This window comes from Flexivirga sp., assembly GCF_035551235.1.
Classification (GTDB): Bacteria; Actinomycetota; Actinomycetes; order Actinomycetales; family Dermatophilaceae; genus Flexivirga.
Map to the genome: position 1 here is coordinate 56,719 of NZ_DASZNO010000021.1, position 54,668 is coordinate 111,386.

59 protein-coding genes, 2 pseudogenes and 1 riboswitch (2 of these 62 only partly in view) are annotated in these 54,668 nt (G+C 68.9%); of the genes and pseudogenes, 28 read left to right on the forward strand and 33 right to left on the reverse strand.

The features are described from left to right. The 5 genes and pseudogenes from VG502_RS05465 to VG502_RS05485 form a co-directional block, all read right to left on the reverse strand. Window positions 1-553 carry the 5' portion of a cobalt-precorrin-4/precorrin-4 C(11)-methyltransferase gene (locus VG502_RS05465; protein WP_325549013.1) on the reverse strand. 206 nt of this gene lie to the left of the window's left edge, so only the first 553 of its 759 coding nucleotides appear in the window; it begins with the start codon at window positions 551-553; its stop codon lies off the left edge, out of view. Then, window positions 550-2,085 (reverse strand): precorrin-2 C(20)-methyltransferase, encoded by a 1,536-nt coding sequence (locus VG502_RS05470; RefSeq protein ID WP_325549014.1) that lies wholly within the window; start codon window positions 2,083-2,085, stop codon window positions 550-552. Before VG502_RS05470 ends, VG502_RS05465 begins: the two co-directional genes overlap by 4 nt. After that, on the reverse strand, window positions 2,082-2,747 hold the full coding sequence (locus tag VG502_RS05475) for a precorrin-8X methylmutase (RefSeq protein ID WP_325549015.1): 666 nt from the start codon (window positions 2,745-2,747) through the stop codon (window positions 2,082-2,084). The genes VG502_RS05470 and VG502_RS05475 overlap by 4 nt, the downstream gene beginning before the upstream one ends. Then, window positions 2,744-3,592, reverse strand: coding sequence for a precorrin-3B synthase (locus VG502_RS05480; protein WP_325549016.1), 849 nt, complete (start codon window positions 3,590-3,592; stop codon window positions 2,744-2,746). Before VG502_RS05480 ends, VG502_RS05475 begins: the two co-directional genes overlap by 4 nt. A 55-nt stretch (window positions 3,593-3,647) precedes the next feature. After that, window positions 3,648-3,830: riboswitch (cobalamin riboswitch) on the reverse strand. Between the two features lie 56 nt (window positions 3,831-3,886). Beyond that, window positions 3,887-4,321 (reverse strand): annotated as a pseudogene (locus tag VG502_RS05485) (flavodoxin family protein); the annotation flags it as partial. A 192-nt stretch (window positions 4,322-4,513) separates the two neighbouring features. Between VG502_RS05485 and VG502_RS05490 the strand changes: the two are divergent. The 3 genes from VG502_RS05490 to VG502_RS05500 are packed head-to-tail and all read left to right on the forward strand — an operon-like array spanning window position 4,514 to window position 8,144. After that, the gene (locus tag VG502_RS05490; protein ID WP_325549017.1) at window positions 4,514-5,023 is read left to right on the forward strand and encodes a 2Fe-2S iron-sulfur cluster-binding protein; all 510 of its coding nucleotides are present in this window, start codon (window positions 4,514-4,516) and stop codon (window positions 5,021-5,023) included. Beyond that, complete coding sequence (locus tag VG502_RS05495) at window positions 5,020-6,054, forward strand: FAD binding domain-containing protein (RefSeq protein ID WP_325549018.1); 1,035 nt, start codon at window positions 5,020-5,022, stop codon at window positions 6,052-6,054. Before VG502_RS05490 ends, VG502_RS05495 begins: the two co-directional genes overlap by 4 nt. Continuing rightward, window positions 6,051-8,144: a xanthine dehydrogenase family protein molybdopterin-binding subunit gene (locus VG502_RS05500; RefSeq protein WP_325549019.1), complete on the forward strand. Its 2,094-nt coding sequence runs from the start codon at window positions 6,051-6,053 to the stop codon at window positions 8,142-8,144. The genes VG502_RS05495 and VG502_RS05500 overlap by 4 nt, the downstream gene beginning before the upstream one ends. A gap of 89 nt (window positions 8,145-8,233) precedes the next feature. Here VG502_RS05500 and VG502_RS05505 read toward each other — a convergent pair. Beyond that, window positions 8,234-8,833, reverse strand: a pseudogene (locus VG502_RS05505) (transaldolase family protein); the annotation flags it as partial. Window positions 8,834-8,898: 65 nt separating this feature from the next. Between VG502_RS05505 and VG502_RS05510 the strand changes: the two are divergent. Beyond that, window positions 8,899-9,648: a GAF and ANTAR domain-containing protein gene (locus VG502_RS05510; protein WP_325549020.1), complete on the forward strand. Its 750-nt coding sequence runs from the start codon at window positions 8,899-8,901 to the stop codon at window positions 9,646-9,648. A gap of 11 nt (window positions 9,649-9,659) precedes the next feature. Here the strand turns inward: VG502_RS05510 and VG502_RS05515 are convergent, their stop codons facing one another. From VG502_RS05515 to VG502_RS05565, 11 genes are all read right to left on the reverse strand, one after another. Then, a complete protein-coding gene (locus VG502_RS05515) occupies window positions 9,660-9,881 on the reverse strand; it encodes a hypothetical protein (RefSeq protein ID WP_325549021.1) in 222 nt (73 codons plus the stop codon). A 67-nt stretch (window positions 9,882-9,948) separates the two neighbouring features. After that, entirely contained in the window at window positions 9,949-10,239 is a 291-nt protein-coding gene (locus VG502_RS05520; RefSeq protein WP_325549022.1) for a gas vesicle protein K, read from the reverse strand. After that, on the reverse strand, window positions 10,239-10,487 hold the full coding sequence (locus tag VG502_RS05525) for a gas vesicle protein (RefSeq protein WP_325549023.1): 249 nt from the start codon (window positions 10,485-10,487) through the stop codon (window positions 10,239-10,241). Before VG502_RS05525 ends, VG502_RS05520 begins: the two co-directional genes overlap by 1 nt. Continuing rightward, window positions 10,480-11,247: a GvpL/GvpF family gas vesicle protein gene (locus VG502_RS05530; protein ID WP_325549024.1), complete on the reverse strand. Its 768-nt coding sequence runs from the start codon at window positions 11,245-11,247 to the stop codon at window positions 10,480-10,482. The genes VG502_RS05525 and VG502_RS05530 overlap by 8 nt, the downstream gene beginning before the upstream one ends. After that, window positions 11,240-11,611 carry a gas vesicle protein gene (locus tag VG502_RS05535; protein ID WP_333783541.1) on the reverse strand — a complete coding sequence of 124 codons (372 nt, stop codon included), beginning with the start codon at window positions 11,609-11,611 and terminating at the stop codon, window positions 11,240-11,242. Before VG502_RS05535 ends, VG502_RS05530 begins: the two co-directional genes overlap by 8 nt. 1 nt (window position 11,612) lies before the next feature. Further along, window positions 11,613-11,963, reverse strand: a complete 351-nt coding sequence (locus VG502_RS05540; protein ID WP_325549025.1) for a gas vesicle protein GvpO — start codon at window positions 11,961-11,963, stop codon at window positions 11,613-11,615. Between the two features lie 2 nt (window positions 11,964-11,965). Further along, a complete protein-coding gene (locus VG502_RS05545; RefSeq protein ID WP_325549026.1) occupies window positions 11,966-12,211 on the reverse strand; it encodes a gas vesicle protein GvpG in 246 nt (81 codons plus the stop codon). Beyond that, window positions 12,211-12,990 carry a GvpL/GvpF family gas vesicle protein gene (locus VG502_RS05550; RefSeq protein ID WP_325549027.1) on the reverse strand — a complete coding sequence of 260 codons (780 nt, stop codon included), beginning with the start codon at window positions 12,988-12,990 and terminating at the stop codon, window positions 12,211-12,213. Before VG502_RS05550 ends, VG502_RS05545 begins: the two co-directional genes overlap by 1 nt. Then, the gene (gene gvpJ / locus VG502_RS05555; protein ID WP_325549028.1) at window positions 12,987-13,409 is read right to left on the reverse strand and encodes a gas vesicle protein GvpJ; all 423 of its coding nucleotides are present in this window, start codon (window positions 13,407-13,409) and stop codon (window positions 12,987-12,989) included. The genes VG502_RS05550 and gvpJ overlap by 4 nt, the downstream gene beginning before the upstream one ends. Window positions 13,410-13,466: 57 nt before the next feature. Beyond that, window positions 13,467-14,513 (reverse strand): SRPBCC family protein, encoded by a 1,047-nt coding sequence (locus tag VG502_RS05560; protein WP_325549029.1) that lies wholly within the window; start codon window positions 14,511-14,513, stop codon window positions 13,467-13,469. Continuing rightward, a complete protein-coding gene (locus VG502_RS05565) occupies window positions 14,513-15,304 on the reverse strand; it encodes a hypothetical protein (RefSeq protein WP_325549030.1) in 792 nt (263 codons plus the stop codon). The genes VG502_RS05560 and VG502_RS05565 overlap by 1 nt, the downstream gene beginning before the upstream one ends. 336 nt (window positions 15,305-15,640) lie before the next feature. Between VG502_RS05565 and VG502_RS05570 the strand changes: the two genes are divergently transcribed. Genes VG502_RS05570 through VG502_RS05590 form a run of 5 tightly spaced genes read left to right on the forward strand, consistent with a single transcriptional unit; the run spans window position 15,641 to window position 18,159 of the window. Further along, on the forward strand, window positions 15,641-16,009 hold the full coding sequence (locus VG502_RS05570) for a hypothetical protein (RefSeq protein WP_325549031.1): 369 nt from the start codon (window positions 15,641-15,643) through the stop codon (window positions 16,007-16,009). Continuing rightward, complete coding sequence (locus VG502_RS05575; protein WP_325549032.1) at window positions 16,006-17,235, forward strand: NRAMP family divalent metal transporter; 1,230 nt, start codon at window positions 16,006-16,008, stop codon at window positions 17,233-17,235. The genes VG502_RS05570 and VG502_RS05575 overlap by 4 nt, the downstream gene beginning before the upstream one ends. Beyond that, complete coding sequence (locus VG502_RS05580; protein ID WP_325549033.1) at window positions 17,235-17,624, forward strand: hypothetical protein; 390 nt, start codon at window positions 17,235-17,237, stop codon at window positions 17,622-17,624. Before VG502_RS05575 ends, VG502_RS05580 begins: the two co-directional genes overlap by 1 nt. Further along, entirely contained in the window at window positions 17,621-17,965 is a 345-nt protein-coding gene (locus VG502_RS05585; protein WP_325549034.1) for a hypothetical protein, read from the forward strand. Before VG502_RS05580 ends, VG502_RS05585 begins: the two co-directional genes overlap by 4 nt. Continuing rightward, window positions 17,962-18,159: a hypothetical protein gene (locus VG502_RS05590; RefSeq protein ID WP_325549035.1), complete on the forward strand. Its 198-nt coding sequence runs from the start codon at window positions 17,962-17,964 to the stop codon at window positions 18,157-18,159. The genes VG502_RS05585 and VG502_RS05590 overlap by 4 nt, the downstream gene beginning before the upstream one ends. A gap of 19 nt (window positions 18,160-18,178) precedes the next feature. On the opposite strand, the gene VG502_RS05595 is transcribed toward VG502_RS05590, so the two are convergent. The 4 genes from VG502_RS05595 to VG502_RS05610 all read right to left on the reverse strand — a co-directional run bounded on the left by VG502_RS05595 (window position 18,179) and on the right by VG502_RS05610 (window position 21,213). Continuing rightward, entirely contained in the window at window positions 18,179-19,189 is a 1,011-nt protein-coding gene (locus VG502_RS05595; protein WP_325549036.1) for a DNA topoisomerase IB, read from the reverse strand. After that, complete coding sequence (locus VG502_RS05600) at window positions 19,186-19,386, reverse strand: hypothetical protein (protein WP_325549037.1); 201 nt, start codon at window positions 19,384-19,386, stop codon at window positions 19,186-19,188. The genes VG502_RS05595 and VG502_RS05600 overlap by 4 nt, the downstream gene beginning before the upstream one ends. 85 nt (window positions 19,387-19,471) lie before the next feature. Beyond that, window positions 19,472-20,413: a glycosyltransferase family 2 protein gene (locus VG502_RS05605; protein ID WP_325549038.1), complete on the reverse strand. Its 942-nt coding sequence runs from the start codon at window positions 20,411-20,413 to the stop codon at window positions 19,472-19,474. Then, the gene (locus VG502_RS05610) at window positions 20,410-21,213 is read right to left on the reverse strand and encodes a SigB/SigF/SigG family RNA polymerase sigma factor (protein ID WP_325549039.1); all 804 of its coding nucleotides are present in this window, start codon (window positions 21,211-21,213) and stop codon (window positions 20,410-20,412) included. The genes VG502_RS05605 and VG502_RS05610 overlap by 4 nt, the downstream gene beginning before the upstream one ends. 259 nt (window positions 21,214-21,472) lie before the next feature. On the opposite strand from VG502_RS05610, the gene VG502_RS05615 reads away from it, so the two are divergent. The 7 genes from VG502_RS05615 to VG502_RS05645 are packed head-to-tail and all read left to right on the forward strand — an operon-like array spanning window position 21,473 to window position 30,030. Further along, entirely contained in the window at window positions 21,473-23,137 is a 1,665-nt protein-coding gene (locus VG502_RS05615) for a carbamoyltransferase family protein (RefSeq protein WP_325549040.1), read from the forward strand. Next, entirely contained in the window at window positions 23,134-24,651 is a 1,518-nt protein-coding gene (locus tag VG502_RS05620; protein WP_325549041.1) for an HAD-IIIA family hydrolase, read from the forward strand. Before VG502_RS05615 ends, VG502_RS05620 begins: the two co-directional genes overlap by 4 nt. Further along, complete coding sequence (locus VG502_RS05625; RefSeq protein ID WP_325549042.1) at window positions 24,648-25,721, forward strand: glycosyltransferase family 9 protein; 1,074 nt, start codon at window positions 24,648-24,650, stop codon at window positions 25,719-25,721. Before VG502_RS05620 ends, VG502_RS05625 begins: the two co-directional genes overlap by 4 nt. Beyond that, window positions 25,709-26,698 carry a glycosyltransferase gene (locus VG502_RS05630; RefSeq protein ID WP_325549043.1) on the forward strand — a complete coding sequence of 330 codons (990 nt, stop codon included), beginning with the start codon at window positions 25,709-25,711 and terminating at the stop codon, window positions 26,696-26,698. The genes VG502_RS05625 and VG502_RS05630 overlap by 13 nt, the downstream gene beginning before the upstream one ends. Then, entirely contained in the window at window positions 26,695-27,918 is a 1,224-nt protein-coding gene (locus tag VG502_RS05635; RefSeq protein ID WP_325549044.1) for a glycosyltransferase, read from the forward strand. Before VG502_RS05630 ends, VG502_RS05635 begins: the two co-directional genes overlap by 4 nt. Next, the gene (locus VG502_RS05640; RefSeq protein WP_325549045.1) at window positions 27,915-29,327 is read left to right on the forward strand and encodes a PfkB family carbohydrate kinase; all 1,413 of its coding nucleotides are present in this window, start codon (window positions 27,915-27,917) and stop codon (window positions 29,325-29,327) included. Before VG502_RS05635 ends, VG502_RS05640 begins: the two co-directional genes overlap by 4 nt. After that, window positions 29,311-30,030: an SDR family oxidoreductase gene (locus VG502_RS05645; protein WP_325549046.1), complete on the forward strand. Its 720-nt coding sequence runs from the start codon at window positions 29,311-29,313 to the stop codon at window positions 30,028-30,030. Before VG502_RS05640 ends, VG502_RS05645 begins: the two co-directional genes overlap by 17 nt. A 9-nt stretch (window positions 30,031-30,039) precedes the next feature. Here the strand turns inward: VG502_RS05645 and VG502_RS05650 are convergent, their stop codons facing one another. After that, entirely contained in the window at window positions 30,040-30,678 is a 639-nt protein-coding gene (locus tag VG502_RS05650; RefSeq protein ID WP_325549047.1) for a hemerythrin domain-containing protein, read from the reverse strand. 49 nt (window positions 30,679-30,727) lie between these two features. Here VG502_RS05650 and VG502_RS05655 point away from each other — a divergent pair, with 49 nt between their 5' ends. Together VG502_RS05655 and VG502_RS05660 are read left to right on the forward strand one after the other, a co-directional pair. Then, window positions 30,728-31,000, forward strand: a complete 273-nt coding sequence (locus tag VG502_RS05655; protein WP_325549048.1) for a DUF7218 family protein — start codon at window positions 30,728-30,730, stop codon at window positions 30,998-31,000. Window positions 31,001-31,029: 29 nt separating this feature from the next. Beyond that, complete coding sequence (locus VG502_RS05660) at window positions 31,030-31,227, forward strand: alpha-amylase family glycosyl hydrolase (RefSeq protein WP_325549049.1); 198 nt, start codon at window positions 31,030-31,032, stop codon at window positions 31,225-31,227. A gap of 58 nt (window positions 31,228-31,285) precedes the next feature. On the opposite strand, the gene VG502_RS05665 is transcribed toward VG502_RS05660, so the two are convergent. Continuing rightward, window positions 31,286-32,410, reverse strand: a complete 1,125-nt coding sequence (locus VG502_RS05665) for an enolase C-terminal domain-like protein (protein WP_325549050.1) — start codon at window positions 32,408-32,410, stop codon at window positions 31,286-31,288. A gap of 114 nt (window positions 32,411-32,524) precedes the next feature. On the opposite strand from VG502_RS05665, the gene VG502_RS05670 reads away from it, so the two are divergent. Both VG502_RS05670 and VG502_RS05675 read left to right on the forward strand, forming a co-directional pair. Then, window positions 32,525-34,411 carry a transketolase gene (locus VG502_RS05670; protein ID WP_325549051.1) on the forward strand — a complete coding sequence of 629 codons (1,887 nt, stop codon included), beginning with the start codon at window positions 32,525-32,527 and terminating at the stop codon, window positions 34,409-34,411. Next, window positions 34,408-35,442: an SDR family oxidoreductase gene (locus VG502_RS05675; RefSeq protein WP_325549052.1), complete on the forward strand. Its 1,035-nt coding sequence runs from the start codon at window positions 34,408-34,410 to the stop codon at window positions 35,440-35,442. The genes VG502_RS05670 and VG502_RS05675 overlap by 4 nt, the downstream gene beginning before the upstream one ends. Here VG502_RS05675 and VG502_RS05680 read toward each other — a convergent pair. Together VG502_RS05680 and VG502_RS05685 are read right to left on the reverse strand one after the other, a co-directional pair. Next, on the reverse strand, window positions 35,390-36,352 hold the full coding sequence (locus VG502_RS05680) for a TIGR03557 family F420-dependent LLM class oxidoreductase (protein WP_325549053.1): 963 nt from the start codon (window positions 36,350-36,352) through the stop codon (window positions 35,390-35,392). The two genes, VG502_RS05675 and VG502_RS05680, sit on opposite strands and share 53 nt — an antisense overlap. A gap of 66 nt (window positions 36,353-36,418) precedes the next feature. Beyond that, window positions 36,419-37,468: an FUSC family protein gene (locus tag VG502_RS05685; RefSeq protein ID WP_325549054.1), complete on the reverse strand. Its 1,050-nt coding sequence runs from the start codon at window positions 37,466-37,468 to the stop codon at window positions 36,419-36,421. A gap of 71 nt (window positions 37,469-37,539) precedes the next feature. Between VG502_RS05685 and VG502_RS05690 the strand changes: the two genes are divergently transcribed. Continuing rightward, window positions 37,540-38,157 (forward strand): D-sedoheptulose-7-phosphate isomerase, encoded by a 618-nt coding sequence (locus VG502_RS05690; RefSeq protein WP_325549055.1) that lies wholly within the window; start codon window positions 37,540-37,542, stop codon window positions 38,155-38,157. 49 nt (window positions 38,158-38,206) lie between these two features. On the opposite strand, the gene VG502_RS05695 is transcribed toward VG502_RS05690, so the two are convergent. Beyond that, entirely contained in the window at window positions 38,207-38,764 is a 558-nt protein-coding gene (locus VG502_RS05695; RefSeq protein ID WP_325549056.1) for a type 1 glutamine amidotransferase domain-containing protein, read from the reverse strand. 88 nt (window positions 38,765-38,852) lie between these two features. Between VG502_RS05695 and VG502_RS05700 the strand changes: the two genes are divergently transcribed. Then, the gene (locus VG502_RS05700) at window positions 38,853-39,506 is read left to right on the forward strand and encodes a UdgX family uracil-DNA binding protein (RefSeq protein WP_325549057.1); all 654 of its coding nucleotides are present in this window, start codon (window positions 38,853-38,855) and stop codon (window positions 39,504-39,506) included. On the opposite strand, the gene VG502_RS05705 is transcribed toward VG502_RS05700, so the two are convergent. Beyond that, window positions 39,495-40,673, reverse strand: a complete 1,179-nt coding sequence (locus VG502_RS05705) for an alcohol dehydrogenase catalytic domain-containing protein (RefSeq protein ID WP_325549058.1) — start codon at window positions 40,671-40,673, stop codon at window positions 39,495-39,497. The two genes, VG502_RS05700 and VG502_RS05705, sit on opposite strands and share 12 nt — an antisense overlap. A gap of 125 nt (window positions 40,674-40,798) precedes the next feature. Here VG502_RS05705 and VG502_RS05710 point away from each other — a divergent pair, with 125 nt between their 5' ends. Genes VG502_RS05710 through VG502_RS05735 form a run of 6 tightly spaced genes read left to right on the forward strand, consistent with a single transcriptional unit; the run spans window position 40,799 to window position 47,074 of the window. Then, complete coding sequence (locus VG502_RS05710; RefSeq protein WP_325549059.1) at window positions 40,799-41,779, forward strand: glycosyltransferase family 9 protein; 981 nt, start codon at window positions 40,799-40,801, stop codon at window positions 41,777-41,779. Window positions 41,780-41,831: 52 nt separating this feature from the next. After that, window positions 41,832-42,206 (forward strand): hypothetical protein, encoded by a 375-nt coding sequence (locus tag VG502_RS05715; RefSeq protein ID WP_325549060.1) that lies wholly within the window; start codon window positions 41,832-41,834, stop codon window positions 42,204-42,206. A gap of 36 nt (window positions 42,207-42,242) precedes the next feature. Further along, window positions 42,243-42,713: a hypothetical protein gene (locus VG502_RS05720; protein WP_325549061.1), complete on the forward strand. Its 471-nt coding sequence runs from the start codon at window positions 42,243-42,245 to the stop codon at window positions 42,711-42,713. A gap of 4 nt (window positions 42,714-42,717) precedes the next feature. Then, window positions 42,718-43,485: a gluconate 2-dehydrogenase subunit 3 family protein gene (locus VG502_RS05725; RefSeq protein ID WP_325549062.1), complete on the forward strand. Its 768-nt coding sequence runs from the start codon at window positions 42,718-42,720 to the stop codon at window positions 43,483-43,485. Continuing rightward, window positions 43,482-45,200, forward strand: a complete 1,719-nt coding sequence (locus VG502_RS05730) for a GMC family oxidoreductase (protein WP_325549063.1) — start codon at window positions 43,482-43,484, stop codon at window positions 45,198-45,200. The genes VG502_RS05725 and VG502_RS05730 overlap by 4 nt, the downstream gene beginning before the upstream one ends. A 59-nt stretch (window positions 45,201-45,259) precedes the next feature. Continuing rightward, entirely contained in the window at window positions 45,260-47,074 is a 1,815-nt protein-coding gene (locus VG502_RS05735; protein WP_325549064.1) for a thiamine pyrophosphate-requiring protein, read from the forward strand. A gap of 4 nt (window positions 47,075-47,078) precedes the next feature. On the opposite strand, the gene VG502_RS05740 is transcribed toward VG502_RS05735, so the two are convergent. The 6 genes from VG502_RS05740 to VG502_RS05765 all read right to left on the reverse strand — a co-directional run. Continuing rightward, window positions 47,079-50,039, reverse strand: coding sequence for an FAD-binding and (Fe-S)-binding domain-containing protein (locus VG502_RS05740; RefSeq protein ID WP_325549065.1), 2,961 nt, complete (start codon window positions 50,037-50,039; stop codon window positions 47,079-47,081). Then, complete coding sequence (locus VG502_RS05745; protein WP_325549066.1) at window positions 50,029-50,658, reverse strand: urea carboxylase-associated family protein; 630 nt, start codon at window positions 50,656-50,658, stop codon at window positions 50,029-50,031. The genes VG502_RS05740 and VG502_RS05745 overlap by 11 nt, the downstream gene beginning before the upstream one ends. Continuing rightward, window positions 50,655-51,281, reverse strand: a complete 627-nt coding sequence (gene gntA, locus VG502_RS05750; RefSeq protein ID WP_414655703.1) for a guanitoxin biosynthesis heme-dependent pre-guanitoxin N-hydroxylase GntA — start codon at window positions 51,279-51,281, stop codon at window positions 50,655-50,657. The genes VG502_RS05745 and gntA overlap by 4 nt, the downstream gene beginning before the upstream one ends. A 181-nt stretch (window positions 51,282-51,462) precedes the next feature. Then, on the reverse strand, window positions 51,463-51,867 hold the full coding sequence (locus VG502_RS05755; protein ID WP_325549068.1) for a cytochrome c oxidase subunit 4: 405 nt from the start codon (window positions 51,865-51,867) through the stop codon (window positions 51,463-51,465). Then, window positions 51,857-53,506 (reverse strand): aa3-type cytochrome oxidase subunit I, encoded by a 1,650-nt coding sequence (ctaD, locus tag VG502_RS05760; protein WP_325549337.1) that lies wholly within the window; start codon window positions 53,504-53,506, stop codon window positions 51,857-51,859. The genes VG502_RS05755 and ctaD overlap by 11 nt, the downstream gene beginning before the upstream one ends. A 182-nt stretch (window positions 53,507-53,688) precedes the next feature. Next, window positions 53,689-54,668, reverse strand: the 3' portion of a protein-coding gene (locus VG502_RS05765) for a lipase family protein (protein WP_325549069.1). The gene runs 346 nt beyond the window's last position; the window shows 980 of its 1,326 coding nt (coding positions 347-1,326); its start codon lies beyond the right edge, outside the window; its stop codon occupies window positions 53,689-53,691.

Here is a 54,668-nt window from a genome sequence, read left to right on the forward strand (position 1 = left end):
CGCCGTACTCCGGCTCCACCGTCGCCATGAGTTCGCGGGTGCGGGTGATCGCCAGGTGGATGACCAGCGTCGAGCGGGTCGCCGCGAAGGCGGCGATCGACTCGGTCGCCGGCATCGCGGTCGAGCGGGCCTGCGCCCGGGTCAGGACCACCGACTGCGCGAGCAGCGGCACGGTCAGCTCCCGACCGACCAGGGCCGCCGCGGCCGCGTATGCCGGGACCCCCGGCGTGACGTCCCAGGGCACGCCGGCCGCATCGAGGCGCCGGGTCTGCTCGGCCAGCGCCGAGTAGATCGACAGGTCCCCCGAGGCCAGGCGTACGACGTCCCGGCCGGCGCGGTGCCCCGCGACGAGGTGCTCGGTCAGCTTCTCGAGATCGAGGTGCTGGGTGTCGATCAGCTCCGCACCGGGGCTGGTGTGGGTGAGCACCTCCGGGTCGAGATAGGTGCCCGGGTAGAGGACCAGCTCCGCGGCCTGCAGCAGCCTGGTCGCGCGCACGGTCAGCAGGTCGGCCGCCCCCGGTCCGGCGCCGACGAAATGCACCGGCGTGCTCATTTCACGTACCTCGCAGTCCAGACTCCGGCGCGACTCACCCGGGTGCTGTCGGCGCCGACGATCAGCAGGCACTTCATGTCGATGACATCCGGGTCCAGCTCGGCCAGCGTGGTGACCGTCAGCGACTCCTCGGCTCGACCGATGTCGCGGCCGACGATGACGACGGTGTCGGGCCGGCGATGCTCCAGCAGGACCCGCCGGGCGGTGGCCACCTGCTCGGTGCGCGAGCGTGAGGCGGGGTTGTAGATCGCCAGCACGAGGTCGGCGTCCGCGATCGCGCGCAGTCGTCGCTCGACGACCTCCCACGGCTTGAGTCGGTCCGACAGGCTCACGACGGCGAAGTCGGCACCGATCGGTGCGCCGGCCCGTGCCGCGACGGCCTGAACGGCGCTCACTCCCGGCAGGACACGGATCCGGACGGCGTCGTATGCCGGGTCCTCCGCGGCCTCGAAGACGGCCGCCGCCATACCGAACACGCCGGCGTCGCCGCCGGAGACGACGGCGACCCGCTCCCCCGCACTGGCCAGGTCGAGCGCGTCGCGGGCCCGATCGACCTCCACCGTGTTGCCGGAGGCGTGCCGGGTCAGCCCGGCGCGCTGCGGCACCCGCGCGACATACGGGCCGTAGCCGACCACGTGGTCGACGCCGGCGAGCGCAGCCGACACCTCGGCCGTCAGCCAGCCCTCCGGGCCGGGTCCCAGACCGACGACGAGCAGCTCGGCCGGCTCCGGGTCCTGGACCGCGTCCGAGCCAGGCGCCGGCGACGGCGCCGCGTTCTCGACGCCGTGGCGCAGCCGCGCGGCGTCCGGGGTCCGGCCGGTGTCGCCCGGCACGACGATCAGGGAGAAGTAGGGCACCGAGGCCGGGTCGACCTGCGCCACCGGCAGCCACCGCTCGTCGGCCTGGGACGCTCGCTCGACATACCAGGCACCGTCCAGCCGGCCCGACTGCTCGAGCGCCGCACGAACGGCGGGGAAGGTGCGCCCGAGCTTCATGATGATCGCGGCGTCGGTGTCCGCCAGCCGGCGGGCGAGTTCCGGTGCGGGCAGCGTCCCGGGCAGCACGGTGAGCACATCGGTCTGGCGGACCAGCGGGGTGGAGACGGCGGCGGTGGCCGCGGCGAAGGACGGGACGCCCGGCACGACGACGGTCTCGTAGACATCCCGGAACCGGTCGTGCAGATACATCGAGGACCCGTAGAAGAACGGGTCACCCTCGGCGAGCAGCACCACGTCCCGGCCGGCGTCGAGGTGGGCGCCGAGCCGGGTCGCGCACGACTCGTAGAAGTCCGCGAGCGCGCCGACATAGCCGCCGGGATGGTCGGTGGCACCGGTGGTCACCGGATAGCGCAGCTCCTCGGTGATCGCGCCGTCGGGGATGACGTCGGCGGCGATGCGCCGCGCATGGGACTGCTTGCCGGCGCCGGCGTGATAGGCGACAACGGCCGCCTCGCCGATGAGTCGCGCGGCCTTGAGCGTGAGCAGCTCCGGGTCACCCGGGCCGACGCCGACGACGGTGAAACGGCCGGTCATTCCTTCTCCTGGGCGAGTGCGTTCAGGGCGGACGAGGTCATCGCGGAGCCGCCGCGACGACCGCGCACCGTGACGTAGGGGATGTCGATGCCGTGGTCTGCGGCGAGGTCGGCCAGCGCCTGCTTGGACTCGGCGGCGCCGATGAAGCCGACCGGGCAGCCGACGATCGCCGCCGGCCGGGCGGCGCCGTCGAGCAGCAGCTCCAGCAGGTGGAACAGCGCCGTCGGGGCGTTGCCGATCGCCACGACCGCACCGTCCAGCAACGGCTCCCACAACGACACCGCTGCGGCGGTGCGCGTGGTCGACCAGCTGCGCGCCAGCTCGGGCACCCGCGGATCGGTCAGGAAGCAGGCGACCTCGTTGTCGGCCGGCAACCGGCTCCGGGTGACGCCGGTCGCGACCATGGTGGCGTCGCACAGGATGGGCGCGCCGGACTCCAGCGCGGTCCGCGCAGCGGAGACGAGCCGCGGATGCACCACCAGGTCGTCGGCCAGGTCGACCTGACCGCTGCCATGGATCATCCGGACCGCCAGCTTCTCGGCGTCGGCCGGGATCCGGGACAGGTCCGCCTCGCGGCGGATCGTCGCGAACGAGTCGAGATAGATCTCCGGCCCGTTGTCGACGTACGGGTACCGCCGCGCCGGTCTGCGTGCAGTGCTCATGACTTCTGCTCCTCGGGGACGAGTACGCCGCGCCACGGCGTGACGATCAGGTATGGCGCGCCGGTTGTCAGCGCGTCCACCGCGGCCCGGTCGAGACCGGTGGCCACGACCTCGACGTGCCGGCCGCCGGGGACCGCGCCATACGACAGCTGCTCGCCCGGTGACGGGAGTCGCGGGTGCGGCGGTGCGGCCGGCGTGAGCGGGGCGTCGAGTTCGGCGACGTGCCAGGGGGCGGTTGGCCCGGTCCCCCGGCGTACGACGAACTCGTGCGCGAGCGCTGCCAGCCGTTCGGCGGCCCGGTCGAGTGGAACGACGTCGCCCCACGACCTGCCGATGCGCAGTTGCGCGGTGTGACCGTCGAGGGCGACCAGGCCGAGATCCGCCGAGCGGTCCCGCAGGTCGCCACGACCGTCGTCGAGAACGAAGAGGAAGCGCCCGGGCAGCGCGGCGAGGGCCGGGTCGGCACACACCAGCCGGTCCAACGCGGTCGCGACCGGGCGCAGGTCCGCGCGCCCGCCCGCCAGTCCGGTCTGCGGCGAGACCATGACATTGCGCACCAGCTCGTGGGTGCGTGTCGGGAGCAGGCCGGTGCGCTCCAGCGCCGCCAGGGCGGCGTCGTCGAGCCGGCCCTCGGTTCCGGGGAAGGCACGCACCTGCAGGTTCGTCCGCGACGTGACGTGGACCCGGCCGTCGCCATACTCCTCGGCCGCGGTGACCAGGGACCGCAACTGCTGCGGGGCCACCCTGCCGCCGATGAGTCGCAGCCGCACGAGCATCCCGTCGGTTGCGGGCCAGGGCCGCAGCGCGCCGGGACATCTGTCGGAGCGCGATCGCGCTGTCGGCATGGCACACCCGTCCGGTCAGAGATCCGCCTCGCGGGATCCGTTCATGACCTCGCGGCGAATGCCGCCAGGGCCAGCAGGTCTTCGGACTCGGGTTCGACCGGCACGAGGCACCTTCCCGGGACGTGGCCCCAGTGGCGTCTTGCCTCGCCCGTCACCCTCACCGCTGCGCGTCAGCCCCGGAATCGCACCGGGTTCCCTGACTCCACCGGGGAGTACGACTGGCGGCCACAGATTATCGCGGCCCCGCCCCGGCACCGCGGCGGGTTTGCCGGGCGCCTCCGGAACCGGTGACCGTCACTTTCCGTCGGTCGGCGGATAGCCCTCGGCGCACAGCAGTTTCGCAAGATGCACGGCGTTGGCGGCGGCCACCTTCGTGGTCGACGCCGTCACGTCCGGCACGTCATCCAGGTCCTGGTAGTCGGTGCTGTGCATCGCTTCGCCGTTCCAGTAGGTGACGCCCTGCGCCGGGATGGTGAACCCGACGTCGCTCAAGGCCTGGTAGACGATGCCGGTGATGTGGTGCGCACCGTCCTCGTTGCCCACGACGACCGCCACGGCGACCTTGCCGAAGGTTCGCGGTCGCCCGTGGTCGTCGGTGTCGGAGAGCTCTGCGTCGAGCCGCTCCAGGACCCGCTGGCAGACGCTGCTGTGCTGACCCAGCCAGGTCGGCGTCGCGAGTACGACGATGTCGGCTTCGAGAACACGGGCGCGCAGGGCCGGCCACTCGTCGATCGTTCATGTGCTGCTCCTGACGGTCTCGTGTCGCAGGTTCTTCCTGCGGTCCCTACCCGCCCGACCGGTCGCGACACCCACCGGTGCACGGTCACGCCGGCTGCAGCGCGGCGGGGTTTGTCGTCATACGGGCCGGGGTAGCCGCTGCTCGAGCACGTCCCGCCACCCGCGCCACGAGGAGAACGCCCGATGGAGTCCCGCCTCACGCTGACCGTCGACGGACGACGGTGCACGCTCACGATCGACACGCGCACCAGCCTGCTCGACGCGTTGCGCGATGGTCTGGGCGTGACCGCACCGAAGAAGGGCTGTGATCGCGGGCAGTGCGGCGCGTGCACGGTATTGCTCGACGGTCGCCGGGTCACCTCCTGCCTGTCACTCGCGGTCGCCAACGACGGTGCGGAGATCGTGACCGCGCACGGACTGGTCGACGACGACGGGGACCTGCATCCGGTGCAGCAGGCGTTCCTCGACCAGGACGGTTTCCAGTGCGGCTTCTGCACTCCCGGCCAGATCTGCTCAGCGGTCGGCATGCTCGACGAATTGCATTGCGGGCAACCGAGTTACGTCACCGAGGACCTCACCGATCGGGCCGAATTCAGCGACGCGGAGATCCGCGAGCGGATGAGCGGCAACCTGTGCCGATGCGCGGCATACGTCAATATCGTCGCGGCGATCCGGCAGGCGGACACGGCATGAGACCCTTCGATTACGTGCGAGCCGAAACCGTCGATGAGGCGGTCGCCGCGGTCGCAGCGGCGCCACACGCGATGTTCCTGGGCGGTGGAACGAACCTGGTCGACCATCTGCGGCTCGGGATCGCCGGCCCCGACCTACTGGTCGACGTGAGCCGCCTGCCACTGGCTGTCGTGGAGGACCTGCCGGACGGCGGGCTGCGCATCGGCGCAGCCGTGCGCAACAGTGATCTCGCCGCCGACGAGCGGGTACGACGCCGTTACCCGGCCCTGTCCAGAGCACTGCTCTCGGGAGCGTCCGGACAGCTGCGCAACCTGGCAACGACCGCGGGCAACCTGCTCCAACGCACTCGCTGTGTCTACTTCCAGGACGTCACCACCGCGTGCAACAAACGCGAACCGGGTTCTGGTTGCTCGGCATTGGAGGGATACCAGCGCTATCACGCGATCTTCGGCGCGTCCGCGGACTGCGTCGCGGTGCACCCGTCGGACATGGCCGTTGCGATGTTGTGCCTCGATGCGACCGTCCGCGTGCACAGCCGGGTCGGTGACCGCAGCATCCCGTTGGCGGAGCTCCACCGGCTCCCGGGCGATGAGCCGGACAGGGACAATGTCCTGCGCCATGGCGAGTTGATCACCGCGGTCGACCTGCCCCCTTCCCGGCCGACGGCTCGGTCGACCTACCGGAAGGTACGGGATCGCGCGTCCTTCGCTTTCGCGCTGGTCTCCGTCGCCGCCTCGGTCGACCTCGACGGCGACAACACGATCAACGACGTGCGGATCGCGTGTGGCGCTGTGGCCCACAAGCCGTGGCGCGCGCACCGGGCCGAGGACCTCCTGCACGGAGCAACCGCCTCGGCGGAGGGCTTCCGGCAGGCGGCGGATGCCGAGCTGGAAGCGGCGAAACCGTTGGAGGGCAACGCTTTCAAGGTGCCGATGCTGCGCAACACCATGGTGCGGGTGCTGTTGGACCTGACGGAGGATGTGGGCCCTCGAGACATTCCTTCGGCGGACCACCACGAGGGGGACCGATGACCGACCAGCACACTCCCCCGTCGATGGGTGCGCCCATCGAGCGCATCGATGGACGCGCCAAGGTCACCGGCGCTGCGCCATACGCATATGACCAGCCGGTGCAGGACCCCCTGTATCTGCACGCCGTGCAGGCGACCATCGCCAAGGGGCGCGTGACCGGTATCGACGTGTCCGACGCCGAGAAGGTCGATGGAGTCGTCGCAATCATCACGTCCGACAACGCTTTCCGGCTCACCGACATCGACGACCCCGAGCTGTTGGTGCTGCAGTCGAACGAGGTGGCGTTCCGGGGGCAAGTGATCGGCGGGGTGGTCGCCGTCTCGCCGGAGATCGCCTGCGAGGCGGCGGACCTGCTCCACATCACGTATGCCGAGGAGCAACACCACGCCGAGATGGACCCGGAGCGCGGCGACCTCATCGCGCCGGAGAAGCTGGACGGCAACGCCGCCACCGACACGAGCGAGGGCGACGTCGACGCGGCTCTCGCCGGCGCCGTCGTCACGGTTGAGCAGACCTACACGACCCCGCTCGAGCACAACAATCCGATGGAGCCGCACACCACCATCGCGCAGTGGGACGACGGTCGGCTCGTCCTGCACACCTCCACCCAGGGCGTCCACGTGGTGCGGTCCGCGATGGCACCTCTCTTCGGACTCGACGAGAACGACGTGAGAGTCGTATCGCCATACGTCGGAGGCGGATTCGGCTCCAAGGGCAAGCCGCACGCTCCGGCTGTGCTCGCTGCTCTCGCCGCGCGTGCTGTCCCCGGCCGGCCCGTGAAGCTGGCTCTCACCCGCAGGCAGATGTTCGAACTCGTCGGGTACCGCTCGGAGACCATCTCGACGGTCCGGCTCGGCGCCGACAGCGACGGACAGCTCTGCGCGATCAGTCACGAGGCGATCGGCCGGACCAGCACGGTCGTCGGGTTCACCGAGCAGACCGCGATCCCGACCCGGACCATGTATGCCGCGCCGAACCGGCTCACCACCCACCGCTACGCGCGCCTCGACGTGCCGATCCCCTTCTGGATGCGCGCACCCGGCGAATGCCCCGGCATGTTCGGCCCCGAGCTGGCCATGGACGAGCTGGCCGAGGCCTGCGGCATCGACCCGATCGAACTGCGGTTGCGCAATGACACCGACACCGACCCGGACACCGGGAAGCCCTTCACGCACCGCGATCTGGCCGGCTGCCTGCGCGAAGGGGTCCGGCGATTCGGCTGGCACGACCGCGATCCGCGACCCGGTGTCCGCCGGGACGGTCCATGGCTGGTCGGCACCGGCGTGGCGTCCTCGACATACCCCGCGAACACGATGCCGGGCAGCCGGGTCCGGATCCGGCATACCGACGGCGCGTACGTCGTGCAGATCGGTGCTGCGGACATCGGCACCGGCACCTGGACCGCGCTGACCCAGATCGCCGCCGACGCCTTGGACTGCCCGACCGGGCACGTCCTGCTCGAGATCGGCGACACCGACCTGCCGAACGCCACCGTGGAAGGTGGCTCCTCCGGCATCAGCTCGTGGGGTTCGGCCATCGTGGCGGCGGTCGAGGCCTTCCGCAAACAGCACGGCGACAATCCCACCGAGGGCGCCATGGCAGAGGCCGAGGCGCCGGAAGACGCTGCGGCAGAACAGTTTGCTGCCCACTCCTTCGGTGCGCAGTTCGCCGAAATTCTCGTGCACCGCGACACCGGCGAGATCCGCGTCCCGCGCATGCTGGGTGTCTTCTCGGTGGGCCGGATCGTGAACCCGCGCACCGCCCGTTCCCAGCTGATCGGCGGTATGACGATGGGCCTGTCGATGGCTCTCTTCGAGCACAGCGTGATGGATCCGCGCTTCGGGCACATCGTCAACCACGACTTCGCGGAGTATCACATCGCTGGGCACGCGGATGTGGCCGACATCGAGGCGGTCTGGCTGGATGAGTGCGACCCGCGCACCAACCCGATGGGTACCCGGGGTGTCGGCGAGATCGGCATCGTCGGTGCGGCCGCCGCCATCGCGAACGCCGCGTACCACGCCACCGGCGTGCGCGTGCGTGACCTGCCGATCACACCCGACCGGTTCGTCGGCGCGCTGGCGCGCTGACGAGCCTCGGGCGGAACGAACGCATGGTTCAGCTGAGGGCGCCGAATTTCCGGCGGACCGTCTCGCGAAGTTCGGCCCAGTTGGCCGTGATCGGCCACTGCCAGCAACGTGCGCAGCGGCATCGTGCTCACCGTATGGGGTGCGATGAGTTCCTCGACGTAGAGCGTGTCGCGCAGCTCGGGCTTCTTCACCCCGGTGGATGCCCACAGGGGCCGTTGCGGACGCGCGCCCTGTTCCTCGAGCTCACGCCGGTCCTCGTCACTCAGTGTCTCCTCGAAGATCCGGTAGGCGAGACGCGCGTTGGCGACAGCGACCCGGTCCCGGAACGACTCGGTCCCCTCCCCGCCGTCATCGATCCGCCGGTCGACGGCCGCATCGACCCGGCTCACGAAGAACGATGCCACCGAGGCGATCCGCGAGATGTCCAGCTGCCGGTTCGCCGCTGTGCGTAGACCGGCGAGATATGCGGCGATGACCTCCCGGTAACGGTCCAGCGAGAAGATCAGCGTGACGTCGACGCTGATGCCCTGACCGGTCAGTTGCTCGATCGCGGGTATGCCGTCAGCTCCTGCAGGGCACCCGTCCTCGGCATGTCCATGCTGCTCATCCTTGTCCCCGTCCGCTGAGGGCGGTCGATACGCCCTGAGCGCGAATACCCCGGGAGGCGGGATAAAAACGTTGTGAGCCATTCCCGCAGGAACGACGCGTAGAGTGCAGGAACGCAGCGACGTCGTCCGCCTGTTCGCTGTTGCGCGTGCCTGCAGAACCACTCGCGACGGGAGCGATCATGGACGCATTCGAATTCGCCCGCATAGCAGCAGAACTCAATGCTGCCAAGGGACCTGAGGAAACGGCCGAAGAGGTGGTCGAGCACGGTCGGGAGACACTCGGCGCCGACCACGCGGGCATCACCCTCATCACCCCCCGCAAGCGGTTGCGCACCGTCGGTACCACCGATCCCGTCGTCCTCGAGGCGGACAAGTTGCAGTACGCCCTGAACGAGGGCCCCTGCAACGACAGCGCATGGTCCGGCGAGACGCTCGCCAGCGTGCGGATCGACCGTGACGAGCGCTGGCCGGTGTGGGGCCCCCGCGCCGCCGAACTGGGGCTGAGGAGCGCACTCGCCGGACAACTCACCGACACCACGGGCGAACGCATCGGCTGCCTCAACCTCTACTGGACGACCGAGCGCACGTTCAGCGCCGATGATCACTCCTACGTGCAGATCTTCACCACGCACGCCGCGATCGCCCTCGCGTCGTCGATGCGCCACGCGCAACTCGACACCGCTCTCGACGCGCGCAAGGTGATCGGTCAAGCGCAGGGCATCCTGATGGAGCGGCACTCGCTCCGGCCCGACCAGGCCTTCGAAGTCCTGCGTCGCTACTCCCAGAACACCAACACCAAGTTGCGCGACGTCGCGCAATTCCTCGTCACCCATCGAGCACTACCCGACACCGATCCGAGCCGCAACCGCGCGAACCTCGACGAGGCCGTGAACTGAGCCGCGGCCGGTCAGCGGGTCAGCTCTTGGACCCGACGCAGCATGGTGATGCTCGGAAAGTTGTCTGCTGCTGCTTTGTCCAGTAGCAGGCGCGCGTATCCGGGGACGTCGTCAGGCGTCAGCAACTGCTCGATCATGTCCAGCATCGTCGTGGACGGAAAGCGATCCTCCTCGACCCGGCCCATCAGTTGCTCCAGGAGTGCAGCTCTGACGTCGTGGGCGGTGGTGACCACGGGAACCTCCTCATTCACAGCGGATCGTGCCTCTTGCTGTCGGTGGGTATATCGGTGGGTGTAGCGGTCAGTCGGAGAGCAGCATCCCCAGCGGCCCCAGGTCGATGTTCAGGTCGGCAGTGGCGAGGTCGTAGCGCCCCTTCAGTTCTTCCACGGCTTCCTCGAGGCGCATCAGTCCGGTGCCGAGCCCTTCGATCTGCTCCTCGGTGAGACTGCCGTCGTCGACGCGCCGCAGCGCCTGCTTCTCCATCAGCTGCCGGACGAGTTCGATGATCGTGAGAACGAGCCTGAACAGGTCGCGCTCGATCGACTCCGGGTCGGATTCGAGGCGTCTGGACAGGGAGCGTGTCGCGGCCATCAGTCCGGCTCCGGCAGTTGGTCACGGACGCTGCTCACCAGCGCTTGCAGACGCACTTGGACGAGGTCGACCCCTGACAGCGAGATCACGATGTCACCTGCCAGCACGACGCCGGTCCCGAGGAGTCGGTCGAGCAGGTCGACGAGGGCGATCTGCCCGGCGGGTTGCGGCCCGACCTGAAGTATCGCGCCGCTGCCAGCACGGCCGGCCCGCGCGCCCACCGGCTCGCGTCCCGTTTGGTCAGTCATCGCTGTCCAACATCGCGAAGGCGTATGGCGGCCAAGGTCCTTGTGAATCGATGACGAGGTCCGGAACCTCAGCGCGCGCGGCATCAACGCACGCCTGGAACGCACCGATCCCGTCGGCGGGGACGAGGTATGCCGCGTTGAGCAGCATGGTGCCCCGGCGACCGGACAGAGCGGGGTCCTGCGCCGGGAACGTCCGGGCGGCGACCGCGGCAGCGCCCAGAACCTCATGGAGCCGTGCCGCCGCGCGGGCGGCCCCCTGACCCGCTGTCAGTTTCGCCTCGGCCTGAGCCTTCTTCCGGCGGAGGTAGTCAGCTCCTCCGGTGGGTGTCGTGGCGGTGGCGGCCACGGTCTCCCGATGGGCCGGCGCGAGCACCTTGACGCTCCATTCCCGGCGCCCCTGCACACGGTCGAGCACCCGCTCGAGCCTGTCGTGCCACTCCGCCAGCCGGCGACGAACTCCGTCGTCGTCGAGGCAGATGGTCCCCAGTCGCAGAGGTGCGGTCGGGCTTGCCGACGACACGGCTTGCACAACCCGGTGATGTGCGCGTGCCACGGTTTCGAGCCAGGCGAGTTGCTCAAGATTCGCGCGCAAGGCTGCTTCGCCGAATTCGCTGAGGTCGACATCACTGACGATCGCGACCAGGTTCCGGTGCCGGACGGTGTCGATCCTGCCTTCTGCGATGCCTGTGACGGGCGCGGCCAGGGCGCCGTCCTCGAAGGGCCGGCTGACGGCGTACATGTATCGCGCGAGGTCAACCATCACCGGACTCCTTCGTGTCCGCTCCGGTTCGAGAATCCTGCCGGCCCGCTTCGAGTGCCTCGATGCGCTGCCGAAGCTGCTTGTTCTCGTCGGCCAGGTCGGTCTCGCCGCTGAGCATCGGGTCGCGCCGCCACCAGTCGATGCCCATCTCCTGTGCCTTGTCGACCGACGCGACCAGTAGCCGGATCCTGATCGTCAGCAACTCGATATCGAGCAGATTGATCCGGATGTCGCCCGCTATCACGATCCCCTTGTCGAGCACTCGTTCGAGAATGTCGGCGAGGTTGGGCTGTACGGGCTGGCCGGCCGATGTCATCGAGGTCGAGAACGGCTGGGTGGTCGAGGGGTGGGTCGGCTCGGTCATGTCACTCCTGCCCCGTTTCCCCGCGGACGTACCGGCCGATCCGCCGGTATCCCTCGAGGTTGCCATTCGCGCCGATCGCCACTTCGTAAGTCGCGAGCACATCGGTGGTGGCGGGCACCCGTCGCAACTCCAGCACGTCGACCTCCACGAGCCAGCCGTCGTCGGTGCGCTCGAGACCCGTGACGCCTTCGATCTCCTTGCCGATCAGCTCCTCGACCGCTTGCGTCGCCAGGTGTGCGATCCGGGCGGCGCCTGGCCGCTTCGGCGAGGCGGCCCGGGGAGCGCTCCGTCCGGACTGCCGCTTGCCGTTCGACCGTTCTGCCCCGGTCCTGCTGGTCTGTTGGTCCGCCATACTCAGACCCCACTCCCGCGAGCACTGCCGGTCATCAGCCGATCGACCAGTTCGTCCTCGCGCGCGGTCGCCTCTTCATCGCTCAGTGTCCCGTCGGAACGCTGCCGCGCGACGTCCTGCAGTTGCGCGCGGATCGATGCCGGGTCGTAGAACATCTCCTCGGCCTGTCGGCGCACCTGTTCCGCGATCGCCACCGACAGCCGCACCGGCGCGAGCGGCAGGCCGAGCACGCTCGAGACAAGCCCCATCACTGCGCTCCGACGAAGTCGTACGGTGCCATCGGCCCACGCCACTGCAGTCGTACGCGGGGATGGAGCGCAGCTGCCACGGACTCCAGATGCTGCTCCAGTGCGCCGCGCCGATCGTCACTGACCAGCAGCGCGTAACCGGCGATGTGCTCGGCACCGCTCCCGAGACGCACCTCGTGTTCGTCGACGAACGGCAGTATCCCGCGCAACAGCGCCTCCGCGTCCGTCGCACGCTTGATGTCGATCGCCTGTGCCACCAGCTCGCCGAGCCGCAATCGTTCTCCGTATGCCGCTCCCTCGGGCAGCTCGCGAGTCCGCGCGCGCAACTCGGCGACTTCGGGGTCGGCGTCGACGATCTCGGCGAGCGCGACGTCACCCCGGTATGACGCGTCCAGTGTGAACTGAGCGCTCCCGGCGAATCGGTCGAGCAGGGCGAGGAATCGCCCCGCGCCAGGAACCAACACCTCCTCGACGACGCTCCGGTCGTCCGGCATCAACGAACCGAACCGCACCGGAGCAATAGGACCTGCCCGGGCGAGTACGTCCAGGACGGCGTTGTATGCCAGCAGGTCGGCCCCTCGCCACCGCGGTCGGTCCGCGTTGACATCTCCGACGACCGCTGCGAGCCCCTCGTGTACGACGGTGCGTATCGCAGTGCCGTCGATGCCGCACAGCGCTGTCGGAAGACGGCCGGCGTCAGCCCGCCGCACGCCGTAGACGTGAGATGCGATCTCGAGCTCCTGCGTCGGCTGATCGGCGCTCATCGTGGACGCACTCACGAGTCGGAACTCCTACGGCGCGAAGACTTCCGCGCCGGCCGCTTCTTCTCGTCGTCATCGTCATCATCGCCACCGGACCCGGTGAGCGCACGTTTCGCACCCCGCACTGCGCCGCCGACCTTCTTGGCCGCACCGTGTTCCTGCAGGTCGCCGATGAATTCGTCGAGGGGCTTGCCGCCGCCATGCGCGATGAGGTCGAGGCGATTGGTCGCCTCGGCGAACCGCAGGTAGGTGTCGACGCTCGCGATCACGATCCGTGCATCGATGGTCAGCAGTTCGATGCCCACCAACGACACCCGCACGTAGGCGTCGATCACGATGCCCTTGTCGAGGATGACCTCGACAACATCGGCGAGGCTGCTGGGCGAGGGCCGCTCCAGGTAACCACCGCCCCGGCGCTGCATTGTCTGAGTTGTCATTGCAGGTGCCTCCTCGGCGCTTTCGCGAGCGTCCCCACGGGTTCCGGGCTCAGGTCGTCACCGTCGTGCGTCATCGTCGTAGTCCTCTTCGGGCTCGTCCTCGCCGGTGTCGTCGTACTCCTCGTCATCGTCGTAGTCCTCTTCGGGCTCGCCGTCGTCGTAGTCGTCCTCGGCCCCCTCTTCTTCGGGCTCGTCTTCTTCGGGCTCGTCCTCGTCGTAGTCGTCGTCCTCTTCGGACCCGTCCTCGTCGGCCTCGTCCTCTTCGTAGTCCGTCTCGTCGTCGGTCGCCGCCTCGTCGTCGGCTGCCTGCTGCTCCTCCTCCACGACCTCGTCGTGCGTCTTCTCAACCTCGCCGTCGTGGATGACTCCCCGCCAGCCTTCGACCGCGTCCGGATCGAGGATCGTGCGGGTCATCACGTGTCGCTGGAAGTTCTTCAACTCAGCGCGGGCCCGCCGGCCCTGTGCGCGCCAGATGTTGCCGGTGCGCTCGAAGAGTCCTTGGGGGTAGTACTCCAGGACCATCAGGATGCGGGTCAGATTGGGGCCCAACTCGTGGAAGGTGACCCCTCCGTCGACGTGGCCCTTCGCCCCCTGCGAACGCCACACGATGCGTTCGTCGGGAACCTGTTCCTTGATCGTGGCCTCCCAGGATCGGTGGGACCAGACGATCTGCGCCTTGAACTTGAGCTTGTTGTCCTCCGGGGCCTCGACGTTCTCGACCTTCTTCATGAAGCTGGGGAATTCGCCGAACTCGGTCCACTGGTTGTAGGCAACCGAAACCGGCACGCCGACATCGATCTCCTCGATGATCTTCGTGGACTTGGTCGGCTTGGCGGCACCACCGCCTCCGCCACCGCCGGTGACTTTGTCCTTCACACCCGAGAAGAGACCCTTGATGGCTCCTCCGACCGGTGACTTGCCTTCGGCGGCTGCCTTTGCCGCCTTGGCGCCCGCCTCCTTGCCCGGACTCCCTTGAGCGATGTCCTCGAACTTGTCGGTCAGTCCACCGACCCGGTCGGCGATCGTGCTCGTCGCACGGGATCCGAGCGTGTCGAACAGACTCCGTGACGCGTCCTTGAGCTTGTCCATCGGTTCAGTGGGCATCAGCGTTCACCTCTGCGTCGGGCGCCTCGCCCCGAACTGGACTTCTTCGTCGGCCGACGCGACGAGGACGCCTTCTTCGCACTCGCCGGCGCTGACTTCCTGGCCGTCTTCTTCGCACTCGCCGGCGCCGGCTTGGTGGCGGTCCTCTTCGCACTCGCTGCCGCGGACTTCTTGGCCGTCCTCTTGGCATTCGCCGGCGCAGGCTTCTTCGTCGATCGCTTTGCGGCGGCCGGTCTCCGGCCGCGGACGCCCCGCGCTCCCTGTTCCTGGGGCGCTTGGTCCCGGGGCTGTTGGTCCTCGGCCTCTTCGTCCTCGGCGCCTTCGTCCTCGGCGCCTTCGTCCTCGGCCTCTTCGTCCTCGGCCTCTTCGTCCTCGTCGGGCTCGTCCTCGTCGGGCTCTTCCTCCTCGGGCTCTTCCTCCTCGGGCTCTTCCTCCTCGGGCTCTTCCTCGTCGGGGCCTTCGTCCTCCAGCGCCTCCGGCCCGCCGTCCAGCGGACGGCTGCCCGACTCGAGCAGGTTTTGGTTGAGGTGTTCCAGGCGGGACGTCGCCACCGTGATGGCCGCAGTCTTGGCAGCCTCCATCAGGCGACCCCGGATCTGTTCCTGGAGCGCTTGAAGCTCGGGATTGCTGTCGATGAGCTTGGCGCCTCGTTGCACCAACGCTTGCGGGTCTGCTGCGAGCCGCTTCCCCGCCAGCATGCTGCCGACGGCAATGGCGAGCTTGAATTTCTTCGACCTGCCAAGCAGGTATCCGCTCGCGACCGCCAAGGCGATCTTTGTTGTCGCACTCATGGATTCCTCGTCATCTCTGGTCGCGGCCGTCGCGGGACGGCCCTGCACTGGGCAGGTGTCAAGCCGGAGAGTTACCCCGACCCGGTGCGGTCAAACCTTTAATGCGAGCGGAGATCGTCGGGTGTGCGATGAGACCCAGGGACGGTGCCTGATCGGGCATCGCGAGGCGGGGTCGGGCCACCGGGACGTCCCAGCCGCTGGGCGCGGGTGATTGGGGCCGGACGGCGCGGGTAACACCCCTCCATGTCAGACGGAGAGTCCTGCCGACCTCGGCCGTTGGCTGTTGCCGGTGCTGCGATCCTGCTGCTGGCGGGCTGCGCGTCACCCTCGCCGACCATGTCGGACTACCAGACCAAGACGCGCACCACGGCGAGCGCCGTCGCCGGCATCGCAGCCGTCGCGCGCACCGGCGCCCAGCAGTGGCAGCACGGGCGGCTGACCAAGGCGTATGCCGACACCCTCGTCACGGAGGCGGAGGACGACGCCGGGTCGATCATCGCCACCTACGACAGCCGCCAGCCGCCGACGAGCGACGCGATCGCATTGAAGGACAAGATCGACAAGCCGCTGCAGGACGTGTCCAACGCATTGACCGATCTGCGGATCGCGTTGCGCCGGGGTGATCACCAGGGCGTCTCGAAGGCGGTCCGCGCCCTCGTCGCTCCGCGCAAGAAGCTCAGCGGCATGGAGCGGGTGGGACTGTGAAGAAAGCCTTCGTAGTCGCGCTCGGACTGGTCACCGCCATCGGCGGGTTCGTCGACATCGGCAACATCGTGACCAGTGGCGTCACCGGCGCGCGCTTCTCCATGTCGCTCGTCTGGGCGATCGTCGTGGGCACCATCGGGATGACGGTGTATGCCGAGATGGCCGGGCGCGTCACCGCGGTCGCGCAGCGACCGGTCTTCCACGTAGTGCGGGAGCGGCTCGGCGTCCGCTTCGGACTCTTCAACCTGATCGCCTGTTGCATCCTCAACCTGCTCACCCTCGCCGCTGAGGTCGGCGGCGTCGGACTCGCGCTCGAGCTCGCGAGCGATGTGAACTACCTGCTCTGGGTGCCGCTGATCGCACTGGCGATGTGGGGCGTCATCTGGCGGCTGCCGTTCAAGGCCATCGAGCAGGTCTTCGGCGTGGTCGGACTGTCCCTGCTGGTCTTCGTACTCGCGTTGTTCTGGCTGCCGACGGACTGGGGAGCGCTGGCGACCAGCACGTTCCATCCGTCCGTGCCCCCGAACGAGGCGTACACCACGTACTTCTTCTACGCCGCGTCCCTCATCGGTGCCTGCCTGGTGCCGTACCAGATCATCTTCTTCTCCTCCGGGGGCATCGAGGAACAGTGGACGACCAAGTCGATGCTGCAGATGAGACTGAACACCATCGTCGGCTTCCCCCTCGGTGGCTTGTTGAGCATCGCCATCGTGGCGACCTCGGCCGTGGTGTTGCAGCCGCTCGGAGCAGACGCCGGGCACCTGAGCCAGGTGGGCCTACCCGCGGCGATCGCCTTCGGCAAGGTCGGCCTGGCCTTCGCGCTCGTCGGCTTCTTCGCGGCGACCTTCGTCGCAGGGGCCGAGTCGACGATGTCGACCGGGTATGCCGTCGCGCAGTACTTCGGCTGGTCGTGGGGCAAGTGGCACAAGCCCTCGGCTGCGCCACAGTTCCACGTCATCTGCCTGCTGACCCTGATCGCCGGCACACTGTTCACCCTGACCACGATCGACCCGGTGACCCTCACGATCGTGTCGGTGGTGCTCGGCGCTGTCGCCATACCGTTGACGTTCCTGCCGGTACTGGTCGTGGCCAACGACCGCGACTATCTGGGCGACAGGGTCAACGGCACGTTCGCCAACATCATGGGTGTGGCCTTCCTGGGAGTCATCGGTGTCGTCTCGATAGTCACCCTGCCCTTGCTGTTCTGGACCCGAGGAGGTTCGTGATGACCGAGTGGGAGTGGGAGGCGGCTGCCGCCGGGCAACTCCTCGATGTGCAGATCTACGCGGCGGATGGCGAGCCGGTGGGCAAGGTCGACGACCTGGAGTTCACCAGGCCACCCGGGGGCGGTGCTCCGGTGTTGACCGCATTGCTGTGTGGTTCAACGGCTTTCGGGCCACGGGTCGGCGGCCTCATCGGCCTCTTCGTGTGGGCGGTGGGCCGCAGGTTGTCCCCTGACGGGGGTGAACCGGTGCGTGTCCCGCTGGCCGAGGTGCAGACGGTGAACCGGCGGGAGATCCGGTTGCGCGAGACTGCGCCGGCGGACGAATTGCGACGCCTGACCAACTGGACGCGGGACAACGTCATCCGGCCCATTCCCGGAGGATCCCGATGAGATCCCTCGACCTGATGGGCGCCACCGTGGCCGACGAGGACGGTCGTCACCTCGGCACCGTGCACGATCTGCTGCTCGAGTCCGGTGCACCACCCCTGGACGACAGCAGTGAACCGGCACTGGCGATCAGCAAACTGGTGGTGGGACCCGTCGGTATCGGGCATCGACTCGGCTACGGGCGCGGCGCGATGGCGGGGCCGTGGCCCCTCACCGTGCTCCTGCGCTGGCTCGGCCGCGACTCGTTCGACATCCCGTGGTCCGACGTCGTCCAGGTCGCCTCGCGCACGGTGACGGTGCGCCGCGGCGTCACGCCGGGAACCGACGAGAAGGAGGACTCATGACCCAGAACGGCGGTCTCGACGTCCTCGCCGCGTGCTGCATGTTCGGCGTACTGCTGGTCCTGCTGGGCTGGGTCGTGCTGCGTCATCACGACGACCCGGTGACGCGTTCGCTGGAGAGGAGCAGCCAGACGAGCAGCGACACCGACGACACGGACGACGACCCGGGCAACGACCCGGACGGCAACGACGGCTGAGCGGGCCCGCTGCGCGTGCTCAGGAGCCGTCGAGCAGTTGCAGCAGTTCGCGCTCGACACGACGGCGCACCGCGGGACTGTGTTGCAGGACCGGTCCGCGAGTACGCCCCACTGTCCGTCCGGTCGTCTCGTACGTCGCGAGCAACCGCGGATGGACGTAACTGTCCCTCGCGACGGGCACGGTGTCACCGAGCGCCTCCGCCGCGTCGGCGATCGCCTCACGCACCCGGCCCTCCCGGGCCTGGGGACCTTCGCCCGCCCGTTTCGCCAGGGATTCCGCCGCAGCAACCGTCGCCGCCCACGTGCGCAGGTCCTTCACCGCGAAGTCGGGCCCGGCGAGATCGTGAAAACGCTCGCTGACCAACGCACTCGTGAGGTGCTGCCACGCATCGCCGTCGTGGAACGAGAGCAGGTAGGCATCGGCTGCTCGGTCCCGGGCAAGGCGGCTGACCCGGCTGGCGAGCAGGGCGTCACGCAGTGCGACCCGCGCGACGTCCCCGCCCTTGGCCGGGAACTGCAGGATCGTCCGTCCGCCCGATCGCTTCACGTGCCGGACGAGAAGGGTCGCCGCACCGTGTGAGCCGTTCTCCTGCTCGTACGTCTCGGAGCCGATCCGCAGCGAGCCCGTGTCGAGCAGCAGCAGCGCGAGCGACTCGACCGCCGCGCGCGGCGCCGGACCACGCGACCAGGCGGCGAGTTCACGGCGCAGCCGCCGCCGCAGGCGCGGCAACTCCCGGCCCAGCGCCACGACCCGCTCGAACTTCTCGGCGTCGCGCGCCATACGCCACTGCGGGTGGTAGAGGTATTGCGTGCGCCCCGCCGCGTCCACTCCGGTGGCCAGCAGGTGCGAGTCGGGATCGGCGCAGATCCACACCTGCTCCCACGCGGGAGGTATGGCGAGCTCCTCGATCCGCGTCCGCGTCCTCGCATCGACCATGCTCCCGTCCGGGGTGCGGTAGGAGAAGCCACGCCCGCAACGCCGGCGACGGATACCGGGTTCGGCAGGGTCCGCACGCCGCAGCGACGTCACGTCCCGTGGGTCGCCGCAACGGTCGCTGCCCGCAATTGCCGGATCTTCGCCACCACGACGCGCTCCTCGTCGATGAGCCGCTGCAACTCCGGATTGACCGCTGCGGTCGGGTCATCCGCAGCGACGACGGGCACCGTGCGGGCGGCGTCCTCGAGCGCCGCGAGTCGCACGATCAGAGAACGAAGATCGTCAACCATCGGTTACCTCCAGATGAGGGCACACACTTCGTGCGCCGTTGCTGTGGGGATTCACACGCCGGATCGGCCGGCGGGTTCGCGCGGCTCACCACACCGACTCGCGGTGGCGCCGACGGCCCGGAGTCGCCATGCGGCGACGTTCGTCCAGGAGCGCCAGCGCGTCATCGAGTTCGGCGGCCATGACGGTTCGATCCCGCACGATCCAGGGCAGATCGCGCACGAACATCGCCAGCCCGCGCACCAGCGTCATGCGCGACGGCGTGGTGCGGGTGATGAACCAGGTCCAGGAGAGAGCGCTGCGGAAGGGCCGATGCAGCCACGCGTTGGTCAGCGTGTTGCGGACCCCGAAGTGCCGGATGTTCGGAGCATTCGCTCCGCTCGGGTAGTGGTGCACCACGATCTGCGGGTCATAACGCATCCGCCACCCGTTGCGCAGCAATGGGATCGCCACCGTCTCCTCCTCTCCCCCGATGAAGAATCGGTGGTCGTATCCGCCGACCTCCAGGAAGGCTTCCCGTCGTACGACGACGGCACCGGCCATGAAGCCCATCAAGACGGTGCCCGGCAGTTCCGCGTCGCCATCCAGCGGGCTGCATTCCATCTCGCGGGAGATCGGGTCGAGCCGCTCCTCGTCGTTGACCAGGATGCGCGCATTCAGCAGCGCGAGAGACGCATGCCGGTCCAGCAACCGGACGGCACGCTCGAGTCCCGCGCGCTCGAACCAGCCGTCGTCGTCGCAGAAGGCGATGTATGGCGTACCGGCGAGCTCCGCCCCGACGTTCCGGGCGGCCGCACCGCGATTCGTCGCCAACTGCACGACCCGCAGGCCATGACCTCGCACCCGGGTGACGGTGTCGTCCGTCGACGCGTTGTCGACGACGAGGACCGGCACATCGAGCGCGCGGAGACCATGCACGGTGCGGTCGATCCAGTTCGCGCAATTGTGTGTGAGCAGAACGATGGTCAGGCGGTCGGCGAGGTCCGGGACGGGCGGCGCAGCGGTCACCCGCGACGCATGCACCGTCACGATGCCGCGCCGATGTCCTGGTCGACGTCCATGGCCCGGCGCAAGCGGAGCAGGATGTCGGTGAGAAGGCGGGAAACCTGCATCTGACTCACGCCGATGCGTTGGCCGATCTGCCGTTGGGTGAGGTTGTCGACGAACCGCAACCGCACGATCAGCCGCTCGCGTGCCTTCAGGGTGCGCAGCAGCGGGCGCAGCGTCTCGAAGTCCTCCACCCGATCCAGGTCCCGGCAGACCTCCCCCAAGGTGTCACCCAGGCTGACACCACTGTCACGGTCGACCGGTGCATCCATCGAGCGCGCGACGTACTGACCGTCCGCGCCCTCGGCCCGGGTGACGTCGCCCACGCTCAGACCGAGCTCATCGGCGATCTCCTGGCGGGTGGGATCCCGGCCGAGTTCCTGCGCCAGCCGTTCCGTACAGGACCGAACGGCCAGGCTCTGTTCCTGCAGATGACGCGGCGGACGTACTGCCCACCCGTGGTCGCGGAAGTGCCGCTTCAACTCCCCGGTGATGGTGGGCACGGCGAATGCGAGGAAGCCCGAACCCTGTCCGGGCCGGTAGCGGCGGACCGCTTGGACCAACCCGAGCAGGGCGACCTGCTCGAGATCCTGACGTTCGAGGCCCCGCTGGTCGTAGCGATGCGCGATCGACATCGCAAGCGAGAGGTGGTCGACGACCACTTGGTGACGCAATCGGGCTGCAGTGGTGCGACTCGCGTGCTGAGCCTTGAGGAGGAGATCTTCAGCGCGTGGTACCCGATCCCCTGCAGACGTGGGGGACGCAAGTTCTGAGTGCGGCATGGCTGTTCTCTTCCAACGAGAAACCACACCGACCACACTTCTTGAGCCGGCACGTTCCACTAACAGTGACACGTGTCACCCGCCACGGCAAGACCCTGAAGTCAGCAGATCGCTGATTTCGTTGCGGCACACCGCAATTGGCACCCCGAAGAAGTCATTGAACGGACTGTGAGAACGTCTTCGGGACGTCTGCTGGGACGTGGCCACGATGCGCGCCCGGCGACGATTCGACGCCATACCGATTGGGTACCGGGGGCCCATGCGAGTGCTCGGGATCAATGCGTTGTTCCACGATCCCTCGGTGGCCCTGGTCGTCGACGGTCGGATCGTTGCGGCAGCGGAGGAGGAACGCTTCAGCCGACGCAAGCACGGCAAGCGACCGGTGCCGTTCGCGGCGTGGGAGCTGCCCTCCGCAGCGATGGCCTGGTGCCTGGAGCGCGCGGGCCTGTCCGCCGGAGACCTCGACGTCGTCGCGTACTCCTACGACCCGGCGCTGGCCACACCGGCCGATCAGCTGGGTCTCGACGATCCGTGGGACTGGCTACGCCAGCAGTACGCCGAGCAGGCCCCCCGGTTCATCGCCGCGGAGCTCGGCGAGCTCCCCCACGGAGCGTTCCGCTTCGTCCCCCATCACATCGCGCACGCGGCATCCGCCGGTCTGGTCGAGGCGAGCCAGGACAGCGACGGACGGACCAGTGTGCTGGTCATCGACGGGCGGGGTGAATCCGCATCCCACCTCGCCGGCGAGTACGACCACGGAAAGCTGAACATCCTTGCCGCCCAACGGCTTCCGGATTCCCTCGGCCTCCTCTACGAGTCCCTGACCGAGCATCTGGGCTTCCTCCGGTCCAGTGACGAGTACAAGGTGATGGCCCTCGCGTCATACGGTCGCCCGCGACACCTGGCCGAACTCCGCGACGTCGCGCACGCGACGGGCGGCGGTGGCTTCACGGCCAGGGTGCCGGACTGGAGCCAGTGGGCGCCCCGCCGGGGCCCGCAGGACGCGTGGAACGAAGCACACGCCGACCTCGCGGCGTCGTTGCAGGCCTGCCTCGAGGAGACCCTGTTGGACCTGGCCTCGTGGCTGCACGACCAGACCGGCACGACGAACCTCGCGATGGCGGGCGGCACCGCGCTGAACTGTGTCGCCAACTCCCGGCTCTGGCGTGACTCACCGTTCGAGTCGGTCTGGGTGCAGCCCGCGGCCGGGGATGCCGGCACCGCCCTGGGCGCCGCGCTCGCGGCATCCGAAAACGTCACGCAGGCAGGGGGCACGGCCTTCCCGACCGCCGCACTCGGCAGGGAGTGGTCGGACGCGGACCTGGCCGGCGAGCTGCATCGCGCGCGGGTGCCGTTCCGGACGCCGGACGACCTGCCCGCAGTCGTCGCACAGGTCCTTGCCGACGACGGAATCGTGGCCTGGTTCGACGGGCGCAGCGAGTTCGGGCCGCGTGCCCTCGGTCAGCGTTCGCTGCTCGCGCACCCGGGGAACGCCGACAACCTGCGCCGGCTGAACGACGTGAAGGGACGTGAACAGTTCCGTCCCGTCGCGCCGATGGTGCGCGGTGAGCGAGCCGCCGAGATCTTTGCGGGGGGTCCGCTGCCGAGTCCGTACATGTTGTTCGTGCACGACGTGAAACCTGAATGGCGAGAACGCATTCCGGCGGTCACGCACGTCGATGGGACAGCGCGCGCGCAGACGGTGGACCGCGCGACGAACCCGCGCCTGGCCGGCATGCTGGAGCGTTTCGAGCAGTTGACCGGCGTGCCCGTCGTCATCAACACCAGCCTCAACACGGCCGGACGACCCATGGTGGACACACCACGGGAGGCGTTGGAGATCTTCGGGTCCGCACCGATCGACCTGCTGGTGCTGGGCCCGCACGTCGTACGCCGCGGCGCCCTGTACGGGGGCGACCGATGACCCGCACGGTCGACTATGCGGTGGTCGTGCCGACCATCGGTCGGCCCAGCCTGCAGGTGACGCTCATGGGGCTGGCCGCCCAGCAGCACCCACCGTCCGAGGTCGTCGTCGTCGACGATCGGCGGGCCGGCGGCACTCCCCTGTGCGTGCCGTCGGCGCTCACTGCGCGATGCCGCACCCGCGTGGTCACCGGCGGCGCGCGCGGACCCGCGACGGCACGGAACCTGGGCTGGCAGGTCACCGCGGCGCAGTGGGTCGTCTTCCTGGACGACGATGTCGAGATCCCGCGGGACTGGTCCGCCCGACTGGTATCCGATCTGGCCGATGCCGACGCACGCACCGCCGGCGTCCAGGCAGTCGTGCGCGTGCCGCTGCCCGATGACCGGCCACCGACCGATTGGGAGCGCAACACGGCAGCTCTTGCAGATGCGCGCTGGATCACCGCGGAGATGGCGTTCCGCAGGACGGCACTACTGGAGGTGTCCGGGTTCGACGAACGCTTCCCGCGTGCCTACCGTGAGGACTCCGACCTCGCGCTTCGCCTGCAGAACGCGGGTTGGCAACTGCGGCAAGGGAATCGGACAGTCGTGCACCCGGTCCGTCCGGCCGGCCCGTGGATCAGTGTCCGCGCGCAGCGCGGCAACGCCGACGACGCGCTGATGCGCGCTCTGCACGGGCGGTCGTGGCGCGAAGCCGTCGGAGCCGGCCGCGGCCGGATGCGCAATCACCTGCTCGCGGTGGGCCTCGGCAGCATCGCTGTCGGGACCGCGCCCGCGGCACACCACCGGTGGGGCCGCCGGGTCGCCGTGGCGAGCGCCGCCGGCTGGGTCGCCATGACCGCTGAATTCGCCATCCGTCGCATCCTGCCGGGTCCCCGCACACCGGCCGAGATCGGACGTATGGCGGTGACGAGTGCGCTGATCCCGTGGTGCGCGGTGACGCACGCCGTACGTGGTCGCTGGAGACACCGCACCGCGCAGCCGTGGCCACTGCCGCTGCGCGCGGTCCTCTTCGATCGGGACGGCACCCTCATCGTGAACGATGAGCAACCCGCTGACGTCGCCGTCGTGCACCCGGTGGAGGGGGCAGCGGAAGCCGTCGCGGCACTGCGCGCTCACGGCTTCGCGACCGGGGTCGTCACCAACCAGGGCGCGGTCGGTGAGGGGCGAACGACCGCGCAGGACGTCGCGGTGCGCAATGCCGCCGTCGACCGCGCTCTCGGGCCGTTCGACACCTGGCAGGTCTGCCCGCACCGGGTATCGGAAGGGTGCTCCTGCCGCAAGCCCGCGCCGGGCATGATCCGGGCCGCTGCCCGGGCGCTGGGCACACCCCCGCAGCAGTGTGTCGTCATCGGCGACACCGCGGGCGACCTGCTCGCCGCCCGCCGGGCCGGCGCGGTCGACGTGCTGGTGCCCAACGCCGACACCCGGCGCAGCGAGGTGGACGACGCGCCACGCGTGGCACCGGACCTGACCGCTGCCGTGAAATGGATCCTGGAGGGGGCGCGCTCATGACGCGGGTACTCGCCGTCCGGATGGACGGGATGGGCGACGTGCTGCTCACCGGTCCTGCCGTGCGAGCACTCGCCGCCGGCGCGACGCGGGTCGACTACCTCACCTCGACCGCCGGCGCCGCGGCCGCCGAACTGCTGCCGGGCGTCACCGAGGTGATCGCCTACGACGCCCCATGGATCGGGCAGCCCTGCCGCTCCTCATTCGCCGGGGAAGTCGCCGTGCTCGTTGCTCGCCTGCGTGGAAAGTATGACGAGGCAGTCGTTTTCACGTCATACCACCAGAGCCCGTTGCCCACTGCCATGGTCTGCCGGCTCGCGGGTGTACCGCGGATCACCGGCACGAGCGATGCGAGTCCGGGCAGCCTGCTGGACGTCCGGCACCGGAGACTGGGTGACGGCCACGGCAACGACGTCGACGACGACGGTGGGGACACCGGCGGCCACGAGGTCGAGGCGGCACTGCGGCTCGTCGCCGCGGCGGGCCACCCGTTGCCGGCACATGACGACGCGCGCCTGCGGCTGACAGCGCCCGCCCCGGAGCGCCTCGCACTGCCCGATCGCTACGTCGTCGTACACCCCGGCGCCTCGGTGCCGGCCCGCGGCATCGGCGCCGACCTGACCCGGGACGCGGTGCTCGCCCTGCTGGCGACCGGTCACCGGGTGGTGCTGACCGGTGATCGCGCCGACCGGGTGATGGTCCGGAACCTGCCACGCGACGGAGTCACCGACCTGATCGGACGCACCGACCTGCGGCGGCTGTGCCAGGTGCTCGCCGGAGCGTCCGCCACGGTCGCGGGGAACACGGGCGCAGCGCATCTTGCCGCGTCGGTCGGCACCCCGGTCGTGTCGATCTTCGCGCCGGTGGTGCCGGCCGCCCGCTGGCGCCCCTGGGGCGTGCCCCATGTGCTGCTCGGTGACCAGCGAGCGGGCTGTGCCGGGACACGCGCGCGGGTGTGCCCGTTGCCGGGCCATCCCTGCATGCGGGGCGTGACCGGCATGGACGTGGTCGACGCGGTCGAGCGGTTGACGGGACGGGACGCCCCACTGCCGGAGGTGTCATGCGCATCCTGATGTGGCACGTACACGGTTCCTGGACAACGGCTTTCGTGCAGGGTCGCCACGATGTCGTCATACCTGTGGACGCCGCGCGGGGGCCCGACGGACGTGGCCGCGCGCGGACCTGGGTCTGGCCGGACCGGGTCCACGAGGTACCCGTGCAGGAGCTTGACGGCGCGGACTTCGACTGTGTGATCCTGCAGCGACCGCACGAGCAGGAGCTCTGCCGGCGCTGGACCGGTCGTGTCCCGGGCAAGGACGTCCGCGCCGTCTACCTCGAGCACAACACCCCGGTGTGCGGGGCCGCCACCACCCGGCACCCGATGGCGGAACAACACGCGATCCCGGTCGTCCATGTCACCCACTTCAACCGGTTGATGTGGGACTGCGGCCGGGCGCCCACCACGGTCATCGAGCACGGTGTGATCGACCCCGGCTACCGCTACACAGGGGAGGAACCCGGTCTGGCCTCGGTCGTCAACGAGCCGGTGCGACGAGGTCGGGTGGTGGGCGCCGACATTCTGCTCGAACTGGCCGGCCGGCAGGCGACGGACGGTCGCTCCCTCGACGTCTACGGCATGGGGATGCGCGACCTGGCCGTCGTGGCCACCGATGCGGGCCTGCCCGGGTGGACCGCGAGATTGCACGATGACCTCCCCCAGGACGCGCTGCTGGACCGGCTCCCCCGTCACCGCGCCTATCTGCACGTATGCCGCTGGACCAGTCTCGGCCTCTCGCTCATCGAGGCGATGCTGCTCGGTATGCCGGTCCTCGCGGTCGACACGACCGAGGCGTGCGCTGCGGTGCCCGCCGACGGCGGATTGGTCTCGAGCGACCTCGACGCCTTGCTGCGACGCGCGGACGACTGGATCGCTGACCCGGACAGCGCCCGCCGCGCAGGTCGCGCCGCCCGGGTTCATGCACTCGAAAAGTACGGGTTACCAAGGTTTTTGGACGACTGGGATCGACTACTGGAAGGGGCAACATCATGAGGGTCGCACTGATCTCGGAACATGCAAGCCCACTCGCCATACTCGGCGGAGTCGACGCCGGAGGGCAGAACGTGCACGTGGCGGCACTCGCGCAGCACCTGGCGGCACGCGGCCACGACGTCACCGTCTATACCCGCAGGGACCGCCCGCTGGACGACCTGCCCGAACGGGTCGACCTGCACGGGGTGACGGTCGTCCACGTCCCGGTCGGCCCCGCCACATATCTGCCCAAGGACGACCTGCTGCCCCTGATGCCCGACTTCGCCGACTGGATGCTGCACGACTGGAGCCGGCATGCGCGGCCGGACATCATGCACGCGCATTTCTGGATGTCCGGCCTCGCCGCCGCACGCGCGGCCGACGCCACCGGCATACCGATGGCGCAGACGTTCCACGCTCTGGGCACCGTCAAGCGGCGTCACCAGGGTGCGGAGGACACCAGCCCACCGTCGCGCATAGCCGATGAGGCGTACGTCGGGCGCCGAGCGGACGCGATCATCGCGACGTGCTCCGACGAGGTGTCCGAACTCCGCCGGGCCGGCGTCGACACCGCCCGCACCAGCGTCGTGCCGTGTGGCGTCGATACCGACTTGTTCCGCCCGGGCGAGCATCAGGACCGCGGGCCGGACCTCGGGCCCATGTTGCTCAGCGTCGCGAGACTGGTGCCGCGCAAGGGCGTCGAGACCGTCATCCGCGCACTGGCCCAACTGCCCACGGCGCGCCTGCTGGTCATCGGCGGTCCGCCCGCCGCCCGGTTGGGCGACGATCCCGAGGCCGCACGGCTGGTGCGGATCGCCCGATCACTCGGCGTGCACGGTCGAGTGCGCTTCGCGGGCAGCGTTGCGCACGAGCAGATGCCGGCCGCCTACCAGGCGGCGGACGTCGTCGTGGCCAGTCCCTGGTACGAACCGTTCGGCATCACTCCCGTCGAAGCAGCGGCATGCGGTCGTCCGGTCGTCGGGACGGCTGTCGGCGGCCTGCTGGACACCGTGGTCGAAGGGACCACCGGCTTCCTGGTGCCACCACGCGATCCCGCAGCCCTGGCCGCGGCGATCGCACGGATCACCTCGTCGCCGCGGCTGCTGCGGCTCTGCGGAGTGCGCGCCGCCGAACGCGCGCAGGAGCGATACTCCTGGTCGCGCGTCGCGGAACAGACGGAGGCGGTGTTCCGCGACACGCTCTCCCGGACCGGCACCACTGTCGGATCGGGGTCCCGATGACCACGCGGATCACGCCGGGGCGAACCGTCGTCGTGGTGGGTGACGTCGTGCTGGACCGGGACCTGCAGGGCCATGCCGACCGGTTGTGCCCGGACGCTCCCGCACCGGTGGTCGATGTGGACGCGATTCGCAGCGGTCCGGGCGGCGCCGGTCTCGCGGCCGTCCTGTGCGCCCGCCACGGAGCCCGGGTGACCCTGATCGCGCCGCTGGCCGACGATCCGCACGGCGTCGAGTTGCGCCGCCTGCTGGCGGTCGAGGGGATCGACTTCATCCCGCTCGAGCATGCCGGACCCACGCGCTGCAAGACCCGTATCCGCTCGGGCGGCTACTCCCTCACCCGCTTCGACGAGGGCGGACCGGGCACTCCCGGCGCGCTGCCGCCCGAAGCGAAGGAGTGCCTTCGGGGTGCCGACGCCGTACTCGTCTCCGACTACGGCGCAGGTATGACGGCACAGCCCGAACTGCGCGCCATCCTCGAACGCCGGAGGAGGGACGAACCGATCCTGGTGTGGGATCCGCACCCGCGCGGGGCTGCGCCGGTGACCGGCGCCACGCTGGTCACTCCCAACCTGGCCGAGGCGCGGGCCGCCCTCGCCGCCGACATCTCCGCGGACCGCTCGGCCTGGGACGGTGCGCGACTTGCCGCGACGCTCCTGCGGCGCTGGCGGGCCACGGCGCTGTGTGTGACCTGCGGGGAACAGGGTGCGTGGCTGGCGACGTCGGCGCCCGAGCCCTACTTCGCTCCGGCACCCTCGACCGAAGCGAGCGATCCGTGCGGCGCCGGCGACAGCCTGTCGGCCGCCGTCACGCTGGCGCTGGCATCCGGTGCAACACCGCCCGAGGCCGTCAACCACGGTGTGCAGGAAGCCGCCCGCTGGGTGGCCCGGGGCGGCACGACCGGCTTCCGGGACAGAGGCTGGGCACCCGGGTCACCCGGGTCGCCGCCGACGGACGGCCATCGGAGCGGCCGGCCGTTCGCCGGCACCCTCGTCGCGACCGGTGGCTGTTTCGACGTCCTGCACGCCGGGCATCTCGCCTCGCTGGAGGCCGCCCGCCGTCTCGGCGACGGCCTGGTCGTGATGCTGAATTCGGACAGCTCGGTACGCCGCCGCAAGGGTCCCGGCCGGCCGGTGCAGCCGGTCGAGGACCGGGCCCGGTTGCTCCGCGCGCTGTCCGTCGTGGACGACGTCATCGTCTTCGAGGAGGACGACCCACGCGAGGCGCTGCGCCGCCTGCGCCCCGACATCTGGGCGAAGGGCGGCGACTACGACGCCAATTCATTGCCGGAGGCGGAGGTCGTCCGCTCATGGGGCGGCCGGGTCGTGCTCCTGCCGTATCTCAACGGGCGTTCGACCACCTCACTACTTCGCCGGCACCAGGAGAGGAACCTTCATGACACTGTCAGCTGACACGCCGACGACGACCACCACCCTCGCCGGGACCGTCATCGTGACCGGAGGCGCGAGCGGGCTCGGTGCGGCCGTCGCGCACGCCGTGCTGCGCGAGGGCGGCCGGCCCGTCGTCCTCGACATCAACTCCCCCGAGGGCGAACTCCCGCATGTCGAGGTCGATCTGGCCGATACGCGTGCCACCGAGGCGGCTGTCAGCAGGATCATCGACGAGTACGGCGACGTCAGTGCGGTCGTCACCGCGGCCGGCACCGACGTCTGCGGTGCCCTCGACACGGTCGCCGGAGAGGCATGGGACCGCGTCCTGCGGGTCAACCTGCTCGGCACCGCGGCCGTCATCCGCGCGGCGGTTCCCCAGCTGCGCAAGGTCCATGGCCGGGTGGTCACGGTCGCTTCGACCCTGGGTCTGCGGCCGGCAGGTGACGCCACGGCATACTGCGCCTCGAAGCACGGCGTCGTCGGGTTCAGCAGGGCGCTGGCGATGGAGTTGGCCGGCGACGTGGGCGTGACCATGGTGGTGCCCGGCGGCATGCGCACGCACTTCTTCGACGGTCGTCCGGAGCAGTACCGGCCGGGGCCGGACGCCGAGCTGATGGATCCAGCGGAGGTCGCGAACGCCGTGATGACCGCGTTGCGCCAACCGGCCGGCGTGGAACTGCGCGAACTGATCGTCACCGCATCGACGGAGCCGTCCTGGCCCTAGTACCCGTTGTCAGCCGGCGAGCCAGGCCCGGCTGTTCCGCACCATCGCCGAGAAGTCGTCGTACTCGATCGGGCAATCACCGTCCACAGCCTCGGCGACCGCGCGCAGCGCCTGACCTATCGTGAGGCGCTCGGTGGCGTCGAGATCGCCGAACAGCGGCAGTTCCGAGGCCTCCTCGCTCTTGGCGTGATGGGTGACGGCCTCCTCGAGCAACGCGAACTGCATGTTGAATTCGTACGACCCCTGATCGAACATCTGCAGCCGCTCGACCAGCTGAACAGACTGACGTTCCTCCGCCATCCGGTCGTCACCGACACCGACCGGGCCGCCGCCGGCGTGCGCGAGCGCCGGGTGGATCGTCAGCTGCTCCGCCGCCTCGTGCATGGCGAGCAACAACAGCAACCGTCGGATGGCTCGCTGCTTCGCCTCGCCGGAGCCGGCCTTGGCGGCGTGGAACGCGGCATGGATCATGCCGTGCTGCGCAGTGACCTGACCGACGAGCTCGGCCGCCGTCGGTATGTCGTCGATGTTTGGCTGGACATTTGCCTGGACATTTCGCTGCCCGTTCTCCTGGACCATTCCGGCGGCATACCCGCTGTGCGCCGTCGTGACACCACGCCGCGAGCGGATGCGTGACTTCGCGACCACTGGGTAAGGCCTCCACGTACGGAACTGCGAGCTACGGAAGGTGATGGGGATGCCCGGCAGGAAGACGCCCGGACCATCGGTCAAGGACGACGAGCTCTACGAGGAGTTGCGCGACGAGGGCAACAGCAAGGAGAAGTCCGCCCGCATCGCGAATGCAGCAGCCAACTCGTCACGCTCGAAGGTCGGCCGCAAGGGCGGTGAGCACCCGTCGTACGAGGACTGGACGAAGAAGGACCTGCAGCACCGCGCAGCGGAGATCGGCATCGAGGGCAGGTCGTCGATGAACAAGGATGAACTCATCGAGGCGCTCCGTGACCACTGAGTGACCGTGGTGTCCCTCTGGTGTTCCCGATGTCCCCCGTGACCGACATCGCCCGGCCCGATGACCGCCCGTGGTGGATGAGCGCGGTCTGCTACGAGATCTACGTGCGTTCCTTCGCCGACTCCGACGGTTCGGAAGAGGGTGACCTCGCGGGAGTCCGGGAGCATCTGGACTACCTGGAATGGCTGGGCGTCGACGCGCTGTGGCTGTGCCCGTTCTTCCGGTGACCGACCGGGCCGTCGGACCTGACCGGACGAGCGCGCCACCGGACGTTGTCCAACCGCCTCAACTGCTCCAAGACACGGTGTCGAGCACCCCGTCGACGACGAACCTCGACACGTCCTTCAGCCGATAGCCGTGCCCGGACGCCTCGGGGCTGGCCGCCGCCATCCGACCGCCCCGGACGACGGGGGCGCCCTCGATCATTTGTTCCTCCAGCGCGACGTGATCGCTGAACCACTCGATGTTGCGCAGAGCGGGATCGGCCAGGCCCAGCGGCAGGTGCAGCGCCGGCGCGCAGTGCGCCGAGACCGGCACACGCGCCGCATGGGCGTATGCCGCACATCGACGCCACCCGGTGTAACCGCCACACCGGGTCACGTCCAACTGGACACAGTCAACGACGTCGCACATGGCCCGGGCGTCGGAGATCTCGGCGATGTACTCCCCCGCCGCGACCTCACAGTTCAGTGCGTCCCGCAGCTGCCGCAGCCCGTCGCCGTCGTCACTGGAGACCGGCTCCTCGAACCAGCTCACCCCCAGCAGGTCCAGGTCCTGGCCGACCCGCATCGCCTCACGGCGCGAATACCCACCGTTCGCATCGACCATGACCTGCGCGTCACCGTGCACCCGCGCCAGCACCCGGGCCGTGCGGTCCAGATCGCGGGTGACGTTGTGTCCCCAGTCCTCGCCGATCTTCAGCTTCATCGCGGAGCAGCCCGCGCTCAGCCAGCCCTCCACCTGTTCGTCCAGCTGCTCGGTGGTGAGCGAGGTGAATCCGCCCGATCCGTAGACGGGGACGACTTCCCGGTGCGTACCCCAGAGGTCCGCCAGCGGCATGCCGAGCAACTTGCTGCGCAGGTCCCACAGCGCGATGTCGACCGCGCTGATCGCGGCCATCACGACACCGCGGGTCCCCAGATTGCGACAGGCCCGGTGCATCCGCTCCCAGCTGCGTGCCGGGCTGGTCGGCTGCTCGCCCACCACCTCCGGTGCCAGCACCGACCGGATGATCTCCGCAGCGGCCGGTGCCGTGTAGCTCCAGCCGAGGCCGATCACCGATCCGCTGCGCACCTCGACGGTCACCACACCCGTATGGTCCCAGGTCAGTGTTCCGTCACTCTCCGGTGCCGGCGTCGGGAAGGACAGCGCTCGCACCTCGAGCTGATCAACTACAGCTGCAGGCGTCATACCACCGCACCTACCCCTTGGCGCTCGAGCCCATTCGTCCGGTCGACACCGGGTTTCCGTGCGCGGGACGAGGGGTAGCTGGCTGGTCCCACGTCGTTGAGAGGAGATCACCTGATGACGACATCTTCCGACACCCGGCCGGACCTGGATTTCTGCGCCGAACTCGGCCAGCAGCTGCGGGTCGATTCGGTGGCGATGAGCGATCGCGCCGGGTCGGGTCACCCCACCTCGTCCATGTCGGCGGCGGACCTGATCGCGGTGCTGATGAGCCGCCACCTGCACTGGGACCTGCAGTCGGCGGACAACCCGCACAACGACCACCTGATCTTCTCCAAGGGCCACGCCTCCCCCCTCTACTACGCCATGCTGCACGCGGCCGGCGTCATCGACGAGCAGGAGTTGCGCACCTACCGGCAGTTGGACAGCAGGCTGGAGGGGCACCCGACGCCCCGCATACCACCCACCGATGTCGCCACCGGATCACTCGGTCAGGGCCTGCCGATCGGAGTGGGAATCGCGTTGTCCGGCAAGGAACTCGAGCAACTTCCCTACCGCGTCTGGGTCCTGTGCGGTGACTCGGAGATGGCCGAGGGGTCGGTCTGGGAGGCGTTCCAGTACGCGGCGTGGCGCGGACTGGACAACCTGACCGCCATCATCGACGTCAATCGACTCGGCCAGACCCGCGAGACGATGCTCGGGCACGATGTCCAGGCGTATGCCGACCGGGCGACCGCTTTCGGCTGGCATCCGATCATCGTGGACGGGCATGACGTGCAGGCCATCGACGAGGCGTATGACGAGGCCGCCGGCGTCTCCGGCAAGCCCACCGTGATCATCGCGCGCACGTTGAAGGGCAAGGGCGTCAAGGCCGTCGAGGATGAGCCCGGCAAGCACGGAAAGCCCTTGGAGGATGCTGCGTCCGCGATCCAGGAGCTCGGCGGCTTCCGCGACTTCGAGGTCGACGTACAACCACCCGACGACGACTCGCAGCCGCACCGCTTCCGGACGCAGGATCACGACCGCCCGGCATACGAGGTCGGGACCGAGGGTTCCACCCGCGAGGCGTATGGCGCGGCCCTCGCCTGGCTCGGCGCGACCCGCGAGGACGTCGTGGCCCTGGACGGTGAGGTGTCCAACTCGACACACGCCGACACGTTCGCCGACGAGCAACCGGATCGCTACTTCGAGATGTTCATCGCCGAGCAGCAGATGGCCGCTGCCGCCGTCGGTCTCGGCACGCGCGGCTGGACCGCGTTCGCGTCCACCTTCGGCGCGTTCTGGGCACGGGCCTACGACTTCGTCCGCATGGCCGCGGTGTCACGTGCCGACCTGCGGCTGTGCGGCTCCCACGCCGGGGTGTCGATCGGTGCAGACGGCCCGTCGCAGATGGCGCTGGAGGACATGGCGTCACTGCGCGCGATCCACGGCAGCGTCGTGTTGCACCCGTCCGACGCGAACCAGGTCACGTGCCTGCTGGAGGACATGGCCGACCGGGCCGGCATCTCCTACCTGCGGGTGCTGCGGGGCAAGACGACGGTCCGGACCGCACCGGACGAGCCGATAGGCATCGGTGGCAGTCGCACCGTCCGGCAGAGCGAACAGGACGACGTGACGATCCTCGCGTGCGGCGTCACGGTCGACCAGGCCGTCCAGGCAGCGGATCTGCTTGCGACGCAAGGGATTACAGCGCGGGTGATCGACTGCTACTCGGTGAAGCCGCTGGACGAGGACACCGTACGACGTGCCGCTGCCGACACGACCGCGCTCGTCACCGTCGAGGACCACCGCCCCGAGGGCGGGCTCGGCGACGCCGTCCTCGAGGCTGTGGCGGAGTCGGCGTTGCGCCCCACCGTGCACAAGCTGGCCGTCGACGTCATGCCGACGTCAGGTACCCCCGAGGAACTCATGCACGCCGCCGGCATCGATGCCGAATCGGTCGCCGACGCCGTCCGCATCCTGTGCACGGGACGAAGCGGCAGCGAGGGTAAGGCATCGCTGTGAGCGCCGATGTCGTCGTGGTGACCGGCGCCTCCGGCGGAGTCGGTCGGGCCACCGCGGTCGAGTTCGGTCGCCAGGGGGCATGCGTCGCACTCCTCGCACGGGGCGCGGCCGGACTGCGCCAGGCAGCCGATGCGGTGGAGGCCGCCGGTGGACACGCCATCGCCATACCGACCGACGTGTCGGATGCCGCCCAGGTGCGGGGTGCCCTGGAGCGGATCGAGCAGGAGTGGGGCGCGGTCGACATATGGGTGAACGTCGCGTTCACCTCGGTCTTCTCACCCTTCGATCAGTTGGAGCCCGATGAGTACCGGCGAGCGACGGAGGTGACCTACCTCGGCTACGTCTACGGCACCATGGCAGTCCTGCCGCGCATGCAGGAGCGCGGCAGCGGCACCATCGTCCACGTGGGTTCGGCGCTGGCCTATCGCGGCATACCCCTGCAGTCGGTCTACTGCGGCGCGAAGCACGCCATACAGGGTTTCCACGAATCGCTGCGATGCGAACTGCTGCACGCGAAGAGCCCGGTGCACGTGACGATGGTGCAGCTGCCGGCCGCCAACACGCCGCAGTTCTCCTGGGTGCGGTCCCGGTTGCCGCGTCGCCCGCAGCCGGTGCCGCCGATCTTCCAGCCGGAGGTCGCGGCACGCGCGATCGTGTATGCCGCCAGGCACCCCCGGCGCAGGGAGTACTGGGTGGGTGGAAGCACCGCGATGACGCTCGTGGCGAATGCCGTGGCGCCGGGGCTCCTCGACCGATACCTCGCCAGGACAGGGTTCGACTCGCAGCAGACCGATGAGGCGCGTGAGCCGAACCAACCGGAGAACCTGTGGGCACCGGCGGATGTCGCCCGCGACTTCGGGACTCACGGTCGCTTCGACGACAAGGCGAAGACGCGTTCGGCCCAGTTGTGGGCCTCCCAGCACCACGGCCTGCTCGGGGCAGTGTCGGGAGCCGCTCTGGCAGCCACCACAGCCGCCGTCAGTCGTCGTCCGATTTCAGTTCGGGCAGGATCTCGGAGCCGTAGAACCTGATCATGTCGCGGTAGTGCGGTCCCATGTTCGCCACCGCCACCGTGTCATAACCGGCCTCGAGGTACGGGCGGATGGCGGCCAGGTGCGCTTCCGGATCCGGCCCGGCCGCAACCGATTTCGCGGTCATGTCACGGGTCACGAGTTGGGATGCCTGCTCGAAGTGCTGCGGCGAGGGAAGCACCTGCCCCAACTCGCCGGGCACTCCGGCGTTGGCCCACAACCGGTGCGCGTGATCGATGCCCTCGTCCTCGGTCGGCGCATACGCCACCTTGACCCCGGCTTCGGCGGGTGCGTCGGTGCCCTTCATGGATCGGAACTGCCGCAGCGCGTCCGCGTCCGGTTTCGTCGAGATGAAGCCGTCGCCGATCCGGCCGGCCAGGTCGATCGCCTTGGGGCCGAAGCCCGAGATGTAGATCGGCGTCGGATCCTCGGGCATGGAGTAGATCCGGGCCGTGTCGACGGTGTAATACCGCCCGTCGTGCGACACGACCTCGCCGGACCACAGCCGGCGGATCACGTCGACCGCTTCCTCGAGCATGCCGAGGCGCACGTCCTCGTGCGGCCACGGCTGCCCGGTGATGTGTTCGTTGAGGGCCTCACCGGTGCCGACCCCGAGCGTCAGACGCCCGTTCAACAGGACCGCGCTGGAGGCGGCCGCCTGGGCTATCACCGCGGGATGCAGCCTCGTCGTGGGACACGTGACGGCTGTGGTCACCGGCAGCTCACAGACCTGCGAGATCGCACCGATCACCGACCACACGAAGGCGCTCTGTCCCTGTTCGTCGTTCCACGGGTGGTAGTGATCGCTGATCCACAGGCAATCGAAGCCGGCCTCCGCGGCCGCCCATGCCTGGTCGACGAGTTCGTGCGGCGTGTATTCCTCGCAGGACAAGAAGTAGCCGATCCGCATGTCAGTCCTCCAGTTTCGTCACGTCGTGGGTGGGATACCCGTGCGTGGAGCGCACAAACCGTTGCGTCATTCGGTCCAGCCGGTCGCGATGCGCAGGCAGCGCCGTAGGGCACGTCGCGCCCGTGGGACGACGAACGGTGCTCCGTCCGGCACCGCTTCGTCGAGCAAGTCGTTGGTTCGCCGTACGAGATCGGCGGGCGGCACACCCTCGCGGCTCTGCACGATGACGTCCCGCAGCGCGCCCGTCGCCGCCGACAGCCGGCTGCTGTCGGACCGATGCAACGCCGTGCGGTCCTCCAGCATTTCGCGGGCCATATCCTCCACGACGCTCGCCGCGCTCTCACTGGACCCGGCGAGCGCGAGCACGTCCGAATGCGAATCCTGCCATCGAGTGCGCCGGGGGTTCCCCTGTTGTGCCCGCTCGGCCTGGGAGGTCGCCTGCCGCAGCCGCTGCCGCGTGTCCGGCAGCGATTCGAGTGCTGCCCTCACGCCGGCCGCGCGATCCTCGATCGAGTCCTCGTCCGCGTCGATGAGATCGACCAGGGCACCGAGGACCCGCACGATGTCGCGCCGGACGGCCCGTGTCGCGCGCTCCACCTCATGTAGCGCGAGGGGCGGGAAGACGACGAGGTTGATGACCATGCCGACGACCGCTCCCAGCAGCATCTGCGACAAGTAGCCCACCACGTATTCGAGGGTGTCCGGTCCCCCGGCCGTGAAGACGAACAGCGCCGCGATCGGCACCCAGGAACCCTGGGCACCGAAATTCCGCGCATTCCCGAGCACGGTGCCGACGCCGAGCGCTATCGCCACGGTGATGGCATTCGGGCCCGCCGCGAAGTGCAGTGCCACGGACAGCGACACGCCGACGGTCACCGCGGCCAGAGCGCGCAGTCCTTCGACCGCGGAGTCGTAGAGCGCCGAATACATGACCGTCAATGCGCCCAACGGTGCGTAGTACGCGTAGGTCGGCAGGTATGCGGGCAGCATCACGCCCAGCTGCCATGCGATAGCCGCCGCCACCGCGGTCTTCAGGGTCTGCCCGACCAACCGGTGATGTGTTCGCCTCCCGGTCCGTGCGACTCTCGACGCGCGCTCCTCGGCTCGGTCCGCCATACCGCCCGTGTACCCACCTCGAGGGCCGCGCACTCGGTTCAGTCGATGCCGACGCGGGTACCACTTCGGCCATGACAACCGATTCGTGGTGGATGACCGAGCACCTGCACGACCTGCGCGCCGCCCTGGCCTCGCTCGAACGCCAGGAGGGCCTGCTGCGGAGCTGGGGGTCTCGGCTGGCGTCGCATCTGCGCGGTGGCGGCCGTCTGCTGGCTGCGGGCAACGGCGGCAGCGCGGCCGAGGCACAGCACCTCACCGCCGAACTGGTCGGCAGGTTCGACCAGGAGCGGCGTCCCCTGTCCGCGATCTGCCTGTCGGCCGAATCGTCCAGTGTGACAGCGATTCTCAATGATTACGGAGCCGACGAGGTGTTCGCGCGCCAGGCGGCCGCGCACGGCCGACCCGGCGATGTTCTCATGCTGTTGTCGACCAGCGGGCGCAGCGCGAACGTGTTGCGAGCGGCGGCGGTCGGCCACGCGACCGGGCTGCGGGTGTGGGCGATGACCGGCCGGTTTCCCAATCCCCTCGCGCAACGTGCCGACGAATACGTCGCGATCGACGCACGCTCGACGGCAGCCGCCCAGGAAGGTCATCTGGTGGCGCTGCACGCGGTGTGTGCGGCGCTCGACGAGGCGCCGGCGCGGGACGCCACGGCCCGACGTGCCGCCGACGCGGGCGTGCGTGGCTGAACACGCCTGCAGGGTCGCGACGGACCGTCGCCGGCAGGCGACGAACGACTCACGCCGCGGCGAAGGCCGCGATCAACTCACGGGTGAATGCCGGCAGGTCGTCCGGGTTGCGGCTGGTGACCAGTGTCCAGCCGTCCCGGTCGCAGACGACGACCTCACTGTCCTGCCACTCCCCGCCCGCGTTGCGAATGTCGGTCTGCAGACTGGGCCAGCTCGTCAGCTGCTTCCCGCGGACGACATCGGCCTCCACCAGGCTCCACGGGCCGTGGCAGATGGCGGCCACCGGCTTCCCGGCCCGACGGAACGCTCCCGCGAACGCGACGGCATCGCCGATCGTGCGCAGCTTGTCGGGGTTCGTGGTCCCTCCGGGCAGCACGAGCCCGTCGTAGTCCTCGGGTCTCGCGTCACCGAGGCGGGCATCGACCGGAAAGGTGTCGGCCTGCTCCACGTCGTGGTTGAAGGCCTGGACGCTGTCCTTCTCCGGACTCACCAGGACCGGTGTGCCGCCTGCGTTCTCGACCGCGTCCCATGCTCCGGTCAACTCGACCTGCTCCACCCCGGAAGCAACGAGGAACGCGACCTTCTGTCCGTGCAGTTCATTGCTCATGCCCGTCCCCTACCCCGGCACGGCCCGCCGACACGCCCCGCCGGCGGGCTGAATGCATATCCATGGCCCGCGCGGGTAGTCCAGAACGATGGCACGGACGACGAACGATGTCCCGGATGCGACGCCATGGGTGCCCCCACCCGGTGAGCGCACTCTTGAGTCCATGACCGAAGCGGCGCGCGGCTGCAAGGGCTGCGGCCTCTATCGCCATGCCACCCAGTCGGTCATGGGCGCGGGTTCCACGCACGCGAGCTACCTTGTGGTCGGCGAACAGCCCGGCGCCCAGGAGGACCAGCAGGGTGAGCCGTTCGTCGGGCCCGCGGGGCAGGTCCTGGATGACGCGCTCGAGCGCGCCGCCATCGACCCACAGGACGTGTTCATGACGAATGCGGTCAAGCACTTCCGCTTCCGCGAACGCGGCAAGCGCCGGATCCACCAAACACCCAACCGCACTCAGATCGTCGCGTGTCGGCCCTGGCTGCTCGCCGAGATCGAGATGGTCCAGCCGGAGGTCGTCGTGTTGCTCGGGGCATCGGCCGGGCAGGCGCTGCTCGGTCCGTCGTTCCGTGTGGGGTCCAGCCGCGGTCGCCGGCTCCGCTGGCCGGGTGACCGGCTGCTGCAGGGCCCGTGTCCTGCCCTGCTGGCGACCATCCATCCGTCCGCGGTGCTGCGCGGGGGTGAGCGACGCGAGGAACTGCGCGACGGCCTGGTCGCGGACCTGCGGCAAGCGTCACGGCTGTAGCACGACCTTCAGGCAGTCATCGGTCTTGTCGCGGAACATCCGGTACGCGTCGGCCGCTTCGGACAGCGGCACGTGATGGGTGGCGAAGTGCTCCAGATCGAACACGTCTCGCTCCCGGACGAGCGGCACCACGTCCTCGGTCCACCGGCGAACGTTCGCCTGCCCCATGCGCAGCGTGATGCCCTTGTCGAACAGGTCCATCATCGGGATGGGGTCCAGGCTGCCGCCATACACACCGCTGATGGAGACCGTCCCGCCACGACGCACCGCCGCGAGGGCGGTCCGCAGCGCCGCCAGCCGGTCGACACCGAGATGTTCCATCACCGGCCGGCCGACCACTGAGGGCAGGCGACTCGCGACACCCACCGCTGCCCCGGCCACCTTGTCGCCGTGCGCTTCCATGCCGACGGCATCGATGACGCCGTCGGCGCCGCGACCGTCCGTCAGGTCTCGCACGGCCTCGGGCACATTCGCCACGGACCGTATGTCGATCACCTCCGCACCGTGCTCGCGCGCGGTCCGCAGGCGGTCGGCGAGCAGATCGATGCCGATCACCCGGACACCGAGGTGCGAGGCGATCCGGCAGCAGAGTTGACCGATCGGCCCCAGTCCCACGACCGCCACGCAGTCGTCCTCGTGGACGTCGGCATACTGCACCGCCTGCCAGGCCGTCGGGAGGACGTCGGACAGATAGAGGTAGCGCTCGTCCGCTCCCGTCGACGGGACCACCATCGGGCCGTACTGCGCCTGGGGTACCCGCACGAATTCGGCCTGGCCTCCGGGCACTGCGCCATACAGGCTGCTGTAACCGAAAAGCCTGGCACCCTTGCCGGTTCGACGCATCTGCGTCGTCTCGCACTGCGACTGCAAGCCTCGCCTGCACATCCAGCAATGCCCACAGGAGATGTTGAACGGCACGACGACCCGATCACCGGCCGAGAGCCGGTCCACCTCCGACCCGACCTCCTCGATCACGCCGATCACCTCGTGACCGAGGATGTCGCCCTTGTGCATGAAGGGCGTGAGTACGTCGTACAGGTGCAGGTCGGATCCGCAGATCGCGGTCGACGTCACGCGGACGATCGCGTCGGTCGGCTCCTTCAGCACGGGATCCGGTACGTCGGTCACCTCGACGTGTTGGCGGCCCTGCCAGGTGAGCGCCTTCATCGGACATCACCCATCTCGATTCCTTCCAACGGCAGTGCCGTTCGCAGGAGCCCATACCCGGCGAAGTGCTGCGCAAACGCTCGCGGAGACCGGTTCGCCGGGCCGTGCGCGGGTACTTGAGCGGGATGATCCGTTCGACGTCCGAGCAGTCCTCCCGCACGCCGGACCGGGTCGTTCTGGTGTTGCGCGCGCTCGGGCTCGGCGACGCACTGACCGGCATTCCGGCACTGCGCGGTATCCGGCGGGCGTATCCGGACCACCGGTTGCTCGTCGCCTGTGGCGCGGAACTGGGCAGCTGGCTGACGGAACTCGGCGTGGTCGACGGCGTGGTGCCGACCTGCGGGCTGGAGCCGATCACGGGCGCTCCCGTGCCGGACGTGGCCATCAACCTGCACGGGCGGGGACCACGGAGCCACGAGATCCTCCGTCTGACAGGGGCAGCACAGCTGCACGGATTTGCGTGTCCCGCAGCCGGATTCCCCAACGGACCACGATGGGACGACGGAGCGCACGAAGTCGACCGGTGGTGCGCGCTGGTGCGCCGGATCGGTGGTGAATGCGGCCGATCGGACCTGCGTCTCACCAGACCCGGCGGACGTGGCGGGCGTGGCACGTCGGCGCCGGTGGTGATCCATCCCGGCGCCGCCTCCGCATCGCGGCGCTGGCCCGTCTCTCGATGGAACCGGCTGGTCCATGTCCTGAGCGCGCGGTCGCAGGTGCTGATCACCGGCGGCGGAGCCGAGGCGGACCTGTGCGCGGACGTGGGGCGAGGAACGACCGCCGAGTGTGTCGCGGGCCGGACGTCGATCGCCGAACTGGCGGACGTCGTGTCCGCGAGCGATCTGGTCGTGTCCGGGGACACCGGGATCGCCCATCTGGCAACGGCTTACGGCGTCCCGTCGGTCACGATGTTCGGCCCGGTGCCGCCGTCCCTGTGGGGTTCGGCGATCGATCCGCACCTGCACCGGTGCATCTGGCACGGCACTGCGGCATCCGCTGTCGGCGACCCGCACGGCGCGCTGATCGATCCGCGGCTCGACGCCATCACGGTGCCGGAGGTCCTGGCCGCCGTGCACGGGCTGTCGCCTCGGCTCACCGGAGCCTGATTCGCCGGGACGCCGGCCGGGTAGGACCACCAGCGACCTGAAGGAGGAAGCAATGACCCGGGACACGACGGGAGACGTGGACCACCCGGCCGCTCAGATCCCGCTCTCCGGTGACCTCATCGAGAAGCTCGGCGATTCCGCCACCGACTACGCGGCAGGCCTGTGGTCCGTGGCGCAACAGCGGGACGCCGATGCCGGTGAGATGGCCACCCTGATCGGCCAGGTCAACGATCGGTTCGGCATCGACTTCCCCGGCACCGTGGTCCAGAAGTGGCAGGAGATCTTCCGCAACGCGGGAGGCCTCGTCACGATCATCAGCGAAGACCGCGTGCTCGCGGGCGGGCCCGTGGGTGACAACGCGATGGAGCCACCGTATGCCTCCGACGGGCCGGACCGGGACCAGCAGACGGACTCCCCGTCGTCCTGACGGTTCGCTCCGGGGACGGGTGGGTAGCGAAGCCACATGTCCTTGCTGCACCTGAGTCCTGACCGATCCCACGAGGCGATCCACCTGATCGACCGGGCGGTGGCCAATGTCCAGCATGGCCGCTTCGAGCGCTCGTTGTCCGGCCTGACCGCGGTCGCGGCCGTGGTCACCACGGCCGAGATCTACATCGAGCACTACAAGGCCGGGTTCGGCAACAAGTGGATGTGGTCACCGATCCTGATCACCCCTCCCGTCGTCGTGGCGGGGGTCGCCGGGGTCTTCAGCAAGAAGTGGGCCAAGACCGCATTGCCGATCACGGCCACGGCGTACACCCTGAACGGCCTGGCCGGGGAGTACTTCCACGCGCGTGGCGTCTCCCGCAAGCCGGGTGGCTGGAAGCTCGCGTCATACAACGTGCCGATGGGACCACCGATCGCCGCGCCGGGGCTGATGTGCATCGTCGGCGGTATGGGCCTGCTCGCCGCGATCCTGCGTCGGGAGAAGTGAATCGATGGCAACGGGGAATGCCCGGGAACGGATCGACAAGGACAAGGGTCAGCACCTGCCGCATCTTCGATCGGACGGAGGGCCACCGCACCCGTCGTGGCTGCCCAGGCAGCGGCGCGGGACGACCCCGCAGATGATCGGGCGTTACCCGGACTTCGATGTCCTCGACAGCGCCGGCACCTGGGACGAGGTCACTCGTGAAGTGGTCATGGCGCGGCTCGATCCGCCCGGTCCGTTGCGGTTCTTCGGTCCGCAGGAGGAGCCGATCCTGCGCGCGTTCTGCGACGTCACCACTGGACAGGACGCCGAGCCGCGGGTGCCGGTGGCCGAAGCGGTGGACACGAAACTGGCCGACGGGAGGCTCGACGGCTACCGATACGCCAACATGCCGGATGACCGGGATACTTGGCACAGGTCCTTGTCCGGCTTGGAACAGACCGCACAGCAACGGTTTCGGACGACGTTCGCGCAGTTGGAGCTGTCCCAGCAGGAGCAGATCGTCGCGGATTTCGCCGACGGCACGCTGACCGGCGGCGCGTGGGATGAACTCGACGTCAAGCGTGCGTGGTCGGTGTGCATGCGCGCCATCCTCGCCGGCTTCTACTCGCACCCGTGGGCGTGGAACGAGATCGGCTTCGGCGGACCGGCCTACCCTCGCGGGTTCATGCGCACCGGAGCCTTGAACAGCAACGAACCGTTCGAGACACCGGGTGCCGACAGCGAGGATCCGGTCGAGGCCGTGACTGCGGACCCGGAGATGTTTCCGGAATGAGCATGAGGAAGCACCTGCGCAACATCGCCAAGGGTTCGATCGGCCCGGCGGACAACGACTCCCGCTTCCTGCTCGACGTGCATTCGCGCGCCCTGCCGGGTCGACGCACCATGCAGGAGTACCGCGACGACGACGAGGTCGACCTGGTGATCGTCGGCGCCGGTGCGGGCGGCTCGGTGCTCGCGCAGCGGCTGGCCCGCCGCGGCTGGCGGATCGTCGTGATCGAGGCCGGTCCCTTCTGGGACCCGGACCGGGACTGGGTGTCGGACGAGGTCGGCTCGCACGGGCTCTACTGGACCAGCACGCGGATCATCGGCGGCTCGGACCCGATCGAGCTGGGCAAGAACAATTCCGGCCGCGGTGTCGGCGGCTCGATGGTGCATTACGCCGGTTACACCCCACGTTTCCACCCGTCGGATCTGGAGACCTTCACGCGCGACGGTGTCGGCGCCGACTGGCCGATCCGCTACGCGGACCTGCTGCCGCACTACGAGCAGGTCGAGCGCGAACTGCCCGTGGCCGGGCAGAACTGGCCGTGGGGTCATCCGCACAGCTACCCGTTCAGCCCACACCCGGTCTCCGAGGCGGCCAACGTCGTATGGCGCGGCGCCGAGAAGCTCGGCATACGGATGCGGGTCGGACCGGTGGGGATCGTCAACGGCACCTTCGGCAACCGACCACACTGCATCTACCGCGGCTACTGCCTGCAGGGGTGCAAGGTCAACGCCAAGGCCAGCCCGCTGGTGACCCACCTGCCGGACGCGCTGGCACACAGTGTCGAGATCCGATCGAACTGTATGGCGTTCCGCGTCGAGCTGGACGAGTCCGGCCGGGCACGCGGCGTGGTCTACTTCAGCGAGCCCGGCGGCCCCGAACGACTGCAGCGCGCGAAATTCGTTGCTGTTGCGGGGTATTCGATCGAGACGCCACGCCTGCTCCTGGCGTCCACCTCGGCGCGGCACCCGCACGGCATCGGCAACGACCACGATCTGCTCGGGCGCTACGTGATGGTGCAGGGCGCCACCCAGACAGCTGGCCGCTGGCCGGAGGAGCTGCGGATGTACAAGGCGCCGCCGCCGCAGGTGTCCAGCGAGGACTACTACGAGACCGACGCCTCGCGGGGTTTCGCCCGCGGCTTCTCGATCCAGACGGTCTCGCCGCTGCCCTGCGGCTGGGCCGAGCACGTCCTCGCCGATGGCCACTGGGGGCGCGCCATGCGGGAGTACATGCGCGACTACAACCACTGGTCGACCGTGGGCGTGCTCAATGAGTTGCTCGCCGATCCGGACAACCGGATCACGCTCGCCGACGAGGTCGATGACTACGGGCTGCCGGTCGCGCGCATCGACTATTCACTGACCGACAACGACAGGGCCAACTCGGCCTACTCGACCAAGGTGATCACCGACATCCTCAAGGCCGGCGGCGCGCAGGATGTGCTGACCATCCACCGCTACGCACATCTCATCGGCGGCGCACGGATGGGGAGTTCACCCGAGACCAGCGTGGTGGATGCCAACCAACGCTCGTGGACGGTGCCGAACCTCTTCCTCGCCGACGGGTCGGTGTGCCCGACGCAGGGTTCGGCCAATCCGGCGCTGACGATCATGGCGCTGGCGTCCCGCCTCGCCGAGCGTATGGCGGACGGCTCGGCCATGTCCGACGATCCCGAGCAGCGCGCCGGGACCGTGCGCGCTCGGCAACCGGTCGGGTGATCGCCGGCACGCAACCGCACCGCCATTCCCGATTGCACTGCACAGTAAGGAGATTCAGCATGAGCGACACAGTCAGCGACTTCGTGATCGACCGACTCATCGAGTGGGACCTGCACCAGTTCTACGGCTTCCCGGGCGACGGGATCGGCGGGTTCGACGGGGCGCTCGAGCGAGGTGAACGCGACGGGAAGAAGTTCCGCTACATCCGCCCGACGCACGAGGAGATCGCGGCGCTGATGGCGTGTGCGCACGCGAAGTTCACCGGGGATGTCGGCGTCTGCATCGCCACGTCGGGACCGGGCGCGATCCATCTGCTGAACGGCCTCTACGACGCCAGGATGGACAACCAGCCCGTCGTGGCGATCGTGGGCCAGCAGGGGCGTGTCTCCTTCGGCAGCGACACACAGCAGGAACTGGACCTCGAGCGGGTCTTCCAGGATGTCGCGGGATACGTCGAGACCGTCGTGACGCCGATGCACGCGCAACTGGTGGTCGACCGTGCGGTGCGCATCGCCGCGGCCCAGCGCTGCCCCACGGTCGTGATCCTGCCGGCTGACGTCCAGAACCTCCCGATGGAGGAGCCCGCCGTCGAGCACTGGGTGGCGCGGACCGGCGTCGGTCACAGCTCGACCGTGACGACCCCGCCGGAGAGCGAGTTGCTGCGGGCGGCCGATGCGCTGAATGCCGGCAAGAAGGTAGCCATGCTCGTGGGTCAGGGCGCGCGGGGTGCGACCGACGAGGTGATCGCGGTCGCCGAGCGACTGGGCGCCGGCATCATCACGGCACTGCTCGGAAAGGACGTCGTACCAGGCGATTTGCCCTACCACACGCAACAGCTGGGCCTGCTCGGTTCCAAGCCCAGCTACGACATGATGCAGGACTGCGACACGTTGCTGATGATCGGCAGCAACTACCCGTATGCCGAGTTCCTGCCCAAGACCGGCCAGGCCCGCGGCGTGCAGATCGACCTGTCCCCCCGGCACCTGAGCCTGCGGTATCCGATGGAGGTCAACCTGGCGGGTGATGCGAAGGCGACCCTGGCTGCTCTGCTGCCGCTGCTGGTGCACCAGGACGACCGGTCATGGCAGCAGAAGGTCATCCAGGGCATGCAGGACTGGGACACGGTCCTGCAGGAGGAGGCCGAGACCGAGGCCGATCCGGTCAACCCGCGCTACGTCTACCACGAGCTGAACAAGCGGCTGCCGGACAACGCGATCGTCACTGCGGACGCCGGATCCACCGCGGACTGGTACGGCCATCACATCCGGCTCGGCCGCGAGGGCAGCGGCAACCTCTCCGGGATGCTCGCCTCGATGCTGGCGGCCATGCCGTATGCCGTGTCGGCCAAGTTCGCGCATCCGGACCGGCCGGTCGTCTGCACGATCGGCGACGGTGCGTTCCAGATGCTCGGCATGAACGAATTGATCACGGTCAAGCGGCACTGGAAGTCCTGGTCCAACCCCCAGTTCATCACTCTCGTGCTGAACAACGGTGACCTCACTCAGGTTTCGTGGGAGATGCGTGAGGTGGGCGACCCGCGCTACGACACCTCCCAACTGGTCGAGCGGATCGACTACGCCGCGTATGCCGAAATGCTCGGGATGCAGGGGATCACCGTCGAGAAGCCGGAGGACATGCCGGGTGCATGGGACGCCGCCTTCGCCGCGGACCGCCCGGTCCTGTTGGACGTGCACACCGATCCGAATGTCCCCCCGCTGCCCGCGCACGTGTCGCTGAAGGAGGCCAAGGGCTTCCTGGCCGCGATGCGCAAGGGTGACCCCGCCGAGGGTGCGGTGATCCGGGACTCGGTGAAGGCGGTCGGGGCCGAGCTGAAGGCGGGCGTCAAGAACGCGCTCGGTCGCGACGACGGCTGACGACCTACACCCCGCGGGTTGCCGGATCTCCGGTGGGCAGACCGTCCGCCAGCAGTTCGGCCAGGTGCAGCGGATGCCTGCCGGAGTCGTCCAGCTCCGTGATCTGGGTACGGCAGCTGAAACCGTCGGCAAGCACCGCAACGGTCTCGTCAGCACTTCGCAGTGCAGGCAGCAGCCGGTCCTCAGCGCACGCGCGGCTGACCTCGAAATGACCGCGCTCGAAGCCGAAATTGCCTGCCAAACCACAACATCCGCCGACAGTCCGCGCTTCGGCACCGGCGCGCTTCAACAGGGCACGGTCGGCCTCCCAGCCGGTGTCCGCGTGCTGGTGGCAGTGCACCTGCGCCAGCACCTCATCGACGGCAACTGCAGGTGGCGACCAGCCGTCGGTGTGCTCCTGGAGCAGGTCGGCGAAGCCGACGATCAGGTCCGCGAGGCGCTGCACAGCCGGCTCGTGCGGCAGTAGCCGCGGCGCATCCGAGCGCAACATCGCCGTGCAGCTCGGCTCGAGTCCGACAACGGGCCAACCGGACCGCAACGCCGGTTCGACGATCCGGACCGTGCGACGCAACACGCGCCGGGCGATGTCCAACTGTCCGGTCGAGGTCCAGGTGATGCCACAACAGACCGGTTCATGGGGCATCGTGACCCGATAGCCGGCGTCCTCGAGCACCGCGATCGCAGCGCGACCGATCCGCGGATCGAAGTGGTTGGTGAAGGTGTCGGGCCAGACCAGGACCGGCCCGCGCTCGCCCCTCCCCCGCGGGCCGCGCCCGCGCCACCAGTCCTGCAGGGTGCGCTCGGCGAATTTCGGCAGCTGCCGGTTCTCGACACCGGCGATCTTGGCACCTGCTGTACGGAGCAGCGGAATCTCGCCGGCCCGGTTGAGGATTCGTGCTGTCCGGCTCACCGCGACCGTCCGCGCGGTCAGGGGCAGCCACCCGAGCGCGTAATGCGCACGCGGCCGCAGCCGATGCCGGTAGTGGTGGTGCAGGAACTCCGCCTTGTAGGTCGCCATGTCGACGTTGACCGGGCAGTCGGCGGCGCACCCCTTGCAGGACAGGCACAGATCGAGTGCTCCCTCGACCGCAGTGGAGCGCCAGCCGTCGGTGATCGTGCCGTCCCGGTGACCGTCCATCATCTCGTACAGCAGCCGTGCCCGACCTCTGGTCGAGTGCAGCTCCTCCCGGGTCGCCCGGTATGACGGGCACATCACGTCGTCGCCCGTCTTCGGCTCCGGCGCGCGGCAGAGCCCGACCCCCACGCACCGATTCGCAGCACGCACGAAGCTGCCCTCCGTCGGGTAATCGAACGCCGGCGTGTCCTTGAGGTGCGGGGACCACGCAGCACCCATCCGCAGGTGGTCGTCCAGCCGGTCCGCTCCGACCAGCTTCCCGGGATTCATCAGGTTCTCGGGGTCGAAGATCGCCTTGAGCTCGACGAAGGCCGTCATGATCCGGTCGCCGAACATCTTGGGCAGCAGCTCGCCGCGCGACTGGCCGTCCCCATGTTCGCCGGACAGCGACCCGCCGTATCCGACCACCAGGTCGGCAGCCTGCTCCATGAACCGACGGTAGTCACGCACACCATCGGCGTCGTTGAGCCGGAAGGGGATTCGCGTGTGAATGCAGCCCTGGCCGAAGTGGCCGTAGATGCTCGGCACCGCGTCGTCGGCATACCCGAACCGCCGGTAGAGGTCCTCCAAGTCACGCAGGTAGTCACCGAGCTTCGACGGTGCGACGGCGGAGTCCTCCCAGCCCGACCACGCATCGGGTTCTCCCGGCACGTGCGCAGTGGCGGCCAGGCCCGCTTCACGGACGGCCCACAGGTCCCCTTCCAGGTCCGCGTCGGACACCAGCGACACGTCCGCGTCGTCGGGTGAACGCCCGGCCGCCTGCAGCATGGCGTCGGCCGCGCGATCCGCGTCCTGCTTGCGGTGTGCGCCGAACTGCACCATCAGGAAGGCATGCCCGTCCGGCATGTCACGTCGCGCTTCCTCGTGCAGGTGCTCGACGCCTTCATCGTGGATCAACCGCCCGTCGAACCCTTCCAGCGCGATCGGTTCGGACGGCAGGATCCCCGGGACCGCGTCGGCGGCCGCCGCGACCGACTCGTACCCCAGCACGACCAGTGTGCGTTCGGCCAGCACGGGCACCAGCTCCAGCTCCGCGTGCAGCACGGTGACCAGCGTCGACTCGCTGCCGACGAGGGCACGTGCGACATCGAACCCGTATTCCGGCAGCAAGGAGTCGAGGTTGTAGCCCGACACGCGTCGTGGGATGTCCGGATAGCGCCTGCGGATCTCCTCCGCGTACTCATCCCGCAGGTGCCGCAGGGAGCGGTAGATCGCCGCTCGCCGGTCCCCGTGCCGTTCGATGTCGGCATACGTCTCGTCGGTGGTCCGCCCGCACCAGAAGCGGGTTCCGTCCGCCAGCAGCACCTCGAGCCGCGACACGTTGTCCACGACCTTGCCGGTTCGCTGGGCAGTCGCACCGCAGGAGTTGTTGCCGACCATCCCACCGATCGTGCAATTGGGATGTGTCGCCGGCTCCGGGCCGAATCGCAAGGAATACTGGGACAATTCACGGTTGAGATCGTCAAGGACGATGCCCGGCTCCACCACACACGTGCGTGATTCGAGGTCGACGCTGCACAGCCGATCGCAGTATTTGGCCCAGTCGATCAGCACCGCGCGGTTCGTCCCCTGGCCGGCCAGGCTCGTCCCTCCACCACGGGACACGATCGGCGCCCGATGCCGCCCACACACTCCGATCGCGCAGGCCCCGGCCTCCACGGTGCGCGGAATGACCACCGCGATCGGCACCTGCCGGAAGTTCGACGCATCCGTGGAGTAGGCCGCCCGAGAGCCGTCGTCGAACCGGACCTCACCGTCCACCAACGCTCGCAAGTCCTCCTCGAGCGTGTCGATGTCCTCGTCGAGCGCGCCGGCATCCTCATCGAGCATCGTCGCGGCCCTTCGCGGCCGTCGTCGCCGGCTGCCGCACAACGTCGACGTCGATCGGCTTGCAGACACCGCCGTTCGACTTCTCCGCCGAGCAGGCCGTGACGCCGACCAGCAGGTCCATCTCCGCGCGGACGACGAAACGGTCTCCTGCGCGCGACGCCGGAGGATCGATGTGCATGGTGCCACCGGGCTCGAACCAGACATTCATGAAGATGTTGAACGTCGTGGAGATGGTGCCCGGATCGACACCGAAGGGCTGCAGCGCCATACAGAGGTTCTCGAAGCAGCTCGGGTGCGCGGCGCCGCCGAGGTCGGGGTAGAGCAGGTCGAAGGTCGACTGACTGCACGGTGTCAGCACGAAGTCGTGCCGGCCGCACGTGTCCTCCTCGATCGTCAGCATCGGGCGGCTGAGATTGCTGTAGAGCGTGTCACCGGTCGACAGGTAGATCGTGTTCGCGTAGTCGATCGTCCGCCCGCTGCTCAACCAGTCCCCTGTCCCGTCCGCGGCGACACAGAACAGGTCGCTGACCTGCTCACCGGTGGGATCGACCACGACGAGCCGGTCGCCGGCGGCAAGGCGCAGGCCCAGGCCGGTCTGTGGCGCCAAGCGCTGCATCATTGCCCTTCCCCCGGACCACCGAAGTCGGCGTCCGGCCTCCAGTGCGGGCCGACGGCCCGACCGGAGTACTGGCGGGCCTCGGACGCCGCCCCGAAGTCCTCGACCATCGGATTCGGGTAGCCCTGGACCTTGCTGTCCCGTATGCGGATCCGCTCGCGCATCCGCTCGTAGCCACCGTCGGCGCGCAGGTTCTGGAACTGCTCGTGCAGGTTGAAGACCAGCGTGGGCCACGGAGCTCGGCGGGCGACGCGCGACGCATCCGGGTGCAGTCCCACCACGAAATAGGCGGTGCCTGCCGCGCTGAAGGAGAAGTGCGGGTCGACCGGGTCGTCGGACACCTCGGTGCTCCACGGCGTCCCGTCCGCGTCAGCCACAGTCTGCAACTGACGCCACAGGAGACGCTCGAAGGTCTTCTCGTCCGAGTGTTCGGGCTGCCGGAAGATCGCGACGAACGATGCGAATCCGTCGTCGACGTCCGTGTCCCTCGCGAACTCCCGCAGCCCCTCGAGCAGTCGCGGCGCCGTCTCCGGTGCCCCGAGCCATGGCAGCGCCAGCACCGTCGCCCGATGCCGGTTGACGACCGAGCGCGCACCCAGGCAGGGATAGTCGGGGTGCAGGATCATCGAGCGGAATGTTTCGGCGAGCACCTCGGGATCGGCGTCCCGTGGTGGCCGCGGAGTCCACGTGTCCTCGGAAGCAACTAAGGAAGGTCGGTCGGGGGCCATCTCGAAGCCTCTCGTCGGCGCAACGGTCACGTCACGGCATACCCACTCCCCGGCCGATCGACGCGTCCGCGAGCCGGCATCAGTTCCGGAAGTGCTCGAACGTCCACCCGATGATGGCGAAGAAGGCGATCGGCACATCGAGCATGACGAGCCACCAGCCCAGGGCGATCCCGAAACACGCGATCGAGGCCGCGATGGCGACCAGCAGCGGCCAGATGCTGTGCGGTGCGAAATATCCGTAATCGCCCTCGGTGGAGGCGATTTCACCGTGCGGATCGTCCTCCGGACGCTCATCGGTACGCCGGCCGGTCCACCACAGGTAGAACGTCAGCGACCCGGAGATGAGAGCGGTCACGACCAGCGCCGCTGTCCCCGCGAGTTCGTGACCGTAGGTAAACCATGCGTAGATGACGGCCACGACTGCGAAGAACAGGGTCCAGAACCCGAAGATCTTCGTCTCGGTCCGCAGTGCGTCAGGTCGCACGACGGCCCTCCTGCGGCTCGACCTCGTGCTGATCCTCCCAGTCCGCCCGCACCTGCGGCACCGTGCTGGCCTCGGGGTGATGCAGGTCGAAGGCGGGACGGATGCTGCGGATCCGCGGCAGACTGTCGAAGTTGTGCCGCGGCGGCGGACAGGAGGTCGCCCACTCCAACGATCCGCCGTACCCCCACGGGTCGTCCATCTCGACCTTCGGCGCGAGGCGCCACGTGCGCCATACGTTGAGGAAGAACGGCAACATCGAGATGCCCAGGATGAAGGCACCCACCGACGAGATGTCGTTCATCCACTGGAAGTCGTCGGAGGGCAGGTAGTCGGCATACCGGCGGGGCATCCCCTTCACACCGAGCCAGTGCTGGATGAGGAACGTCGTGTGGAACCCGATGAACAGCAACCAGAAGTGGATCTGCCCGAGCCGCTCATTGAGCATCCGACCGGTGAGCTTCGGCCACCAGAAATAGAACCCGGCGAACATCGCGAAGACCACCGTGCCGAACAGTACGTAGTGGAAGTGCGCGACGACGAAGTAGCTGTCGGTCACGTCGAAGTCCAGTGCCGGGCTGGCGAGAATGATGCCGGTCAGCCCGCCGAACAGGAACGTCACGAGGAAGCCGATCGACCACACCATCGGCGTCTCGAACGACAACGATCCGCCGTACATCGTGCCGACCCAGTTGACGAACTTCACCCCCGTCGGGACGGCGATGAGCATCGTCATGATCGCGAAGAACGGCAGGAGCACCTGGCCGGTCGCGTACATGTGATGCGCCCACACCGTCATCGACAGTGCGGCGATCGAGATGGTCGCGAAGACGAGGGTGAGATACCCGAAGAGCGGCTTGCGGGAGAACACCGGAAGGATCTCGGTGACGATGCCGAAGAACGGCAGGGCCACGATGTAGACCTCGGGATGCCCGAAGAACCAGAAGAGGTGCTGCCACAGCATCGCTCCCCCGGTCGCCGCGTCGAAGACGTGCGCCCCGAGAACGCGATCGGCGGCCAGGCCCAGCAGTCCCGAGGCCAGCACCGGGAACGCGATCAGCGCCATGAGAGAGGTGATGAGCGCGTTCCAGGTGAAGATCGGCATCCGGAACATCGTCATACCGGGCGCCCGCATGCAGATGATCGTCGTGATGAAGTTGACGGCGCCGAAGATGGTGCTGAAGCCACTCATCACCAGGCCCATCGTCCACAGATTGCCGCCCACCTCCGGCGAGTACTGCGTGCTGCTGAGCGGCGTATAGGCGAACCAGCCGAAGGAGGCCGCACCCTCGGGCGTCAGGAACCCGGACAGAACCTCGATGCCGCCGAGTAGGTAGAGCCAGTACGAGAGCGCGTTCAGCCGGGGGAAGGCGACATCCGGTGCGCCGATCTGAAGGGGCATGATCGCGTTGGTGAAACCGGCGAAGAGTGGCGTTGCGAACAGCAACAACATGATCGTGCCGTGGATCGTGAAGAGCTGGTTGAACTGACCGGTGTTCTGGACGATCTGCAGTCCGGGGGCCCACAATTCGGCACGGATCATCAGCGCCAGGACACCGGCGACCATGAAGAACACGAAGGACGTCGCCAGGTAGAGATTGCCGATCATCTTGTGGTCGGTGGTCGTGATCACCGACCACAACCTCGCGCCGGCTCGTCGTGGGGATCGTTCAGTTGTCCCGCGCCGAACGCGCCGAACGCGCCGCACCGTGTCGGTGTCCGGACCGGTCGTGGGAGGCATGCCCGCGATCTACCCAACGGCCGCTCATCGAATCCTGCGCCGGCGCCGGACTGCAGCTCACCGAAGTCGGCGAACGATCATCGTCACCTGTGGCGCCGGCCCGTGAGCGGCGCGCCCCGTAGGACCCGGCCACATACGCGCAGCATGCGTATTGCGTTGCGCAACCTACGAATCGGCATGAGCACCGAACGGACCGTGGTGGTCGACGAGCTGAGCTCCGGCACCCCGGCGAATCGATCGGTCAGCCACTGCAGCACGAGCGGCCCCGACACGATGTGCAGCAGGAAGTGCTCGCTGAGCCGGTCACGAACATAGGTCACCCGGGTGCCGCGTGCGGTCAGCCCGTCGACCATGCGATCGACCGCCGACACCGGCACGATCTGGTCGTGGACCGCCTGCGTGACCAGCAACGGCATCGCCGGCCTGCCCAGACCGGGCCGGATGTCGGCGAAGACCTGCTGCATGGCGGGCAGCTCCAGGAACTCCGCGAGCGACACGTCCATGTGCTTGCCGAAGTCCTTGAACGCCATCCGCGTGATCGCCGGCCGGGTCGGCCACGTGATCGCCCTCTCGAGGAGCATCCGGCCGGGCTCGTCGACATGCTCGTCGACCAGAGCGCGCATCGTCGGATAGCTGCGGATCAGCCCGGCGATGACCAGGCCCGCGAGACCGGAGAAGAAATGTCCGTTGGCGCGCCGGAAGACGAGCTCGGGATCCGCGACGGGAGAACCGAGTACGGCCCCCACGGTGTGCAGTTCGGGCGCATAGTCGGCAGCCAGCTCCGTGGCCCACGACGTCGCCCAGCCGCCACCGGAGTAGCCCCAGAACCCGACCGCCGACCGCCGGCCGACGTCGAAGGCGCCGTGCCGCATCGTGGCCCGCACACCGTCCAACGCACAGTGGCCGGCCTCGCGCGGTGCACCCCAATTGCCCTGTGCCCCCTCATGATCGGGCACGGACACCGCCCAGCCCTGCGCGAGTGCGTTGGCGATCAGCAGGATCTCGAGCTGGACGACCTCGCCGGTCGTCGGGGCACCACGCCGCAGGGTGTATGACGGGAACG

Bases quoted from the DNA above. Each gene is read 5' to 3' on its own strand.
- VG502_RS05645 (WP_325549046.1), top strand. From the start codon at position 29,311: ATGACACTGTCAGCTGACACGCCGACGACGACCACCACCCTCGCCGGG.
- VG502_RS05540 (WP_325549025.1), bottom strand. From the start codon at position 11,963: ATGGCGGACCAACAGACCAGCAGGACCGGGGCAGAACGGTCGAACGGC.
- VG502_RS05705 (WP_325549058.1), bottom strand. From the start codon at position 40,673: ATGAAGGCGCTCACCTGGCAGGGCCGCCAACACGTCGAGGTGACCGAC.
- gntA (WP_414655703.1), bottom strand. From the start codon at position 51,281: ATGATCCTGCACCCCGACTATCCCTGCCTGGGTGCGCGCTCGGTCGTC.
- VG502_RS05530 (WP_325549024.1), bottom strand. From the start codon at position 11,247: ATGGTTGACCTCGCGCGATACATGTACGCCGTCAGCCGGCCCTTCGAG.
- VG502_RS05670 (WP_325549051.1), top strand. From the start codon at position 32,525: ATGACGACATCTTCCGACACCCGGCCGGACCTGGATTTCTGCGCCGAA.
- VG502_RS05565 (WP_325549030.1), bottom strand. From the start codon at position 15,304: ATGAGTGCGACAACAAAGATCGCCTTGGCGGTCGCGAGCGGATACCTG.
- VG502_RS05695 (WP_325549056.1), bottom strand. From the start codon at position 38,764: ATGAGCAATGAACTGCACGGACAGAAGGTCGCGTTCCTCGTTGCTTCC.
- VG502_RS05640 (WP_325549045.1), top strand. From the start codon at position 27,915: ATGACCACGCGGATCACGCCGGGGCGAACCGTCGTCGTGGTGGGTGAC.
- VG502_RS05685 (WP_325549054.1), bottom strand. From the start codon at position 37,468: ATGGCGGACCGAGCCGAGGAGCGCGCGTCGAGAGTCGCACGGACCGGG.
- VG502_RS05700 (WP_325549057.1), top strand. From the start codon at position 38,853: ATGGCACGGACGACGAACGATGTCCCGGATGCGACGCCATGGGTGCCC.
- VG502_RS05600 (WP_325549037.1), bottom strand. From the start codon at position 19,386: ATGGTTGACGATCTTCGTTCTCTGATCGTGCGACTCGCGGCGCTCGAG.
- VG502_RS05580 (WP_325549033.1), top strand. From the start codon at position 17,235: ATGACCGAGTGGGAGTGGGAGGCGGCTGCCGCCGGGCAACTCCTCGAT.
- VG502_RS05590 (WP_325549035.1), top strand. From the start codon at position 17,962: ATGACCCAGAACGGCGGTCTCGACGTCCTCGCCGCGTGCTGCATGTTC.
- VG502_RS05720 (WP_325549061.1), top strand. From the start codon at position 42,243: ATGTCCTTGCTGCACCTGAGTCCTGACCGATCCCACGAGGCGATCCAC.
- VG502_RS05570 (WP_325549031.1), top strand. From the start codon at position 15,641: ATGTCGGACTACCAGACCAAGACGCGCACCACGGCGAGCGCCGTCGCC.
- VG502_RS05680 (WP_325549053.1), bottom strand. From the start codon at position 36,352: ATGCGGATCGGCTACTTCTTGTCCTGCGAGGAATACACGCCGCACGAA.
- VG502_RS05545 (WP_325549026.1), bottom strand. From the start codon at position 12,211: ATGGGGCTTGTCTCGAGCGTGCTCGGCCTGCCGCTCGCGCCGGTGCGG.
- VG502_RS05630 (WP_325549043.1), top strand. From the start codon at position 25,709: ATGCGCATCCTGATGTGGCACGTACACGGTTCCTGGACAACGGCTTTC.
- VG502_RS05500 (WP_325549019.1), top strand. From the start codon at position 6,051: ATGACCGACCAGCACACTCCCCCGTCGATGGGTGCGCCCATCGAGCGC.
- VG502_RS05625 (WP_325549042.1), top strand. From the start codon at position 24,648: ATGACGCGGGTACTCGCCGTCCGGATGGACGGGATGGGCGACGTGCTG.
- VG502_RS05615 (WP_325549040.1), top strand. From the start codon at position 21,473: ATGCGAGTGCTCGGGATCAATGCGTTGTTCCACGATCCCTCGGTGGCC.
- VG502_RS05715 (WP_325549060.1), top strand. From the start codon at position 41,832: ATGACCCGGGACACGACGGGAGACGTGGACCACCCGGCCGCTCAGATC.
- VG502_RS05475 (WP_325549015.1), bottom strand. From the start codon at position 2,747: ATGAGCACTGCACGCAGACCGGCGCGGCGGTACCCGTACGTCGACAAC.
- VG502_RS05745 (WP_325549066.1), bottom strand. From the start codon at position 50,658: ATGATGCAGCGCTTGGCGCCACAGACCGGCCTGGGCCTGCGCCTTGCC.
- VG502_RS05560 (WP_325549029.1), bottom strand. From the start codon at position 14,513: ATGCCCACTGAACCGATGGACAAGCTCAAGGACGCGTCACGGAGTCTG.
- VG502_RS05490 (WP_325549017.1), top strand. From the start codon at position 4,514: ATGGAGTCCCGCCTCACGCTGACCGTCGACGGACGACGGTGCACGCTC.
- VG502_RS05660 (WP_325549049.1), top strand. From the start codon at position 31,030: ATGTCCCCCGTGACCGACATCGCCCGGCCCGATGACCGCCCGTGGTGG.
- VG502_RS05655 (WP_325549048.1), top strand. From the start codon at position 30,728: ATGCCCGGCAGGAAGACGCCCGGACCATCGGTCAAGGACGACGAGCTC.
- VG502_RS05470 (WP_325549014.1), bottom strand. From the start codon at position 2,085: ATGACCGGCCGTTTCACCGTCGTCGGCGTCGGCCCGGGTGACCCGGAG.
- VG502_RS05480 (WP_325549016.1), bottom strand. From the start codon at position 3,592: ATGCCGACAGCGCGATCGCGCTCCGACAGATGTCCCGGCGCGCTGCGG.
- VG502_RS05740 (WP_325549065.1), bottom strand. From the start codon at position 50,039: ATGCTCGATGAGGATGCCGGCGCGCTCGACGAGGACATCGACACGCTC.
- VG502_RS05635 (WP_325549044.1), top strand. From the start codon at position 26,695: ATGAGGGTCGCACTGATCTCGGAACATGCAAGCCCACTCGCCATACTC.
- VG502_RS05725 (WP_325549062.1), top strand. From the start codon at position 42,718: ATGGCAACGGGGAATGCCCGGGAACGGATCGACAAGGACAAGGGTCAG.
- VG502_RS05620 (WP_325549041.1), top strand. From the start codon at position 23,134: ATGACCCGCACGGTCGACTATGCGGTGGTCGTGCCGACCATCGGTCGG.
- VG502_RS05610 (WP_325549039.1), bottom strand. From the start codon at position 21,213: ATGCCGCACTCAGAACTTGCGTCCCCCACGTCTGCAGGGGATCGGGTA.
- gvpJ (WP_325549028.1), bottom strand. From the start codon at position 13,409: ATGACAACTCAGACAATGCAGCGCCGGGGCGGTGGTTACCTGGAGCGG.
- VG502_RS05585 (WP_325549034.1), top strand. From the start codon at position 17,621: ATGAGATCCCTCGACCTGATGGGCGCCACCGTGGCCGACGAGGACGGT.
- VG502_RS05710 (WP_325549059.1), top strand. From the start codon at position 40,799: ATGATCCGTTCGACGTCCGAGCAGTCCTCCCGCACGCCGGACCGGGTC.
- VG502_RS05730 (WP_325549063.1), top strand. From the start codon at position 43,482: ATGAGCATGAGGAAGCACCTGCGCAACATCGCCAAGGGTTCGATCGGC.
- VG502_RS05495 (WP_325549018.1), top strand. From the start codon at position 5,020: ATGAGACCCTTCGATTACGTGCGAGCCGAAACCGTCGATGAGGCGGTC.
- VG502_RS05690 (WP_325549055.1), top strand. From the start codon at position 37,540: ATGACAACCGATTCGTGGTGGATGACCGAGCACCTGCACGACCTGCGC.
- VG502_RS05665 (WP_325549050.1), bottom strand. From the start codon at position 32,410: ATGACGCCTGCAGCTGTAGTTGATCAGCTCGAGGTGCGAGCGCTGTCC.
- VG502_RS05520 (WP_325549022.1), bottom strand. From the start codon at position 10,239: ATGGCCGCGACACGCTCCCTGTCCAGACGCCTCGAATCCGACCCGGAG.
- VG502_RS05525 (WP_325549023.1), bottom strand. From the start codon at position 10,487: ATGACTGACCAAACGGGACGCGAGCCGGTGGGCGCGCGGGCCGGCCGT.
- VG502_RS05735 (WP_325549064.1), top strand. From the start codon at position 45,260: ATGAGCGACACAGTCAGCGACTTCGTGATCGACCGACTCATCGAGTGG.
- VG502_RS05535 (WP_333783541.1), bottom strand. From the start codon at position 11,611: ATGACCGAGCCGACCCACCCCTCGACCACCCAGCCGTTCTCGACCTCG.